This window comes from Pseudomonas sp. HN11, from assembly GCF_021390155.1.
Taxonomy (GTDB): domain Bacteria; phylum Pseudomonadota; class Gammaproteobacteria; order Pseudomonadales; family Pseudomonadaceae; genus Aquipseudomonas.
This window is the reverse complement of the sequence record NZ_CP089985.1, coordinates 6,080,068-6,136,753: the sequence shown is the minus strand read 5'-3', so window position 1 is coordinate 6,136,753 and position 56,686 is coordinate 6,080,068. Positions and strand designations below refer to the sequence as shown.

At 61.5% G+C, this 56,686-nt stretch carries 53 protein-coding genes and 1 pseudogene (2 of these 54 running past the window's edge); 31 read left to right on the top strand and 23 right to left on the bottom strand.

All coding sequences use genetic code 11. The annotated features are described in order from the left end of the window. From tagH to LVW35_RS28220, 13 genes are all read left to right on the top strand, one after another. Positions 1–186, top strand: the 3' portion of a protein-coding gene (gene tagH / locus LVW35_RS28280) for a type VI secretion system-associated FHA domain protein TagH (protein ID WP_233892980.1). It extends 1,143 nt beyond the left edge of the window; the window shows 186 of its 1,329 coding nt (coding positions 1,144–1,329); its start codon lies beyond the left edge, outside the window; the stop codon is at positions 184–186. Between the two features lie 57 nt (positions 187–243). Further along, positions 244–753 (top strand): type VI secretion system lipoprotein TssJ, encoded by a 510-nt coding sequence (tssJ, locus tag LVW35_RS28275; protein WP_233892979.1) that lies wholly within the window; start codon positions 244–246, stop codon positions 751–753. Positions 754–771: 18 nt separating this feature from the next. Next, on the top strand, positions 772–2,106 hold the full coding sequence (tssK, locus tag LVW35_RS28270; RefSeq protein WP_233892978.1) for a type VI secretion system baseplate subunit TssK: 1,335 nt from the start codon (positions 772–774) through the stop codon (positions 2,104–2,106). A 6-nt stretch (positions 2,107–2,112) separates the two neighbouring features. Beyond that, positions 2,113–3,402 (top strand): DotU family type VI secretion system protein, encoded by a 1,290-nt coding sequence (locus LVW35_RS28265; RefSeq protein WP_177110786.1) that lies wholly within the window; start codon positions 2,113–2,115, stop codon positions 3,400–3,402. Next, positions 3,399–6,899 carry a type VI secretion system membrane subunit TssM gene (gene tssM / locus LVW35_RS28260; RefSeq protein ID WP_233892976.1) on the top strand — a complete coding sequence of 1,167 codons (3,501 nt, stop codon included), beginning with the start codon at positions 3,399–3,401 and terminating at the stop codon, positions 6,897–6,899. The genes LVW35_RS28265 and tssM overlap by 4 nt, the downstream gene beginning before the upstream one ends. Continuing rightward, positions 6,896–7,549 (top strand): type VI secretion system-associated protein TagF, encoded by a 654-nt coding sequence (gene tagF, locus LVW35_RS28255; protein ID WP_233892975.1) that lies wholly within the window; start codon positions 6,896–6,898, stop codon positions 7,547–7,549. The genes tssM and tagF overlap by 4 nt, the downstream gene beginning before the upstream one ends. Further along, positions 7,550–8,269, top strand: coding sequence for a PP2C family protein-serine/threonine phosphatase (locus LVW35_RS28250; RefSeq protein WP_233892974.1), 720 nt, complete (start codon positions 7,550–7,552; stop codon positions 8,267–8,269). Beyond that, entirely contained in the window at positions 8,266–11,223 is a 2,958-nt protein-coding gene (locus LVW35_RS28245) for a serine/threonine-protein kinase (RefSeq protein ID WP_233892973.1), read from the top strand. The genes LVW35_RS28250 and LVW35_RS28245 overlap by 4 nt, the downstream gene beginning before the upstream one ends. Beyond that, a complete protein-coding gene (locus tag LVW35_RS28240; protein ID WP_233892972.1) occupies positions 11,223–11,927 on the top strand; it encodes an ABC transporter ATP-binding protein in 705 nt (234 codons plus the stop codon). The genes LVW35_RS28245 and LVW35_RS28240 overlap by 1 nt, the downstream gene beginning before the upstream one ends. Further along, a complete protein-coding gene (locus LVW35_RS28235; protein ID WP_233892971.1) occupies positions 11,927–13,111 on the top strand; it encodes an ABC transporter permease in 1,185 nt (394 codons plus the stop codon). Before LVW35_RS28240 ends, LVW35_RS28235 begins: the two co-directional genes overlap by 1 nt. Further along, positions 13,104–14,813, top strand: coding sequence for a formylglycine-generating enzyme family protein (locus LVW35_RS28230; protein WP_233892970.1), 1,710 nt, complete (start codon positions 13,104–13,106; stop codon positions 14,811–14,813). The genes LVW35_RS28235 and LVW35_RS28230 overlap by 8 nt, the downstream gene beginning before the upstream one ends. A gap of 84 nt (positions 14,814–14,897) precedes the next feature. Next, on the top strand, positions 14,898–15,815 hold the full coding sequence (gene tagQ / locus LVW35_RS28225; RefSeq protein ID WP_233892968.1) for a type VI secretion system-associated lipoprotein TagQ: 918 nt from the start codon (positions 14,898–14,900) through the stop codon (positions 15,813–15,815). Positions 15,816–15,939: 124 nt separating this feature from the next. Then, positions 15,940–16,320 carry a helicase gene (locus tag LVW35_RS28220; protein WP_065948786.1) on the top strand — a complete coding sequence of 127 codons (381 nt, stop codon included), beginning with the start codon at positions 15,940–15,942 and terminating at the stop codon, positions 16,318–16,320. A gap of 49 nt (positions 16,321–16,369) precedes the next feature. On the opposite strand, the gene LVW35_RS28215 is transcribed toward LVW35_RS28220, so the two are convergent. The 6 genes from LVW35_RS28215 to exbB all read right to left on the bottom strand — a co-directional run bounded on the left by LVW35_RS28215 (position 16,370) and on the right by exbB (position 23,141). After that, entirely contained in the window at positions 16,370–17,770 is a 1,401-nt protein-coding gene (locus LVW35_RS28215) for an aminoacyl-tRNA deacylase and HDOD domain-containing protein (protein WP_233892967.1), read from the bottom strand. A gap of 77 nt (positions 17,771–17,847) precedes the next feature. After that, the gene (recG, locus tag LVW35_RS28210; protein ID WP_233892965.1) at positions 17,848–19,923 is read right to left on the bottom strand and encodes an ATP-dependent DNA helicase RecG; all 2,076 of its coding nucleotides are present in this window, start codon (positions 19,921–19,923) and stop codon (positions 17,848–17,850) included. 8 nt (positions 19,924–19,931) lie between these two features. Continuing rightward, complete coding sequence (locus LVW35_RS28205; protein ID WP_016975936.1) at positions 19,932–20,852, bottom strand: hydrogen peroxide-inducible genes activator; 921 nt, start codon at positions 20,850–20,852, stop codon at positions 19,932–19,934. A 142-nt stretch (positions 20,853–20,994) separates the two neighbouring features. After that, on the bottom strand, positions 20,995–21,744 hold the full coding sequence (locus LVW35_RS28200) for a TonB family protein (protein ID WP_017526805.1): 750 nt from the start codon (positions 21,742–21,744) through the stop codon (positions 20,995–20,997). Next, positions 21,741–22,166: a TonB system transport protein ExbD gene (gene exbD, locus LVW35_RS28195; protein ID WP_003195519.1), complete on the bottom strand. Its 426-nt coding sequence runs from the start codon at positions 22,164–22,166 to the stop codon at positions 21,741–21,743. Before exbD ends, LVW35_RS28200 begins: the two co-directional genes overlap by 4 nt. Positions 22,167–22,172: 6 nt before the next feature. Next, a complete protein-coding gene (gene exbB, locus LVW35_RS28190) occupies positions 22,173–23,141 on the bottom strand; it encodes a tonB-system energizer ExbB (protein WP_233892964.1) in 969 nt (322 codons plus the stop codon). Positions 23,142–23,327: 186 nt separating this feature from the next. Here exbB and LVW35_RS28185 point away from each other — a divergent pair, with 186 nt between their 5' ends. After that, positions 23,328–24,179, top strand: a complete 852-nt coding sequence (locus LVW35_RS28185; protein WP_233892963.1) for an SDR family oxidoreductase — start codon at positions 23,328–23,330, stop codon at positions 24,177–24,179. Positions 24,180–24,238: 59 nt separating this feature from the next. On the opposite strand, the gene LVW35_RS28180 is transcribed toward LVW35_RS28185, so the two are convergent. The 6 genes from LVW35_RS28180 to LVW35_RS28155 form a co-directional block, all read right to left on the bottom strand. Next, positions 24,239–24,982, bottom strand: a complete 744-nt coding sequence (locus LVW35_RS28180; protein WP_233892962.1) for a hypothetical protein — start codon at positions 24,980–24,982, stop codon at positions 24,239–24,241. A 56-nt stretch (positions 24,983–25,038) separates the two neighbouring features. Beyond that, on the bottom strand, positions 25,039–25,419 hold the full coding sequence (locus LVW35_RS28175) for a RidA family protein (RefSeq protein WP_003176922.1): 381 nt from the start codon (positions 25,417–25,419) through the stop codon (positions 25,039–25,041). Between the two features lie 22 nt (positions 25,420–25,441). Then, positions 25,442–27,547, bottom strand: a complete 2,106-nt coding sequence (spoT, locus tag LVW35_RS28170) for a bifunctional GTP diphosphokinase/guanosine-3',5'-bis pyrophosphate 3'-pyrophosphohydrolase (protein WP_016975931.1) — start codon at positions 27,545–27,547, stop codon at positions 25,442–25,444. A gap of 60 nt (positions 27,548–27,607) precedes the next feature. Then, complete coding sequence (gene rpoZ, locus LVW35_RS28165) at positions 27,608–27,871, bottom strand: DNA-directed RNA polymerase subunit omega (RefSeq protein WP_003176920.1); 264 nt, start codon at positions 27,869–27,871, stop codon at positions 27,608–27,610. Positions 27,872–28,038: 167 nt separating this feature from the next. After that, positions 28,039–28,659 (bottom strand): guanylate kinase, encoded by a 621-nt coding sequence (gene gmk / locus LVW35_RS28160; RefSeq protein WP_016975930.1) that lies wholly within the window; start codon positions 28,657–28,659, stop codon positions 28,039–28,041. A 10-nt stretch (positions 28,660–28,669) separates the two neighbouring features. Next, positions 28,670–29,533 (bottom strand): YicC/YloC family endoribonuclease, encoded by an 864-nt coding sequence (locus tag LVW35_RS28155; protein WP_233892961.1) that lies wholly within the window; start codon positions 29,531–29,533, stop codon positions 28,670–28,672. Positions 29,534–29,718: 185 nt separating this feature from the next. Here LVW35_RS28155 and rph point away from each other — a divergent pair, with 185 nt between their 5' ends. Together rph and LVW35_RS28145 are read left to right on the top strand one after the other, a co-directional pair. Next, on the top strand, positions 29,719–30,441 hold the full coding sequence (gene rph / locus LVW35_RS28150) for a ribonuclease PH (protein ID WP_016975928.1): 723 nt from the start codon (positions 29,719–29,721) through the stop codon (positions 30,439–30,441). 22 nt (positions 30,442–30,463) lie between these two features. Next, positions 30,464–30,835 carry a DUF4870 domain-containing protein gene (locus LVW35_RS28145; RefSeq protein ID WP_233892960.1) on the top strand — a complete coding sequence of 124 codons (372 nt, stop codon included), beginning with the start codon at positions 30,464–30,466 and terminating at the stop codon, positions 30,833–30,835. 57 nt (positions 30,836–30,892) lie between these two features. Here LVW35_RS28145 and LVW35_RS28140 read toward each other — a convergent pair whose 3' ends face one another. Further along, positions 30,893–31,672: an exodeoxyribonuclease III gene (locus LVW35_RS28140; RefSeq protein ID WP_003195493.1), complete on the bottom strand. Its 780-nt coding sequence runs from the start codon at positions 31,670–31,672 to the stop codon at positions 30,893–30,895. A gap of 82 nt (positions 31,673–31,754) precedes the next feature. Here LVW35_RS28140 and pyrE point away from each other — a divergent pair, with 82 nt between their 5' ends. Next, positions 31,755–32,402, top strand: coding sequence for an orotate phosphoribosyltransferase (gene pyrE, locus LVW35_RS28135; protein WP_233892959.1), 648 nt, complete (start codon positions 31,755–31,757; stop codon positions 32,400–32,402). Between the two features lie 64 nt (positions 32,403–32,466). Here pyrE and argB read toward each other — a convergent pair whose 3' ends face one another. From argB to coaBC, 4 genes and pseudogenes are all read right to left on the bottom strand, one after another. Next, positions 32,467–33,372: an acetylglutamate kinase gene (gene argB / locus LVW35_RS28130; RefSeq protein WP_016975925.1), complete on the bottom strand. Its 906-nt coding sequence runs from the start codon at positions 33,370–33,372 to the stop codon at positions 32,467–32,469. Between the two features lie 19 nt (positions 33,373–33,391). Continuing rightward, positions 33,392–34,813: pseudogene (locus LVW35_RS28125) on the bottom strand (phosphomannomutase/phosphoglucomutase); the annotation flags it as partial. A 240-nt stretch (positions 34,814–35,053) separates the two neighbouring features. Next, positions 35,054–35,509, bottom strand: a complete 456-nt coding sequence (dut, locus tag LVW35_RS28120; RefSeq protein ID WP_233892958.1) for a dUTP diphosphatase — start codon at positions 35,507–35,509, stop codon at positions 35,054–35,056. Between the two features lie 4 nt (positions 35,510–35,513). After that, positions 35,514–36,722 (bottom strand): bifunctional phosphopantothenoylcysteine decarboxylase/phosphopantothenate--cysteine ligase CoaBC, encoded by a 1,209-nt coding sequence (gene coaBC / locus LVW35_RS28115; protein ID WP_233892956.1) that lies wholly within the window; start codon positions 36,720–36,722, stop codon positions 35,514–35,516. Positions 36,723–36,860: 138 nt separating this feature from the next. Between coaBC and radC the strand changes: the two genes are divergently transcribed. Continuing rightward, complete coding sequence (radC, locus tag LVW35_RS28110) at positions 36,861–37,535, top strand: RadC family protein (RefSeq protein WP_233892955.1); 675 nt, start codon at positions 36,861–36,863, stop codon at positions 37,533–37,535. A gap of 72 nt (positions 37,536–37,607) precedes the next feature. Here the strand turns inward: radC and LVW35_RS28105 are convergent, their stop codons facing one another. Continuing rightward, on the bottom strand, positions 37,608–39,200 hold the full coding sequence (locus LVW35_RS28105) for an ABC transporter substrate-binding protein (RefSeq protein WP_233892954.1): 1,593 nt from the start codon (positions 39,198–39,200) through the stop codon (positions 37,608–37,610). Between the two features lie 458 nt (positions 39,201–39,658). Here LVW35_RS28105 and rpmB point away from each other — a divergent pair, with 458 nt between their 5' ends. The 3 genes from rpmB to LVW35_RS28090 all read left to right on the top strand — a co-directional run bounded on the left by rpmB (position 39,659) and on the right by LVW35_RS28090 (position 41,396). Continuing rightward, positions 39,659–39,892, top strand: coding sequence for a 50S ribosomal protein L28 (gene rpmB, locus LVW35_RS28100; protein ID WP_010207494.1), 234 nt, complete (start codon positions 39,659–39,661; stop codon positions 39,890–39,892). 11 nt (positions 39,893–39,903) lie between these two features. Next, on the top strand, positions 39,904–40,059 hold the full coding sequence (gene rpmG / locus LVW35_RS28095) for a 50S ribosomal protein L33 (protein WP_003176906.1): 156 nt from the start codon (positions 39,904–39,906) through the stop codon (positions 40,057–40,059). A gap of 114 nt (positions 40,060–40,173) precedes the next feature. Next, positions 40,174–41,396, top strand: a protein-coding gene (locus LVW35_RS28090; protein ID WP_233892000.1) for an IS3 family transposase whose coding sequence is annotated in 2 segments (ribosomal slippage) — positions 40,174–40,525 and positions 40,525–41,396 — 1,224 coding nt in all. Because the reading frame shifts where the segments join, the coding sequence is not laid out codon by codon here. Positions 41,397–41,446: 50 nt separating this feature from the next. Here the strand turns inward: LVW35_RS28090 and LVW35_RS28085 are convergent. After that, a complete protein-coding gene (locus LVW35_RS28085) occupies positions 41,447–41,809 on the bottom strand; it encodes a cupin domain-containing protein (RefSeq protein ID WP_038843524.1) in 363 nt (120 codons plus the stop codon). A 229-nt stretch (positions 41,810–42,038) separates the two neighbouring features. Here LVW35_RS28085 and LVW35_RS28080 point away from each other — a divergent pair, with 229 nt between their 5' ends. Both LVW35_RS28080 and LVW35_RS28075 read left to right on the top strand, forming a co-directional pair. Further along, positions 42,039–43,532, top strand: a complete 1,494-nt coding sequence (locus LVW35_RS28080) for an aldehyde dehydrogenase (RefSeq protein WP_233892953.1) — start codon at positions 42,039–42,041, stop codon at positions 43,530–43,532. Between the two features lie 150 nt (positions 43,533–43,682). Next, positions 43,683–44,825: an MFS transporter gene (locus LVW35_RS28075; RefSeq protein ID WP_233892952.1), complete on the top strand. Its 1,143-nt coding sequence runs from the start codon at positions 43,683–43,685 to the stop codon at positions 44,823–44,825. On the opposite strand, the gene LVW35_RS28070 is transcribed toward LVW35_RS28075, so the two are convergent. Further along, positions 44,822–46,390, bottom strand: a complete 1,569-nt coding sequence (locus LVW35_RS28070) for a phospholipase D family protein (RefSeq protein WP_233896560.1) — start codon at positions 46,388–46,390, stop codon at positions 44,822–44,824. The two genes, LVW35_RS28075 and LVW35_RS28070, sit on opposite strands and share 4 nt — an antisense overlap. A 62-nt stretch (positions 46,391–46,452) precedes the next feature. Then, positions 46,453–47,877, bottom strand: coding sequence for an aminotransferase-like domain-containing protein (locus LVW35_RS28065; protein WP_233892951.1), 1,425 nt, complete (start codon positions 47,875–47,877; stop codon positions 46,453–46,455). Between the two features lie 166 nt (positions 47,878–48,043). Here LVW35_RS28065 and LVW35_RS28060 point away from each other — a divergent pair, with 166 nt between their 5' ends. Beyond that, a complete protein-coding gene (locus LVW35_RS28060; protein WP_233892950.1) occupies positions 48,044–48,268 on the top strand; it encodes a DUF1127 domain-containing protein in 225 nt (74 codons plus the stop codon). Between the two features lies 1 nt (position 48,269). Here LVW35_RS28060 and LVW35_RS28055 read toward each other — a convergent pair whose 3' ends face one another. After that, positions 48,270–49,562 (bottom strand): NAD(P)/FAD-dependent oxidoreductase, encoded by a 1,293-nt coding sequence (locus LVW35_RS28055; RefSeq protein ID WP_233892949.1) that lies wholly within the window; start codon positions 49,560–49,562, stop codon positions 48,270–48,272. Positions 49,563–49,677: 115 nt separating this feature from the next. Between LVW35_RS28055 and LVW35_RS28050 the strand changes: the two genes are divergently transcribed. Then, the gene (locus LVW35_RS28050) at positions 49,678–50,031 is read left to right on the top strand and encodes a YkgJ family cysteine cluster protein (protein ID WP_233892947.1); all 354 of its coding nucleotides are present in this window, start codon (positions 49,678–49,680) and stop codon (positions 50,029–50,031) included. Positions 50,032–50,051: 20 nt separating this feature from the next. On the opposite strand, the gene LVW35_RS28045 is transcribed toward LVW35_RS28050, so the two are convergent. Further along, a complete protein-coding gene (locus LVW35_RS28045; protein ID WP_233892946.1) occupies positions 50,052–50,540 on the bottom strand; it encodes an Lrp/AsnC ligand binding domain-containing protein in 489 nt (162 codons plus the stop codon). A gap of 154 nt (positions 50,541–50,694) precedes the next feature. Here LVW35_RS28045 and dadA point away from each other — a divergent pair, with 154 nt between their 5' ends. The 6 genes from dadA to LVW35_RS28015 all read left to right on the top strand — a co-directional run. Beyond that, positions 50,695–51,996, top strand: a complete 1,302-nt coding sequence (gene dadA / locus LVW35_RS28040; RefSeq protein WP_233892945.1) for a D-amino acid dehydrogenase — start codon at positions 50,695–50,697, stop codon at positions 51,994–51,996. Next, positions 51,968–52,321, top strand: coding sequence for a RidA family protein (locus LVW35_RS28035; protein ID WP_028618462.1), 354 nt, complete (start codon positions 51,968–51,970; stop codon positions 52,319–52,321). Before dadA ends, LVW35_RS28035 begins: the two co-directional genes overlap by 29 nt. A gap of 79 nt (positions 52,322–52,400) precedes the next feature. Next, complete coding sequence (alr, locus tag LVW35_RS28030; protein ID WP_233892944.1) at positions 52,401–53,474, top strand: alanine racemase; 1,074 nt, start codon at positions 52,401–52,403, stop codon at positions 53,472–53,474. Positions 53,475–53,590: 116 nt separating this feature from the next. Beyond that, entirely contained in the window at positions 53,591–54,139 is a 549-nt protein-coding gene (locus LVW35_RS28025) for a cupin domain-containing protein (RefSeq protein WP_003176893.1), read from the top strand. Positions 54,140–54,320: 181 nt separating this feature from the next. Beyond that, positions 54,321–54,734: a c-type cytochrome gene (locus tag LVW35_RS28020; RefSeq protein WP_016975909.1), complete on the top strand. Its 414-nt coding sequence runs from the start codon at positions 54,321–54,323 to the stop codon at positions 54,732–54,734. Positions 54,735–54,867: 133 nt separating this feature from the next. Next, positions 54,868–56,686, top strand: the 5' portion of a protein-coding gene (locus tag LVW35_RS28015) for an acetyl-CoA hydrolase/transferase C-terminal domain-containing protein (protein WP_233892943.1). The gene runs 104 nt beyond the window's last position; 1,819 of the gene's 1,923 nt are visible here — the first part of the coding sequence; its start codon is at positions 54,868–54,870; the stop codon falls past the right edge of the window.

Here is a 56,686-nt window from a genome sequence, read left to right as displayed (position 1 = left end):
GAGCGCATGGGCAAGCCGGGCGGGCTCTCGAGTATTTTCAACGGCTCCCGTCAGGCCCAGTACTGGCAGCAGTTCACCGAGCTCTACAGCAATATTTCCCGCGAGGCCCAAGAAGATTTCCAGGATCTGTTCGGCCGCGAATTCAGCCGGGCCTACGAAGAACACAGCGCACGACAGCGTCGGTAACGCCGCGCCGCAACACATGGATCAACGGATAGCTAAACACGTCATTGAGGACGCAGGATGATTCCCAGGTTTTTACTCGCAGTCGCCACCTTACTGCTGCTGACGGCGTGTGCCAAAGACGCCGCCAACCCCGAAACAGTTGCCGAGGCTGAAGCGGATACGGCCGCCGTCGAGCTGCACTTTCACGCGATCAACGGGCTCAACCCCGGTGCCAACGGCCAGGCCGCCCCGGTGCGGGTGCGCATCTTCGAGCTGAAAAATGCCGCCACTTTTTCCCGCTCCGATTACTTCGCACTGGCCGACCGCGCCCAATCCACACTCGGCCTGGACCTGCTGGACCAGGACGAAGTGATGGTGCAGCCCGGCGAGCAACTGAGCATCCAGCGTGACCTCGACCCGTCCACGCGCCAGATCGGCTTGCTGGTGGGCTATCGCGAGTTGGACCGCGCGCAATGGCGCACGGTGATCAACGTGCCCGCACGCCAATACACCGAATATCAGATCAGCCTCGATGTGCGTGCCGTGCGCGCCGACATCGTGGCCTCCCCATCCAGCCCTGCCCAATAAGAAGCAATCGGAGCCCCCATGTCCTGGAACAATCGCGTGGTCTGGTCGGAAGGCATGTTCATCGGAACGCAGCACTTCCAGCAGCATGACCGTTACCTGGAAAACTTGATTGATGCCCGCAGCCGCCCCTTGTCTGCCGGGGCTTGGGGCTTTTCCGAATTGCTGATCGACCAGGGCCTGCTGGCCCAGGGCAAGCTGGCGATCGTGTCGGCGCGTGGCCTGCTGCCCGACGGCACGCCGTTCAATATCCCCCAGGATGACCTGGCGCCAAGCCCGTTGAACATCGATGACAACCTGCGCGACGGCCTGGTGTACCTGGCCCTGCCGCTCAAGCGTGCCGGCGCCCGCGATACCGTGGAGGAAGGCGAAGCCCTGGAAGCCGCGCGGTATGTGAGCCAGGTACGCGAAGTGCGTGATGACAACGCGCCGTTCGAAAACCGCGCCCCGGTGGCCGTCGGCTCCCGCGCCCTGCGCTTGCTCACCGCCCAGGATGGCATCAGCGACTACGCTGCCATTGGCCTGGTACGCATCAAGGAAAAACGCGCCGACCGCGCGCTGGTACTCGACGACACCTACATCCCACCCGTGCTGGACGTGGCTGCAAGCAAGCCGCTGACTGCATTTCGCAGCGAGCTACTCGGCCTGCTGCACCAGCGCGGCGAAGCCCTGGCGGGGCGCGTGGTGGCCTCGGGCGCCGGTGGCGCGTCGGAGATTGCCGACTTCATGCTGCTGCAACTGGTCAACCGAGCGCAGCCACTGATCCAGCATTTGAGCCAGTTGAGCCCGCTGCATCCGGAGCGCTTCTTCAGTGAACTGGTCAGCCTGGCCGGTGAGTTCTCGACCTTCTCGACCTCGGGCCGTCGCCCCCAGGAATACCCGCAGTACCAGCACGACGACCTGGCCCTGAGCTTTTCCCCGGTGATGGCGGCGTTGCGCGAAGCGCTGTCGATGCTGATCGACAGCAAGGCCACGCCGATCCCGATTGTCGAGAAAGCCTACGGCGTCCACGTGGCGATGCTGGCCGACAAGACCCTGCTCGACAACGCCAGCTTCATTCTGGTGGTGCGTGCCGATGTCCCCGGCGAAACCCTGCGTGCGCGCTTCGGCCAGCAGAGCAAAGTCGGTTCGGTGGAGCACATCCGCGACCTAGTCAACCTGCAACTGCCGGGGATTGGCCTGTTGCCTCTGCCGGTGGCGCCACGCCAACTGCCGTACCACGCCGGCTCGACGTATTACGAGCTCGATCGCGGCAGCGAGCATTGGCAACAACTGAGCAATTCCGGTGGTTTCGCCTTCCATATCGCCGGGCAGTTCCCGGGCTTGAACCTGGCCTTCTGGGCGATCCGAGGATAATCCGCGATGCATCCCAATGATGATGACCGCACCCAGTTCATGCCGCGTCCGGGTGGCCGCGCGCCGGAACCTGCGCGTGCCGAACCTTCGCCGCTAGCCATGCCGGCCGCGCCGATGCTTACCGGCAAGAGCCAGGGCCTCAACCCGCTGGAAAGCGCCGCCGGCCCGTTGTTGGCGCTGCTGACGCGCCTGCGCAACACCATCGCCCATCCGGCGCCGGCCAGCCTGCGCGCGCAGTTGTTGGCGTATTTGCGCCAGTTCGAAGAGCGCGCCGAAGCGGCCGGTGTTGCCCGCAACGAAGTATTGCTGGCCCGTTACGCACTGTGCACCGCGCTGGATGAAGCGGTGTTGAGCACGCCTTGGGGCAGCACCAGTGACTGGGGCAAGCAGAGCTTGTTGATCACCGTGCACAACGAAGCCTGGGGCGGCGAAAAAGTCTTCCAGTTGCTGGACCATTGCCTGCAAAGCCCACGGGAACGCCTGTACCTGCTGGAGCTGTTGTACCTGTGTATGTGCCTGGGTTTTGAAGGTCGCTACCGCGTGATGAACGACGGTCGTAGCCAGTTGGAAACCCTGCGTGAACGCACGGCCGCTGCCATTCGCAGCGCGCGTGGCGAACACGAGCGCGAACTGTCACCGCACTGGCGTGGCGTGACCGTGGCCCGCGATCGCCTGGCGCAATTCATGCCGCCGTGGATCGCCGTGGCCATCGGCCTGGCGCTGTTGCTGGCGCTGCTGTTTGGCTTGCGCATGAAACTGGCGTCGGATGCCGAACCGGTGTTCAAGAACATTCACGCATTGGGCGAGATCCCGGTGCAGGCCATCGACCGTCCGGTGGCGCAGCCCAAGGTGATCGAGCGTCCACGGCTGGCCGGCTTCCTGGTGGAAGACATCAAGGCCGGGCGCGTTGCTGTGGAAGATGCGGTCGACCGTTCAGTGGTGACCATTCGTGGCGACGAGCTGTTTGCGTCCGCCAGCTCCAGCATCGTCGATGACTACCAGCCGCTGATGCTGCGCATCGCCGACGCCATCCGCAAAGTGAAGGGCCAGGTGCGCGTGACCGGGCACAGTGACAATCGCCCGATTGCCACGCTGCGCTTCCCGTCCAACTGGGCGCTGTCGGAGGCGCGGGCCAAGTCGGTGCTGGAGATCCTCGCGGCCAAGACCGGCCAGGCCGACCGTTTCAGCGCCGAGGGCCGCAGCGACACCGAGCCGGTGGCGACCAATGCCACCGCCGAAGGCCGTGCCCGCAATCGTCGGGTTGAAATCACCGTATTGGCGGAGGGCGTCGAGTGAAGGCGTTTTTCAGTTTCATGATTCGCTGGGTGATCCCCGTGCTGGGCCTGATCGCCCTGAGCCTGATCATCTGGTTTGTCGGGCCGTTGCTCGACGTGCTGGTGCCGGAAGGGCGTCGCTGGGCGCTGATCATTCTGGTGTTCGCGGTGTGGATTGCGTACCGCGTGTTCCGCATCATCCAGGCGCGCCGCCAGGCCGCCGAAGTGATGCGCAGCCTGGCCGCCGAAACCCCGGCCGACCCGAATAGCGTTGCCACCGCCGAAGAACTCACCACCCTGCGCCAGCGCATGGACGAGGCCCTGGCGCTGCTGAAAAAGGCCAAGCTCGGTGGGGACGAACGCCGCAATCTCTATGAGCTGCCGTGGTATGTGATCATCGGCCCGCCGGGTTCGGGCAAGACCACCGCGCTGGTCAACTCCGGCCTGCACTTCCCGCTGGCCGCGCAATTGGGCGCCGGTGCCGTGCGTGGCGTCGGCGGTACGCGTAACTGCGATTGGTGGTTTACCGATCAAGCCGTGTTGCTCGACACCGCCGGCCGCTACACCACCCAAGACAGCAACTCCACGGTGGATAAAGCCGCGTGGCTGGGCTTCCTCGACCTGCTGAAAAAGCAGCGCTCGCGTCGGCCCATCGATGGCGCCTTTATCGCCATCAGCCTGTCGGACCTATTGCTCGGCACCGATGCCGAACGCGCCGCCCATGCCGCCGCTATCCGCCTGCGCATCCAGGAGCTGTACACCCAACTGGGCGTGCGTTTCCCGATCTACCTGATGCTCACCAAGCTCGACCTGGTGCCGGGTTTCATGGAGTTCTTCGACAACCTGAGCAAGGACGAGCGTGCCCAGGTGTGGGGCATGACCTTTGCCCTGGACGACGGCAAGAACACCGACAGTCCGCTGGCGCACCTGCAAAGCGAGTTCGCCGGCCTGGAACAGCGCCTCAACGAACGCCTGGTCGAACGCCTGCAGCAGGAACGCGACCCGGCGCGACGTGACCTGATCTATGGCTTCCCGCAGCAGTTCGGCGCGTTGAAAGACTGCCTGCAAAGCTTCCTCGAAGGCGTGTTCAAGCCCAATGCCTTTGAAGAGCGCGTGTTGCTGCGTGGCGTGTATTTCACCAGCGGCACCCAGGAAGGCAGCCCGATCGACCGCCTGATTGGCGCCATGGCCCAGAGCATGAACCTGGACCGCCAGCACCTGGCGCGCCAGAGCGGCACCGGTCGCAGTTACTTCATCGAAAAACTCTTTACCGCCGTGGCGTTTGCCGAGCGTGGATTGGTCGGGGTGAATCCGAAGGTCGAGCGTCGGCGCAAATGGATTGCACGTGGTGTGCTGGCCGCTACCGTGGCTCTGGTCGTGGTGATCAGCGGTTTGTGGTGGGTGAGTTACCGCGCCAACCAGGCCTATATCGCCCAGGTCGACCAGAAGGTCGCACCGCTTGGTCAGACCGTGCAGAGCCTGAGCCCCGCGCAACGCGACATCCTCGCTGTGCTGCCATTGCTCAACGCCGTGAAGAACTTGGCGGGCGACTCACCGAGCTGGTCCGAAGGCCTGGGGCTGTACCAGGGCGATATGCTCGAAGCCGAGTCCGCCAGTGTCTACCGCAAGCTGCTGATCGCCGTGTTCGCACCACGCCTGGTGACGCGCATCGAAGAACAACTGCACGGCGGCGGCAATTCCGACTTCCTCTACGAAGGCCTCAAGGCTTACCTGATGCTCGCTGATGCGGAGCATTACGACCCGGACTTCATCAAGGCCTGGATCGCCCTCGACTGGGACCGCAACCTGCCGCGCGACCTGCCGGCGGACCAGCGCCAGGCTTTGGCCGGGCACTTGCAGTCGCTGTTCGAACGCCATCCGCCCAATGCGCGCCTGGATCCCCGGCTGATCGATGACCTGCGTCGCCAGTTGCAGCAACTGCCGGTGGCGCAGCGCGTCTACGACCGGGTCAAGCGCCAGAAACTGCCCGAAGGCATCCCGGACTTCCGCATCAACGAAGCCGCCGGGCGTGACGCCGCGCTGGTGTTCAGCCGCAAAAGCGGCAAGCCGCTGGGCGAGCCGTTGAGTGGGTTCTTCACCGCCAAAGGCTATCGCCAGGCGTTCCTGCTGAGCAGCCTGAACCAGACCGGCACCCTCGCTGAAGAGCAATGGGTATTGGGGCACGAACAGGCCGACCAGCAGAACGTGGTGAGCCTGGCTGCCGATGTACGGCGCCTGTATTTCCAGGATTACCAGCGCCAGTGGGATGCGTTGCTGGCGGACATCGACTTTGTGCCGATCACCAGCGTGGCCCAGGCGGCCGACGTGTTGCGGGTGATTTCCGGCCCGACCTCGCCGCTGAAAAAACTGCTGGTGGCCGTGGCCAAGGAAACCGACCTGCAAGCCGAAGAGCGCCAGTTGGCCGCCAAAGGTGTGCCGGTGGAAGGTGGTGTCGACAAGCTCAAGGAGCGCCTGGGCAGCCTGCTTGGCCAAGAGCAACCGACCGCCAATGCACCGGCGGCGGCGGATGATCCGGTGACCGCGCACTTTGCCGAACTCAACAGCATCGTCAGCAAGAACGAAGGTGAGCCGGCGGCTATCGATGGCCTGCTCACCGACATGAATGCGCTGTATGTGCAGGTCAGCGCCATGGTCGGCGCCAGCGGCGACGCCTTGCTCGGTGAAGCGAAGAACCAGGCGGCGGCTGCAGCCACGCGGGTCAGCCTGAATGCCGAACGCCAGCCGCCACTGGTGCAGGGCATGGTCAAGTCGGTGGTCAATTCCACCACCAACAGCATGATGGGCGGGGTGCGTAATCAACTGAACGCTGCCTGGGTCAGCGAAGTAGTCAACGTGTATCGCCAGTCGCTGGCCGGGCGTTACCCGATGTCGCCGGGCAGCGCGCGGGATGCCACCCTGGATGACTTCGGTCAGTTCTTCGGCGTGGGCGGGGTGATGGACAACTACTTCCGCAAATACCTGCAGCCTTACGTGGACACCTCCGCGCAGACCTGGCGCTGGCAGCCGGGCGCGGCGCAGAAGTTGGGGATTGCACCGGGCGTGCTGCAAACCTTCCAACGTGCCGCGACGATTCGTGATGCGTTCTTCCGCGCCGGTGGCACCCAGCCGATTGTGCGTTTCGAACTCAAACCGGTATCGATGGACCCGACCATCACTCAGTTCTTGCTGGATCTGGACGGCCAGCAACTGAGCTACGACCACGGCCCCAGCCGCCCGGTGGCGATGCAATGGCCGAACCCAGGCAGCATTGGCGTGGTACGTATCTCCATCATGCCGCCGTCGGCCAGTGGCCGCTCCGGTGTGACCCTGGACGGGCCATGGGCCTGGTTCCGCCTGCTGGAGCAATCGGACCTCACCGCCGGTAATTCTCCGGACCGTTTCAACCTGCGCCTGCGCGTCGACGGTGCGAGCATCGCCTACGAGCTGCGCGCCAACAGTGCCTTCAACCCGTTCAAGAGCCGCGTGCTCAGTGGCTTCAGCCTGCCGGAGCGGCTATGACAACGCTGGGTTTCTACGGCAAACTGGCCAGCCGTGGCGACTTTGTCAGCCGCGCGCTACCCCAGAGTTTCATCGGCCCGTGGGATAGCTGGTTGGCGGCGGGTCTGCTCGCCAGCCAGAACAGCCTTGGCGGTGACTGGCTCAACACGTATCTGGTCAGCCCACTGTGGCGCTTTGTGCTGGCGCCAAGTGTGTGCGGGCCGGACGCGGCGGCGGGTGTGGTGATGCCGAGCATCGATCGGGTGGGGCGCTACTTTCCGCTGGCGGTGGTCACGTTGCTTGATCAAGACACCAATCCTGCGTCCCTGGTCGGCGGGCCGGACACCTGGTTCGAGCAAGCCGAAGAGCTGTTGCTCAGCACCCTGGATGCCGGTGCCACCTTCGAAAGCTTCAATGACGGCCTCGACAGCCTGGGCTTCCCGGCGAGCGAGCCGCGCGCGGTGGGTGGCCATTTTGCCGGCCTGCAACGGGTGGCCGCCACCGTGCCGCACCAGCGCATGACCGCCCTGGCCGAACAGGCCTGCGAAGGCGTCAGCCTGTGGTGGGGCCGTGGTTCGCAACGTATTTCCCCTGGTTTGTTGCGGTGTCAGGGCCTGCCTGCCGCCAGCGATTTTGCGCAGTTTTTGCTCGGACAAGAAGGTGTGGTGTAGATGGGGTCGACGTACAAATCTGCGAGCAAAAGCCATGTGGGCATGGTCCGCCAGGTGAATGAAGACGCCTGCCTGGACTTGCCGGAAAACCGACTGTGGGTGGTGGCCGACGGCATGGGCGGGCATGCGGCGGGGGACTATGTGAGCAGCCTGATCGTCGATAGCCTGCGCAACGTGCCGGTGGGGCGGTCCCTGGATGAATACTCGGCGGCGCTGCGCAACGACCTGGTCCGCATCAACACGGCCGTGCGCGAAGAAACTGCCCACCGCGGCGTGACCCTGATGGGCAGCACCGTGGTGCTGTTGGCCGCCCGTGGCCTGCGCGGCGTCTGCCTGTGGGCCGGTGACAGCCGCTTGTACCGTCTGCGCGACGGCGTACTCGAAAGCATCTCCCGCGACCACAGCTACGTCCAGGACCTGCAAGACAGCGGCCTGCTCAGCGAAGCTGACGCGCGCACGCATCCGCGCGCCAATATCGTCACCCGAGCGATTGGCGTGGAAGCCCACCTGGAATTGGCAGTGGTCGACCTGCTGATCGCTCCCGGTGACAGCTACCTGCTGTGCAGCGATGGCCTGAACAAGACCGTCGAAGACCATGAAATTCGTGAAGTCCTCGGCCACGACACGCCGGATGAAATCGTGCGCAGCCTGGTGCACCTGGGGCTCAACCGGGGCGCGCCGGACAACATCACTGCCATCGTCGTGAAGGTATCGCCATGAACATCGTCATCCCGGGTTATGACATCGAAGGCGAGATCGGCGAAGGCGCCATGGCCAGTGTGTACCTGGCGACCCAGCGTTCCCTGGAGCGCAAGGTGGCGTTGAAAGTGATGGCGGCAGCGCTGGCGGCTGACCCAAGCTTCTGTGAACGCTTCCTGCGCGAAGGCAAGACCCTGGCGCGCTTGTCGCACCCGCACACCGTGACCATCCATGATATCGGCAACGTCGGTGAGCTGTATTACATGGCCATGGAATACCTGCCCAACGGTACGCTCAAGGAGCGTATCGCTGCCGGCATGACGCCGGAGCAGGGCGTGACGCTGATCCGCCAGATCGCCTCGGCGCTGGGTTACGCCCACGCCCAGGGCCTGGTGCACCGTGATGTGAAACCGGCGAACATTCTGTTCCGTGCCGATGGTACTGCGGTGCTGTCCGACTTCGGCATCGCCAAGTCCCTGGATGACCGCACCCAGTTCACTCAGGCCGGGTTTGCCGTAGGCACTCCGAGCTATATGAGCCCGGAACAGGCGCGCGGCCAGGAGATCGATGGTCGCGCCGACCTGTATGCCTTGGGCGTGGTGCTTTACGAGATTCTCGTCGGCAAGCTGCCGTACACCGGCACTGATGCACTGTCGACTGCGCTGGCGCACTTGACCGAGCCGTTGCCGGAACTGCCGGTGCACCACGGCCGTTATCAGGAGGTGCTGCGCAAGCTGTTGGCCAAGGACCCGGCGGAGCGTTTCCCGGATGCGGCGGCGTTGCTGGCGGCGCTGGATAATCTGCCGGCAGAGTCGCCGGAGGCCACTTTAGTGCGGCCGTTGCCGATCCCGATGAGTTTTGATTTGGCCGGCATTACCCCGGAATCCATCGAAATCCCGACCGAGAAACCGCAGCCGGTGCGCCAGCCGGTGGTGCCGCCGACCCAGCACAGCGAGCAGCGCCGTGGTCCGGTGTTGGCATTGGCCGCTGTTGCAGTGGCGGTTGCGTTGGCCATTGGTGGTGCGAGTTACTGGTGGTTGAGCGGCAGTGATGAGCCCGTGACCAAACCCCCGGCAGCGGTGGTTGTGCCGCCAGTGGCGCCGCCTGTGGCAGAAGTGGATGGTGGCCAGCGTCCGTTGCTGATGGCGGGCAAGAAGACCCTGTTCCAGCGCGTTTTGAGCAAGCCGGGCGCCAAGCTTTCCGCTGACGCCGGCAGCGCGTCGGGCAAAGCCCTGCCGGCGTTTTCCGTGCTTTACGTCTACCAGCGCAAGGACGTCGACGGCAGCCCATGGGTACGCGTCGGCGCCGCCACCGATGGCCGCAGCGACGGTTGGTTGCCGGCGTCCCAGGTCAGCGATTGGAAACAGAGCCTGGTGCTCAAATTCACCGAACGCTCGGGCCGGGCGCCCGTGATGTTCCTGCGTCAATCCGGTGAAGTGGAAAAACTGCTGGCCGATCCCGCCGCCGCTAAAGGCGTCCTGGCCAAGGCGCAGAAAAACAGCGAAGACAATAGCCAGATCCTTGCGCTGGAACCGACCGCCAGCGCCGTGCCGCAAAACCAGTTCTACCTGCTGCCGATCTTCGACTCCAAAGAGAGCTTCGACGAAAACGGCCAGCCGGTGCAGTTACTCAATGTGGCCTCCATCGACCCAGGCAGCAGCGCCGCGAAACCGGCCACGCCGGTGATCAACGCCAATTCCGATGCCTTCCGCACGGCCGTTGTTCTAGTGGTCGATACCACCGTGTCGATGCAGCCCTACATCGACCAGATCCGCGACGTAGTGCACGAACTGCAAACCCGAATCGGCGAACGCGGCGAGTTGGACAGCGTGAGTTTCGGCATGGTCGGCTTTCGCAGCAGCATCAAGAAAACCCCTGGCCTGGAATACGTGGCCAAGACCCTGATCACTCTAGACCAAGGCCGCGACCCACAGCGTTTTCTCGACATGGCGCGCCAGGTCAAGGCGTCCACCGTGTCCAGCCATTCCTTCAACGAAGACGCGTTCGCCGGCGTGATGCAGGCCGTGGATGGCATGGATTGGTCCGGCTATGGCGGGCGCATCATCCTGCTGGTCACCGATGCGGGTGCGTTGCGCAAGAACGATCCGTTCGCCGCCACCCAGATGAACGAAGCCGAAGTGCGCCAGGCCGCGCTGGGCAAGCAGATCAAGATCTACGCCCTGCATTTGCGCACCGATGCCGGCAAGAAAACCCATGCCGGTGCCGAGAGTCAGTACCGCATCCTGACTGCCGATGCCAACCCGCAGATCGGCGACCTCTACACGGCGGTGCCGGGTGGCGATGTGCGCAAACTCGGAGAGCGTGTGGATGAGATCGGCACGGTGTTCGCCAACCTTGTGCACCAAGTGCGCAGCAACACGCCGCAGCCGGTGCCGTTGTTGAACAGCGCGCCGAGCCTTGCGGACAAATCCGCAGCCGTCGGTTATGCCATGCACATGGACTTCCTTGGACGCAAAACCGCCAGCCAGGCACCGCAACTGGTCAGCGCCTGGACCGCCGACCGCGACCTGACCAACCCGGCACTGCCGGCGTTCCAGGTGTGCGTGATGCTGACCAAGCTTCAGCTCAACGATCTGCAGCAATCGCTGAAACTGATCGTCGACGCGGCACGCAAGACCCAGACTTCGCCTAAGGACTTCTTCCAGGAAATCGCCAGCGCTTCGGCCTATATGAGCCGCGATCCGCAAGCCTTGCGCAAAGGCGGCAACCTGGCCGACGGCGGCGTTCTCGGCGAATACCTGGAAGGCCTGCCGTACCGTAGCAAGTCGCTGAACATGACCCAGGACTTGTGGTTATCGTTGAGCGTGGCCGAGCAGGAGGACTTTATCGACGAGCTGGATTCGAAGATCCGCCTCTACGAAACCTTCCACAATGACGTGGCCAACTGGGTCCGTTTCGGCGATGCCGAGCCGGGCGACGCGTTGTACCGCGTGCCGTTGTCGACGTTGCCGTGATGCTGATCCTGAACGCGGTGCATAAGAGCCGGGGCGTTGGTAGCCAGCGCTATAGCCTGGTAATCCCGGCATTGGCGCTGCGTGCGGGTGAGCAATTGGCGATTGTCGGGCCCAGCGGTTGCGGCAAGAGCACCTTGCTGGACCTGCTGGCGCTGGTATTGGCGCCGGATCGGGTCGGGCAGTTCGAATTCCATCGGCACGACGTCGCCGGGCTGTGGCGAGGAGATCAGCAATCCACCCTGGCCGCGTTGCGTAGCCAGCATCTGGGGTATGTGCTGCAAACCGGCGGCCTGCTGGGGTTTCTCGACGTGCGCGGCAACATCGCCTTGTCCCGGCAGTTGCTGGGTTTGAAGGAGGACGGCAGCGTGGCGCGCCTGGCCGAGCAGCTGGAAATCAGCGATCAGTTGGCCAAGAGGCCGGATGCGCTTTCAGTGGGGCAGCGCCAGCGCGTCAGCTGTGCCCGTGCGTTGGCGCATGCACCGCAACTGGTGTTGGCGGACGAGCCTACGGCCTCCCTCGACCCCTTGAATGCCGAGCGCGTGATGCAGGCGTTGCTGGCCCAGGCTCGCGAACACCGTGCCGCCTGTGTGATCGCCACCCATGACGAACCCCTGGCCCGCGCCAGTGGCTTGCAGGTGCGGCGTATCAGTTGCCGTCGCGATGCTGACGGCGGCGTCACCGCCACCCTTGGGGAGGCATGCTGATGCGCATTGGCCTGGTGGCTTCGCTGGCCTGGCAGGACTATCGCAACGATGCCTGGCTGTCCGCCTGTTCGGTACTGGCGCTGGTCGCCGTCATTGCCCCGCTGCTGGTGTTATTCGGTCTGAAGTTTGGACTGGTTAGCAGTTTGACCGAACGTTTGGAGACCGATCCCGCCACCCGTGAAATTATTCCGCTGGGCGGTGGTCGATTCAGCAGCGTATTTATCGAGCAGCTCGGCCAGCGCAGCGACGTAGCGTTTGCGCTGCCGCGTACGCGACAGATTGCGGCGACGGCGCAGGTGGGCACGCTGGCCCTGGAGATGCTGCCGACCGCATCGGGTGACCCTTTACTGTCCGGCTTGCCGCTGCCACAGGGCCTGGGCCAGATCGTGCTGAGCCACACTGCCGCTGAAAAGCTCGCGGCCCGGCCTGGCGATTGGCTGGAGACCAGTTTTACGCGGCAAGTGGCCGGGCGTGTCGAAGCCCAGCGCACGCGCTTGCAGGTGCTGGCGGTATTGCCGCTTGAAACCTTCGCCCGTGACGGTTTGTTTGCTGATTTGAAATTGCTGGAAGCGGCGGAAGATTACCGCGATGGGCGGGCGGTACCCGCGTTGGGTTGGGCAGGTGATGAGGTTGGTGTGAATGAGCAGCGCGTGTATCCGGCGTTCCGTCTATACGCCCGCAACCTCACCGATGTGGAGCCGTTGCGAGTGTATTTCGCCGGGCAGAATCTGTTGGTGTCGACCCAGGCACAGACCATCGCGCAGGTGCAGTCGTTAAGCCGAAACTTGTCGATCGTATTCTGGGTGATCTGCGGGTTAGCGTCGGCGGGAGGGTTTGCGGCGATCTTTGCCGGGGCCCTGGCCGCCGTGGAGCGCAAGCGGCGGGAATTGTCGGTGCTGCGCCTCTTGGGGTTTTCCACGGGCGGACTGCTGTTGTTCGTGGTGGTGCAGGCGCTGTACGGCGCCGGCTTTGCTTCCGCGCTCAGCGCCGGGTTGTATGGTCTGGCCGAGGCAGCATTGAATAAATTATTCGTGCAGGTGCCGGGCGAACACGCCAGCCACTTGCTGGCGCGCCATTACGGCCTGGCCCTGGTTGCAGTCATGGGTGTCAGCGCCGTGGCGGCAGCCTGTGGTGGTTGGCGAGTGGCGCGTATCCAGGCTTCTGAAGGAATCAGAGATGTATAAGTTACTGGGCGCCTGTGTGGCGCTGAGCCTGGCTTCGATGGCCTGGGCCGATGAGGCGAGTGACAAACTCGACAACCCCAAACCGTTGGAAGGCGACGTGAGCCTGCCGCTGCCGTGCGAAGGCAATATGGTGTTCCGCTACGCCTACGTGCTGGCCCAAGGCACCCTGGATGACCGCGAGATCAGCCTCGGCTACCCCTTTGCCGAAGGCGAGGCGGGTTATCAGCAGTCGTTCATTTCCGGCTACCGTCGCGACTTCATCAACGGCCAGTTCACTCTCAAGGACCTGCCCAAAGACTGGAACAAAGTCATCGCGCCGTTGATGCCGAAGACCGACGCCAAGACCCCGCTCAAGCCCATGCTGTACTTCATCGGCAAATACGAAGTGACCGCACGCCAGTACGCCCAGGTAATGTCCCAGGCGCAGTCGCTGGCCAGTGGAGAACCTGCGCCGGCATGCGATGCACCCGCCGGTATGGCGGGGCGTTTGCCCAAGGTCAAACTGTCGCGCTTCGAAGCCGAGCGCTTCTCTGCGGTGTACAGCGCCTGGCTGATGAAATACCACCGCGACTTGCTACCGGTCAGCGGTCGTGGTTCCTCGGCGGACGACGGCGGCCTGGGATTTGTGCGCCTGCCCACCGAAGTGGAATGGGAGTTCGCCGCCCGCGGTGGCCATGCGGTGAGCCGCCAGGACCTGGAAGGGCGCCTGTTCCCACGCCGTACCGAAGGCAGCGACAGCGACGGCCCCCTCGGCGATTACGCCGTGTTCAACCAAGTCGCCGGTGGCACAGGCCAGGCCGCACGCCTGATGCCCATCGGCACCAAATTGCCCAACCCGATCGGCCTGTTCGACGTGATCGGCAACGCCGCGGAAATGGTTCAGGAGTCTTTCCAACTGGTCCACGCCGGGCGTCGCCAGGGCACCTACGGTGGTTTTGTGGTCAAGGGCGGCAACTACCTGGAAGGCGAGGGCACGCTGTTCACCGGCATGCGCCGCGAGTACCCCTTGTTTGCCGCCGATGGCACCGAGCAGAGCAACGAGACCACCGGTTTCCGCGTGGCGATCGGCGCGCTGTCGGCCCCGCGTTCGCGCTATAAGGAGCTGTTCGCGCAATGGCAGAAAGAAGGTCGCCTGGCCTCGCTGACCGACGCCATCGACGATGCCCAGGACCCGACCAAACGCCTGGACAGCATCATCGCCGCCAGCGTCGACCCCAAGCTGCAAGCCGAGCTGGGGCTGGTCAACGAAGAGCTCAAGCGCAACGTCTCGCTGATCGCCCAGCAACGCGAAGAGGCGGCTGGCAACCTGATCCAGTCGGCCGCGTTGGTGGCCGAGACCATCGCCAACTACAACATCCGCCTGGCCAACCTGCAAAAGAGCCGCCAGCAGGCCCTGGACAACAAGGACCAGGCCAGCGCGCAGCTGTTTGACATGGCGATTGCCAATGGCCGCAGCGCCCTCGATGGCGCCGTGGCGATTTATATCGACAACCTGGCCACCGGCACGCGTTACACCGATGCGGTGATCCAGGCGCAGTTTCAACGGATCAAGGAGGAGTTGGATCGCAAGCCGGTGCTCGGCAAGAGCCTGGTGACGCGCGCAACGCTGTTCGTTCGTCATGTCGGCAACTACCGCAAGCAACAGCGGGCCGACCCGGCAACGATCTTGAAGGAATTGCTCGCAGCGAGCGGTCAGCGATGAGCGCTGGCTGTATGGCGAGCTTGGAAGGGACTCAGGCGGCGGTGGGCCGTGCTGGGCAAGTCAAACTTAAACGAGAACACACCTATGCTTTTTTCCCGTAAGGCCGTTTCCAAGCGTCACTTGCTGCTGATCGCAGCCGGTTTCAGCACCGTTTTGACCGGTTGCGCCACGTCGCCGGCCTCCAAGGTCGCGTCGAGCACCAAGGTCGAGTACTACCCGAACTGCTACGAGCCGGTGCAGCACCTGCGTGCGACCGATTCGAACATGACCAAGTCGGTCGTGACCGGTGCTGCCATCGGCGCGGCCGGCGGTGCACTGCTGGGTGCCCTGACCGGTGACAAAGAAAAACGTGGCCGTAACGCAGCCATCGGTGCCGCAGGCGGTGCCTTGGCGGGTGGCGCGGCGGGTTATTACACCGAACGTCAGAAGCAGATCGCCGACGACAACCAACGTATCGCTTCCTATGCGGCTGATGTAAACAAAAGTGCCGCTGATATCGACCGCAGCACCGCCTACGCCAAAGCGTCGCAGCAATGCTACCAGAGCGCGTTCACCAAGCTGGTGGCCGACCGCAAGGCCAAGACCGTCAACGATACCGAAGGCCGCAAGCGCCTGGCGGAAATCGTTTCCGGCCTGAAGGAGTCCAATGATCTGATCGTCGCGGTCAACGGCAAGGTCGCAGAAGACCTCAACAACTACACCCAGGCCTACGAGAAAGACTTGCAACAAGTCGGCGTCCAGCGTGCCGACGTGGTAACCGTAGCCCAGGCTGATACAGCGCCAGCCGCGACCCCAGTGAAAAAAGGCAAGAAACCGCCGAAAAAGCCAGTGTTGCCAACCGTGCCAAAAGAGGCAGTCACCACTGAGAAAACCCTGCAGACCGCGCAGGCCAGCCAGGCTCAAAGCAAGCAGGTCGCCAGTGCCGGTAAAACTCAGATCGAAGGGACCTGCCGCGATCCGAACCTGGCCGACTGGGCACCGGTACCTTGCCCGAACGTTTAAGTAACATGCCGCTATAAGCGTCAAACGCCAGCCGATCTTCCGCTAATGCGCAAGATCGGTGGCGTTCTTTTTGCAAATCGTTAAACTGCTGCGGCCGATCAATAATTACACCGAGGCCGTGTGCATGAAATTTCGTCTTCTCCTGTGGGTGCTGGGCCTGATGATGGGCAAAGCCAGCCGCACCAATCCTGCCTTCCAGCAACAGTTGGGCGATAAAGACCTGGCGTTCCAGTTGCAGACCCTTGACGGTAAGGTTGCCCGTCACTTCATCGTCAAAGACCAGCGCATCACCAGCCGCTCGGGTGTGCACCCTGCGCCTGCGTTTGCCATTGCGTTTAAAGATGCCGCTTACGGCTTCGCCACCATGCAGGCGAAGAACAAGCAACTGGCGTTCATGACGGGGATTCAGGACAAGTCGATCCAGATCAAGGGCAACCCGGCGCTGGTGATCTGGTTCCAGGGGTTGACCAAGTATTTGGGGCGCAAGCGCAGTTCCAAGCGATGAGCCACAAGCTGCAAGCTTGAAGCTGATTACTTGGAGCTTGCAGCTGCCGTCAGGCCTGACTGAACTGGGAGGCCAGTTCGCGCAACAACACCTCGGCATCCAACACCTTGCCGACCACTTCCTCAGCCTTGTCACGGCTCAAGCCCAGACGCTCAAGCAACGCCTCCGGAATCGCCTCATCCGGCCCGGAGCCAATCCCGCGGCTACGCAGCAAACGTACAGCCAGGCACACCAGGTTCGGGTACTCAGCGTATTGCCCATCGTAGGTCGGATCATGCTGGAAGCGCAGCGCGGTGGACAGTTCGTCCGGCATGTCCCAGTAGCGCATCAGCCACGCACCGATCTGCTCGCGGCTGATGCCCAGCAAGTGTTGCTCGACATAGCTGTGGCACAGGTGCGGGTTGACCTCCAGGTGACGGCAGATCAGCGAGAAGTGCGGCGGAAACACATGGGCCAGCAGCAGGTAGCCGAAGTTATGCAGCAAACCGGCGAGGTAGGTCAGGCCGGCTTCCGGGCGCTGGGCGCGAGGCATGGCGCGGGTCAAGCCTTCGATCACGGCGGCGGTGTAGATCGACTGGTGCCAGTACGGCGTGGACTGGTGCGGGCGGTCCTTGGGCAGACTCAAGGTCTTGCCCAGGGCGAGCCCCAGTGCCAGGTTGATCACCAGGTCAAAGCCCAGCACGCGCACGATGGCGTCTTCCACGGAGCGGATCTTGCCCGGCGAGGCGTAGTACGGCGAGGCGGCCCAGCTCACGACCTGGGCGGCCAGGGCAGGATCGGTTTCGACCACGCCAGTGATGTCATCAATGGTGGCATTCGGGTCGACGCGCAGCTTGATGATCTTCTGCGCGGTATCCGCCAGCGGTGGTATCTCGATGGTCGCTTCCAGGCGTTGCTGGATGCGGCGGGCGGTGAACGCCTGCATCGCCTGGGTGATTTCCTCACGGTCATCATTCGGGCGGTCGAGGTTAGGGCGAATGTTGCTCAATGGTTCGCCAAAATGGCCGGCGCTGGCCTTGGTGAGCATGGTTTTGAATGCGTCGCTGGAGATCTCCAGCAACAGGCCTGCTTCGCCCGAATGCACCAGCAGGCTCGGTTCGTTGAGCAGGCTGCCTTCGTACAGGCACGGGGAACTGGTGAGCGGCGGCAGGCCTGGCAGCAGGCTCAGTTCGTGCTTGCCCAGCATGCGTTCGACGCGATCCGGTGACACGGCCGTGAGGCGGCGACCGGTGAGTTCGGTAAGGCGGTTGAGGTCGAGCAACTGGTTCTGCGGGAACAGCACCATCAGTGCGCCCACCGCGTCTTCCAGCAACACGGCCTGGACCTTTCGCGCCGGATTCAGGCCCGGTAGGTCGGTGACCTCCGTGTAGGGGATGGCGAGTTTTGCGAGCAGAGCCCGAATGACCGGCGGGGCGGTCAGTGGGGCTGTGGCGAGGGCAACTTCTGACATGGCCTGATCCAATTTCTTACAGTCAACGAAGTATAACCAGCTTGATACAACTGATGGTCGACTAAGTGAGTCAGGCGTCACACTTGGCCGTATTGCTGCCCATGGCGTAGCCAGCGATCCAATAACGGGCTGACATGATCCGGCCAACGTTCGAGCAGCGCTTGCGCCGCATCGCGTACGGCGGGCAGCAGGTCGGCGTCGCGCATCAAGTCGGCGACCTTGAATTGCAGCAGGCCGGTCTGGCGCGTGCCGAGCATTTCACCGGGGCCGCGCAGTTCCAGGTCTTTTTCGGCGATTACAAACCCATCGTTGGTTTCGCGCATGATGCCCAGACGCTGGCGGCCGATCTGCGACAGCGGCGGATGGTAGAGCAGCACGCAATGGCTGGCGGCGCTGCCCCGGCCTACACGGCCGCGTAACTGGTGCAGTTGTGCCAGGCCCAGGCGTTCGGGGTTCTCGATGATCATCAGGCTGGCGTTGGGCACGTCCACGCCAACTTCGATCACGGTGGTGGCCACCAGCAGTTGCAGGTTGCCGGCCTTGAATTCGGCCATCACTGCGGCTTTTTCGGCGGGTTTCATGCGGCCGTGGATCAGGCCGACCTTGAGCTCGCCCAAGGCGCTGGTGAGGTCCTCAAAGGTGGTCTCGGCAGCCTGGCAGGTCAGCTCTTCGGACTCTTCGATCAGTGTGCACACCCAGTACGCCTGGCGCCCTTCGGCGCAGGCGCCGCGCACGCGCTCGATCACTTCGACACGTCGGGTGTCGGTGACCAGCACGGTGTTGACCGGGGTTCGGCCGGGTGGCAGCTCGTCGAGGATCGAGGTGTCGAGGTCGGCGTAGGCGCTCATGGCCAGGGTGCGCGGGATCGGCGTGGCGGTCATGATCAACTGGTGTGGGCTCATGCGTCCGCCCACGCCTTTCTGGCGCAGGGCCAGGCGTTGTTGCACGCCGAAACGGTGTTGTTCATCGATGATCACCAGCGCGAGGTTCTTGAACTGCACTTCGTCCTGGAATAGCGCGTGGGTGCCGACCACCATCGGCGCGCCACCGGCGATTTGCTCCAGTGCCGCCGCGCGATTCTTGCCCTTGAGCTTGCCGGCCAGCCATGCGACGTCCAGGCCCAGGGGTTCGAGCCAGCGCTTGAAGGTGATGAAGTGCTGCTCGGCGAGGATCTCGGTGGGTGCCATCAGCGCCACTTGGTAACCGGCTTCCAGCGCTTGTAAGGCGGCGAGGGCGGCGACCACGGTCTTGCCTGCGCCTACGTCACCCTGGATCAGCCGTAGCATGGGTTCTTTCTGGCTGAGGTCGTAGGCGATTTCATTGCCGACGCGCTGCTGCGCACCGGTCGGCGCGAAGCCCAGATTGGCCAGGTATTGCGCCGGCAAACGTGTTGCCTTGGGCATGGCTGGCGCACGTAGCGAACGCATGCTTTCGCGCAGGCGTTGCTGGGACAGTTGGTGGGTCAGCAGTTCTTCAAAGGCCAAACGGTGCTGGGCCCAGTGATGACCGAGCGCGAGTTCGTCGACATCGGCGTCGGCGGGTGGGTGATGCAGGTAGCGGATCGCATCGTCCAACGGCGCCAGTTGATAGTCGCGGGCCAGTTCCTGAGGCAGCCAATCGGGCAGGCTTTTCGGGCCGAGCATCGTCAGCGTCTGCATGCAGAGTTGGCGCAGGCGTTGCTGGGTCAGGCCTTCGGTGAGCGGGTAGATCGGCGTGAGCGTGGTGTCGACCGGCGGCGGTTCGTCACCGGTGATGGCGCGGTATTCCGGGTGATAGATTTCCAGGCCGGACGCACCGGGCCGCGCTTCGCCGTAGCAGCGCACGCGGGTGCCGCGCTTGAGCCCTTCCTTCTGCGCGTTGCTGAAATGGTAGAAGCGCAGGCTCAGGCCGCCGGTGCCGTCCTGCAGGCGCACCACCAGGCTGCGGCGCTTGCCCATCACCACATCGGCACCGCTGACGGTGCCTTCGACCACCGCGTCCTGCCCTGGGCGCAACTGGCCTATGGGCACTACGCGGGTCCGGTCCTGATAGCGCAAGGGCAGGTGGAATAACACGTCCTGGAGGTTTTCCAGGCCGACCTTGGCCAACTTCTCGGCCATGGCTTCACCGACACCCTTGAGTGCCGTCACCGACACCTGCGACAGCTCAGTCATACCGTTGCTTAGCTCGCAGCCGTCGGCTTGGCCACCGAACACAGGCGGATCGAATCGGCGAGGATCTCAATCGCTTTCGGCCGTGGGAAGCTGGCGCGCCAGGCGATCGCCACGGTACGGAAAGGCACCGGCGGCGTCAGTGGGCGCACTTCGATCACGCCGGGGGCGTAGTGATGGCTGTCCACTGCCGACAGCGGCAGGATCGAAATGCCCAGGCCGGACGCGACCATGTGGCGGATGGTTTCCAGGGAACTGGATTCCACGGTGGTGTGCTTGGCGCCGTCGTTGCCCTTGGTCAGCGTCGGGCAAGCTTCCAGGACCTGGTCGCGGAAGCAGTGGCCTTCGCCGAGCAGCAGCAGGCTCTTGTCGTTGAGCAGGCCGGCGTCGATGGTGTCTTTTTGCGTCCACGGGTGGGAAGCCGGCATCAGCACGTAGAACGGCTCATCGTAGAGCGGCAAGGTCAGTACATCCGCCTCGTTGAACGGCAGGGCGATGATGATCGCGTCCAGCTCGCCGTTGCGCAGTTTGTCGCGCAGCACGTGGGTGAAGTTTTCTTCGATATACAACGGCATCTGCGGCGCGACGCGGTGCAGTTGTGGGATCAGGTGCGGGAACAGGTACGGGCCGACGGTGTAGATGGCACCCACTTTAAGTGGCGCGGTCAGTTGGTTCTTGCCGGCCTGGGCCAGTTCGCGAATGCTCTGCGCCTGCTCCAGCACTTTCTGGGCCTGGGCCACGATGCCTTCGCCCACAGGCGTCAGGCGCACGGCGCTTTTGCTGCGCTCGAAAATCAGCACACCGAGTTCGTCTTCAAGCTTTTTCACGCCCACCGACAGCGTCGGCTGGCTGACGTGGCAGCGCTCGGCCGCGTGGCCGAAGTGCTGCTCTTGGGCGAGGGTAACGATGTAGCGTAATTCTGTAAGAGTCATAGCGAGCGTCCATGAGGTTGCGGGCCAAGCATACCGGCTGCAATCGATAGACGCACGTTATCAGAACTTTGCTGGGGATTGAGCGCTCAGTTGCGCAGATTTTGCTGAAGGGGGTGAGGATTGCCCCTCACCATCTTCATTTTCAGCGACGACGTTTCTCGATGTTGTACACAAACGGTGCAACGATCTCGATGCTGCCACCCTTGAGCATGTCCGCTGGCGGTTTTGGCAGCGGCTGGGCACGACGGATCATGTCCAGTGTGGCGCGGTCCAGGTCGGCGTTGCCGGAACGGCCCACCAACTCGTAGGACAGCACATTGCCGTCCGCATCCACCACGAACTTCAGGCGGTTCAATCCTTCCTTGCCACGCGCCTGGGCACCTGGCGGGTACTTCTTGTACTTCTGCAAGTGTGCCAGCAGGGTGCCTTCCCAGGATGCCTTGGCAGCGATCTGTTGCGGCGAAGGGCCAGGAACGGGCTGGGCCGATTTTTCAGCCGGTGCCTGGGTCGGCGGAGCGTCGCTCGGCGGGTCCTCGGAGGGTTTCTCCTTGGGCGGCTCGATCTTCTTCTCTACCGGTTTGGGCGGCTGTGGTTTGGGCTTGGGCTTGACCGGCTTGGGCACCTGGATCGTTGGTTTGGGCGCCTCGGCCAATTTCGGCAGGGGCAGCTCTTCCACCGGTGCAGGCGGTTGCGGCGGCGTTACCACCTTGGGCGGCGCTGGCGGCGGTGGGGCTGGCATCGGCGCCAGGTCGATGACCATGGCAGCCGGTGGCAACTGCACCGTGCGCGGCGCGGACCAATGAAGCGCGATAGCGATCGCGACGGCATGCACGCCCAGTACGACGGCGAGGCTGGTGCCATAACGCGTCAGTTTGTGGCGCGTCGTGATCATTTCTTGGCTGCCGTCTCAAGTCCGACCAGGCCGACCTTGAGGTAGCCGGCTGCACGCAGGGCATCCATCACGCTCATCAGGTCGCCGTAGTCAACGCCCTTGTCAGCCTGGAAGAAGATCGTCGTGTCTTTCTTGCCTTGGGTCTTGGCATCAAGCACCGGTCCCAGGGTTTCAGCTTTGACTTCTTCTTCGCCCAGGAACAGGCGTTGGTCCGCCTTGACGCTGAGGAAGATCGGTTTCTCTGGCCGTGGCGCAGGTTTTGCGCTGGACGCGGGCAGGTCGACCTTGATATCCACGGTGGCCAACGGTGCTGCCACCATAAAGATGATCAGCAGCACCAGCATCACGTCGATAAACGGCGTGACGTTGATTTCGTGGTTCTCGACGAGTTCGTCGTCGCCTTGATTCAAATGCAGGCCCATGGCCGATTACCCCACTTTCACCATGTGCGGTTGCGAGCTGCGCTCGGTAGGCAGGTGATCGAGGTCGCGGCTGACCAGCAGCAGGACTTCTGCCGACGCGTCCGATACCTGGGCCTTGTAGCCGGCAATCGAACGGGCGAAGACGTTGTAGATCACCACCGCAGGAATCGCGGCAACCAGGCCCAGGGCAGTCGCCAGCAGGGCTTCGGCGATTCCGGGGGCAACGACGGCGAGGTTGGTGGTCTGGGTTTTGGCGATGCCGATGAAGCTGTTCATGATGCCCCACACGGTGCCGAACAGACCGACGAACGGTGCGGTGGAGCCAATGGTCGCCAGCACACCGGTACCGCTGCTCATGTTACGACCGCAGGCCGCCACCAGACGCTCCAGGCGGAAGGCAACACGTTCCTTGATGCCTTCTTTTTCGCGGGTATTGGCCGACAGGCGCATTTCTTCCAGCGCGTCGTGTACCAGGGTGTTGGCCAGGGTGCCTTTCTTGGTCGCGCTTTCGCTGGCTTCCTTGAGGGTGGTGGCCTTTTTCAGGTGGACGATTTCAGTGCGCAGACGACGTTTGGCGCCCAGCAGCTCGAAGCCCTTGGCGATCCAGATGGTCCAGGTGATGATCGAAGCAATGGCCAGGCCGATCATGACGGCTTTTACCACCACGTCAGCGTTCTGATACATGCCCCACGGCGACAGGTCATGAGCCATGCCCAGGGTGTTGTCTTCTTCCAGCACCACACCGTTGTCATCGGCGGAGGTTGGGTCAGCCGCCATAGCCGGGTCGGTGGCTGTTGGTGCTGCCGTCGGAGTTGCCGGCGTCGCGGCAGCAGCCGGTGTGGCTGGCGCTGTGGCATCAGCGAAGGCGGCGGTCGGTGCCAGCAGTACGCTGAACAGCAGCGCAGCAATCGCGCGCCAGGCGCGGGAAGGGCTGTGAAGCTTGGTTGGCGAAGCGGGGGTTGTATTACGTGTCATGCTGGCCGGACCTGAGTAAAAAAATGAGTGATCGTCCTTCCAGACCCAGGGGTCGAGGACAAATGGGCGGTTATTATTGCAAGTAATTCTTGTTAACAGAAGTAATACAGTAACTTTATTTGTGCTTTTTCTGGCCGTCGGTCACCCGCGAGGGCTAACCTAGACCTTTCCGTACGGAGTTTTGTGATGTCAGCGCCTTCTGTTGTGATTGCCGGATGTGGCGATGTGGGGAGTCGGCTGGCCAGCCAATTGCTCGCCTCGAAATGGGAGGTCCATGGCCTGCGTCGTGATATTTCGCGGCTGCCCGACGGAGTGATCGGCATCGCCGGCGACCTGTTCAAGAAAGATTGCCCTGACACCTGGCCGATTGGCGGGGTGGATTACCTGGTGTACTGCGCGGCTGCGACTGACCATGACGAGGCAGGCTATCGTGCCGCTTACGTAGAAGGGCTGAAACATGTGCTGGAGTGGCTGGGCGATTACGGCCAGGAGCCGAAGCACCTGCTGTTTGTATCCAGCAGCAGTGTCTACGGGCAGCAAAATGGTGAGTGGGTCGACGAAACGTCCGAGACTCAAGCGAAGGGGTATTCCGGGCAGGTGATGCTGGAAGCCGAGCAAGTGGCGCTCAATAGCGGGTTCCCGGCCAGCATCGTGCGCCTCACCGGTATATATGGTCCCGGTCGCGAATGGCTGCTGAGTCAGGTCCGCCAGGGCTATCGGGTGGCAATCGACCCACCTTTATATGGCAACCGCATTCATGCGGAAGATGCAGCGGGTTTGCTGGCGTTTTTGTTGCGACATGTGGAGCAGGGTGGTTCGCTGGACAAGGTCTACATCGGCGTTGACGATGCGCCTGCGCCACTGGCGGAAGTAGTGGCGTGGTTGCGCGAGTATCTGGGTGTGACGGAGTGGTCCGAGGACGCCAGTGTGCGTCGTGCCGGCAGCAAGCAGTGCAGCAATGCCCGGGCCAAGGCTTTGGGCTGGACGCCGACTTACCCAACTTACCGCGAAGGCTACGCGGCGATCCTGAAAGGCTGAAATCCGGTGAAAAATGTGGAAGCGGGCTAGCTCCCACATTGGGATACGCGTTCGGCTGCTTATTGCTTTTCAAGCAGCCATTGGCGTGGTCCTGGCGTAAACGAAGGCACTTCATCCGCCTGTGCGGTGTTGATCGCTTGGAAGATCTCCAGTTGCTTACCCTTGCGGGTAAAGATCCACGGATTGCCCTGGCCATTCAATTGCAGCCAGATGCTGTCGTAGCCGCCGCTCATGGACGCGCAATCGCCCGCCAGGCACAGCGAGTACTGATCGACATTGGGCAGGCCGGCAACCTTGCCGTTTGCCTGGAACTGCACGATGGCGCCGCTGCCGAAGCCGTCGGCGATCTTCCAGTCGCCGCCCATGTAGGCCGCGTACAGCGCGCGCTCGAAGTTGGCGCCGATAGGCGCACCGTCAGGCGCGGGCTCTTTGGGGCGAGCAAACAGCTGTTCAGGTTCGTTGTCGTTGGCCACTTGCAGCAGCTGTTTGCGTTTGCGCTTGAGTTCGGTGGCGGAGCTGCCGTAGAAGTCCACGCTCCAGGCGCCGGACTTTTCACCCAGCAACTTGCCTTCGGCTACTTCAAAACCGTTGTAGTAGCGCGCCTGCGAGGCCTTGGTATTCACCTCCCACTCGAGGTTCGGTCCAAAGCTTTGCAGGGCTTCACGCAAAGGGCCGCCTTTGGCTGCCGCATCAATGGCGACCTGGTTGATCCAGGTGCCGCTCACATCCAGGTCGGCAGGGTCGCTGGCGCATCCGCCTAGTAACAGGGCGAGCAGTGATGAGGCTACAAGCGCTTTGCGCATCATGAAATCCTTTTAAAACGAAGTCGGCGCAGCCTATGGGGACTGCGCCGGGTGTTTTACTCGATGACCAGAATCGCGTCCATCTCAACCTGCGCACCCTTTGGCAGAGCGGCAACGCCGATGGCGGCACGGGCTGGGTACGGTTGTTCGAAGTACTTGCCCATGATCTCGTTGACCTTGGCGAAGTGGCTCAGGTCGGTCAGGAAGATGTTCAGCTTGACGATGTCCTTGAACGAGCCGCCGGCAGCTTCTGCCACGGACTTGAGGTTTTCGAAGACCTGTACGGTCTGTGCTTCGAAGCCTTCCACCAGTTCCATGGTCTTTGGGTCCAGCGGGATCTGGCCGGACATGTAGACGGTGTTGCCTGCCTTGATCGCCTGGGAGTAGGTGCCGATGGCGGCTGGGGCCTTGTCGCTGGTGATAACAGTCTTGGTCATGAATGACTCCTTGTAATGTGGCTTAGGCGCGCATGCGAGTGATGCGGATCACACCCGTCAAGGCACGCAGTTTCTTGATCACGCGGGCCAGGTGCACGCGGTCGTGAACGCTGACCACCAACTGGACCACGCTGATGCGACCATCGCGCTCGTCCATGCTGATTTTTTCGATATTGCCGTCGGCCGCGTTGACACTGCTGGCGAGCAGGGCGATGAGGCCACGCTGATGCTCCAGCTCCACCCTCAGCTCGACGTTGAATTCGCCGGTGACATCCTTGGCCCATGAGAGCTGGATGCATTTTTCCGGGTTGTGGCGGATTTCGGTGATATTGCGGCAGTTGTCCAGGTGTACGACCATGCCCTTGCCCGCCGACAAGTGGCCGACAATCGGATCGCCCGGGATTGGCGTGCAGCACTTGGCGTAGCTGAGCACCAGGCCTTCGGTGCCGCGAATCGCCAGCGGGCCTTCGGGGCTGGGCAACTGTTCGCCTTCGCCGAGCAGGCGACGGGCGACCACGTAGGCCATGCGGTTGCCCAAACCTATATCTTCCAGCAGGTCTTCGATGGTTTCCTGGCGATACTCGTGGAGCATCGCTTGCACACGCTCTGTAGGAATCTTGTCCAGGGCGCTGTCGAAACCGTTGAGCACCTTGTTCAGCAGGCGTTCGCCCAGGCTGATGGACTCGGAACGGCGTTGCAGCTTGAGCGCGTGACGGATGTGCGTGCGCGCCTTGCCGGTGACCACGAAGTTCAGCCAGGCCGGGTTCGGGCGTGCGCCCGGTGCGCTGACGATCTCGACCGTGGAGCCGCTTTGCAGCGGCTCGGACAGCGGCGCGAGGCGACGATTGATCCGACAGGCAATGCAGCTGTTGCCCACGTCAGTGTGCACGGCGTAGGCGAAGTCGACCGCCGTGGAGCCTTTGGGCAGCTCCATGATCCGGCCTTTGGGCGTGAACACGTAGACCTCGTCCGGGAACAGGTCGATCTTCACACTTTCAATAAATTCGAGGGAGTTGCCGGCACGTTGCTGCATTTCCAGCACGCCCTTGACCCACTGGCGGGCGCGGGCATGGGTGCCTTTTGGCTGCTCGTCCCCGCTGGATTTGTACAGCCAATGGGCGGCGATGCCGTTGTTGGCCATCTCTTCCATTTCGCGTGTGCGAATCTGGATCTCGATCGGCACCCCGTGCATACCAAACAGCGTGGTATGCAGCGACTGGTAGCCGTTGGCCTTGGGGATCGCGATGTAATCCTTGAAGCGCCCCGGTAAGGGTTTGTACAAATTATGTACAGCGCCCAGCACGCGGTAGCAGGTGTCGACTTTGTCGACGATGATCCGGAACGCATAGACGTCCATGATCTCGTTGAAAGCCCGGCGCTTGCCGCGCATCTTCTTGTAAATGCCGTAGATGTGCTTCTGCCGGCCGCTGACTTCGCCTTCGATCTCGTCGATCGCCAGGCAATGGCTCAGCGACTCTTCGATCTTGTTGACGATTTCCTTGCGGTTGCCCCGCGCACGCTTGACCGCCTGGTAGATGCGCGCCGAACGCATCGGGTGCATGGCTTTGAAGCCGAGGTCTTCGAATTCGATACGAATGGCGTGCATGCCCAGCCGATTGGCAATGGGCGCGTAGATTTCCAGGGTTTCCTTGGCGATGCGCCGGCGTTTCTCGCCGGACAGCACTTCCAGCGTGCGCATGTTATGCAGCCGGTCGGCCAGCTTGACCAGGATTACCCGGATATCGCGGGCCATGGCCATGGCCATCTTCTGGAAGTTTTCCGCCTGGGCTTCGGCCTTGGTCTCGAAATTCATCTGGGTCAGTTTGCTGACCCCGTCGACCAGTTCGGCCACGGTTTCGCCAAATTGCGCGCTGAGCGCTTCCTTGGCGATGCCGGTGTCTTCGATCACGTCATGCAGCATCGCGGCCATCAGGCTTTGATGGTCCATGTGCATGTCGGCAAGAATGTTTGCCACCGCAAGAGGATGGGTGACATACGCCTCGCCGCTGCGGCGGCGTTGGCCGTCGTGGGCTTGTTCGGCGTAGAAGTACGCTCGACGGACCAGGTTGACCTGGTCTGGGCCGAGGTAGGCCGATAAGCGATCGGCGAGGGCGTCTATGCTCGGCAAAGTGTGAACTCCTGCCGTTGGCTGTGACCCCGCGCCGTGCTACGTCGACCAGGCATAGGCTTAGACGGCCTCGTTGGACTCATCCTCGAACGCTGCAAACAGCGGTTCGTCTTCAACGATCTCGGCGTTGGCGATGAACTCGTAGCTCATCAGGCCTTCTGCGATTTCACGCAGGGCGACTACAGTCGGCTTGTCGTTTTCCCACTGGACCAGAGGCTCTTTGCCGCCAGTGGCCAGTTGACGGGCACGCTTGGTAGAGAGCATGACCAGCTCAAAGCGGTTATCCACGTGTTCTAGGCAGTCTTCAACGGTTACGCGGGCCATGGTATTCCTCGGAGCGAATGCAAGATGCGCGCTGCCCGGTTGGGCGAGCGGACTGAACAGTTTAAAAAATCACCAGCGTTTAGGGAAGCGCTGATTTTTCGCAGGCCCTCGCAAAACCGCTACAAGTGCCAATTTAAAGCCCTTGCAGCGGTTTTGGGAAGAGCCAATCAGCCGAGCAGTTCGGCCAGTAATTTGCCGAAACGCTGCTGCTGACGCTTTTGCTGGAGCTGATTGGTGCGGAAAATTGCCTTCAAATCGTCCAGTGCGTGGGCAAAATCGTCGTTGATGATCAGGTAGTCGTAGTCGACGTAGTGGCTCATCTCGCTGACGGCTTCACGCATGCGGCCTTCGATGATCTCATCACTGTCCTGGCCGCGGTTGGTCAGGCGCTGGTGCAACGCTTCCAGCGAGGGCGGCAGGATGAAGATCGAGCGCGCCTGCGGCATCAGCTTGCGCACTTGCTCGGCGCCTTGCCAGTCGATTTCCAGGATCAGGTCGTGTCCCTCATCCAGGGTCTGCTGCAGGTGGCTTTGCGACGTGCCGTAGAGATTGCCGAACACTTCGGCGCGCTCCAGGAAGTCGCCGTGTTCGATCATCTTGACGAACTCGGTGCGCTCGACAAAGTGATAGTGCACGCCGTTCACCTCACCCGGACGCATGGCGCGGGTGGTGTGGGACACCGAGATCCGGATCTGCTCGTCAGCGTCGGTCAGGGCCTTGACCAGGCTGCTCTTGCCCGCGCCCGAAGGGGCGGAAATGATGTAAAGGGTGCCGGTGCTGTGGGTCATGGAGATTGCCTTACTCAATATTCTGTACTTGTTCGCGCATCTGCTCGATCAACACTTTGAGGTTGACCGCAGCCTGGGTGCTGCGCGGGTCGAACGCCTTGGAGCCCAGTGTATTGGCTTCGCGGTTGAGTTCCTGCATCAGGAAGTCCAGGCGCCGACCGGCGGCACCGCCGGATTTGAGCACGCGGCGCACTTCGAGGATGTGGGTGCTCAGGCGATCGAGCTCTTCGGCAACGTCGCTCTTCTGCGCCAGCAGGACCATTTCCTGCTCCAGGCGCGTCGGGTCGAGGTCGGCCTTCATGTCGGTGAAGCGGTCGAGCACCTTCTGGCGCTGGGTCGCGAGCATCTGTGGGACCAACTCACGCAGGGTGACGACGTCTTCTTCGATAGCGGTCAGGCGCTCGTTGATCAGGCGGGCCAGCTCGGCGCCTTCACGCTCGCGGCCGGCCCTGAGCTCCTTGAGGCCCTGATTGAACAGGGCCAGGGCTTCGGCATTGAGGGCTTGCGGGTCGGTGGCGTCGGCCACCAGTACGCCGGGCCAGGCCAGCACTTCCAGCGGGTTGAGCGCGGCGGGTTGTTTGATCAGTCCGGCGATGGTTTCGGCGGCGGCGACCAATTGCGCGGCGCGGTCGCGGTCAATCTGCAAGGCTTTGCCGGTGGTTTCTTCGGTGAAACGCAGGGTGCATTCCAGCTTGCCACGGGAAATACCCTGGCGCAGCGCTTCACGCACGGCGCCTTCGAGGTCGCGGAACGATTCCGGCAGGCGCAGGTGCGGCTCCAGGTAACGGCTGTTGACCGAGCGCAGCTCCCAGCTCAGGGTGCCTTGGACGCCGGCTTTCTCGACGCGGGCGAAGGCGGTCATGCTGTGCACCATGGAGGTACCTCGCGTTGCAGCCCGAAAACACGGGCTGATGATTAAGAAGGCGCAGGATTGTAGCGCAGTGGGGCGGACACGCCCAAACCCGAGCATTCGTAACCGGATTTTTTAGCAGTGCCCCGAATCGGCTCGCGGCTCTATAATGCTCGGCAGTTTTTCGTCCTCAGTACAGGTGTCTCCCTATGAAACGTCCAAGTGGTCGCGCTGCCGATCAGCTCCGCTCGATCCGCATCACCCGCAACTACACCAAACACGCCGAGGGGTCTGTACTGGTCGAGTTTGGCGATACCAAGGTCATCTGCACCGTCAGCGTCGAAAACGGCGTGCCGCGTTTCCTCAAAGGCCAGGGCCAGGGTTGGTTGACCGCCGAGTACGGCATGCTGCCGCGTGCCACCGGCGAGCGTAACCAGCGTGAAGCCAGCCGTGGCAAGCAGGGCGGCCGTACCCTGGAAATCCAGCGCCTGATTGGTCGCTCCCTGCGCGCCGCCCTGGACATGTCCAAGCTGGGCGATGTCACCCTCTACGTCGACTGCGACGTGATCCAGGCCGACGGCGGCACCCGTACCGCGTCCATCACCGGCGCCATGGTGGCCCTGGTTGACGCACTCAAAGTGATCAAGAAGCGTGGCGGCCTGAAGGGCGGTGACCCGCTCAAGCAGATGATCGCCGCTGTGTCGGTAGGCATGTACCAGGGCGAGCCTGTGCTGGACCTGGACTACCTGGAAGACTCGGCCGCCGAGACTGACCTGAACGTGGTCATGACCAGCACCGGTGGTTTCATCGAAGTACAGGGCACCGCCGAGGGCGCGCCATTCCAGCCGGCCGAGCTGAACGCCATGCTGGCCCTGGCCCAGAAAGGCATGACCGAAATCTTCGAGCTGCAGAACGCCGCACTGGCTGACTGAGCTCGTCTCAAGGAGAAACGCTATGAATGACAGCAGCCAAATGCCGGTGCCTACGCCTTCCTACGAAGTGCGCCAGGGGGCAATGTTGTGCCATCTCGCGGCGTTTCTGGGCTTCGTGTTCCCGTTTGGCAGTGTCGTGGGGCCACTGATCTTGTGGCAGATGAAGAAAGAAGTGGACCCGTTCATTGATGATCAGGGCAAAGAGGCGCTGAATTTCCAGATCACTGTAGCCATCGCTTGGATAGCTTGCATTGTGCTGGCTTTCGCGGTGATTGGTTTTTTCCTGATGGTTGCCCTGGCGATCACCACGGTGGTGCTGACCATCATTGGCAGCATCAAGGCCAACAAGGGGATTGTTTATCGCTACCCCTTGACCTGGCGCCTGATCAAATAATGAACACCACAAAAAAACCGACAGCAATGTCGGTTTTTTTGTGCCTGGAAAAAGACCTCAGATGGTCAGTGTCCAGTCGTAGTCCACGATCAGCGGCGCGTGTTGCGAGAAGCGTGGCTGGCGCGGCAGGCGTGCGCTACGAACGAACCGGCGCAGACCTGGGGTCAGCAACTGGTAGTCGAAACGCCAGCCCAGGTTAAGCATCTCAGCCTGTTCGTTATCCGGCCACCAGCTGTACTGGTCACCTTCGCGGCTGACTTCGCGCAGGGCATCCACATAGCCCATGTTGCCGACAATCTCGTCCATCCAGGCCCGTTCCGGCGCCAGGAAGCCCGGTGATTGCTGGCTGTCGCGCCAGTTCTTGATATCCAGCTTCTGTTGCGCCACGTACAGCGAGCCACAATAAATGTACTCGCGACGTTTGCGTCGCTGTTTATCCAGGTAACGGGCGAAATCGTCCATTAGCTTGAACTTCTGGTTCAAGTCTTCATCGCCGTTCTGCCCCGAAGGAAGCAGCAAGGTCGCGATGCTGACCTTATCGAAATCGGCTTGCAGGTAGCGCCCGTAGCGGTCGGCTGTCTCGAAGCCGAGGCCGCTGATGACCGCCTTGGGTTGCAACCGCGAATACAAAGCCACGCCACCTTGGGTGGGCACTTCGGCATCGCAGGCATAAAGGAAGTAGCCATCCAGTTGGAAGGCTGGGTCGTCCAGTTCAAAGGCGGAGGCGCGGGTATCCTGCAGGCAGATGACGTCGGCATTCTGGGCTTGCAGCCAACTGAGCAAACCACGCTCGACTGCAGCCTGAATACCATTAACGTTCACACTGATGATCCGCATAAATGGCCCCAAAAATCGCGTGCGTGTATGATACACGCCGTCTACCTAATTAGCTAAATCCGTGGTATCTGAGGCTTTTTTCATGCAGGCGTATCAACGCGATTTCATTCGTTTTGCCATCGATCGCGGCGTTTTGCGCTTCGGTGAGTTCACTTTGAAGTCCGGGCGCACCAGCCCGTACTTCTTCAATGCAGGCTTGTTCAACTCGGGATCGGCCCTGGCTCAGCTGGGTCGTTTCTATGCGGCCGCCATTGTTGAAAGCGGTATTCCCTTCGACGTCCTGTTCGGCCCGGCCTACAAAGGCATTCCCTTGGCCGCCGCGACTGCTGTGGCCCTGGCTGAACATCACGGGCAGGACCTGCCGTGGTGCTTCAACCGCAAGGAAGCCAAGGCTCACGGTGAAGGTGGCAGCCTGGTCGGGGCTCCGCTCAAGGGCGACGTGCTGATCATCGACGACGTGATCACCGCCGGTACTGCGATCCGCGAAGTGATGCAGATAATCGCTTCCCAGGACGGCGCCAAGGCTGCCGGCGTGCTGATCGCGCTGAACCGGCAGGAGCGTGGCAATGGTGAATTGTCGGCCATCCAGGAAGTCGAGCGCGATTTCGGCATTCCCGTGGTGAGCATCGTGTCGCTGAACCAGGTGCTGCAGTTCCTGGAAGATGATCCGCAGCTCAAGCAACACCTGCCGGCGGTGAAGGCGTACCGCGAGCAGTTCGGCGTTCAGTAATCGCCGGGCAATGAAAAAAGGCCCCGCTCAATCCGATTGAGCGGGGCCTTTTGTTTACTGGCGTTTAAGGACGCTTGCGGTTACTGATCAACGTACCCATGCCGGTATCCGTGAAGATTTCCAGCAATACCGCGTTCGGTACGCGGCCATCGATGATCAGCGAGCTGCCCACGCCGCCTTGCACCGCTTCCAGCGCGCAACGGATCTTGGGCAACATGCCGCCGTAGATGGTGCCATCGGCGATCAACTCGTCCACTTGTTGCGTGGTCAAACCGGTCAACACTTTGCCTTCCTTGTCCATCAGGCCGGCGATGTTGGTCAGCAGCATCAGCTTTTCAGCTTTCAGCGCTTCGGCCACTTTGCCGGCCACCAGATCGGCGTTGATGTTGTAGGACTCGCCGTTCGCGCCCACGCCGATAGGCGCGATCACCGGGATGAAATCGCCTTTCACCAACAGGTTCAGCAGGTCGGTGTTCACGCCGACCACTTCGCCCACCTGGCCGATGTCGATGATTTCCGGCTGGGTCATTTCCGGCGTCTGACGGGTCACGGTCAGTTTTTTCGCGCGGATCAGCTCCGCGTCCTTGCCGGTCAGGCCGATGGCGCTGCCGCCATGGCGGTTGATCAGGTTGACGATGTCCTTGTTGACCTGGCCGCCGAGCACCATCTCCACCACGTCCATGGTCTGCGCGTCAGTGACGCGCATGCCATCGATGAAGTGACTCTCGATCGACAAGCGCTTGAGCAGGTCGCCGATTTGCGGGCCGCCACCGTGGACCACCACCGGGTTGATCCCCACGGCTTTCATCAACACGATGTCGCGGGCAAAGCCGGTTTTCAGCTCGTCGCTTTCCATGGCATTGCCGCCGTACTTGATCACCAGCGTCTTGCCGACATAGCGTCGGATGTAAGGCAACGCTTCGGACAGGACCTTGGCAGTGTTGGCAGCGGCTTCGCGTTCGAGGGTCATTCAGGGCTCCGGTAAAAAATCAGAACGGTAATTGGAGATCAGGGGCAACACGTTTCAACTGGGCGTGGAACACGTCCTTGATGCGCTGCAACTCAGCCTCGGTATCCGCCTCGAAACGCAGGACCAGCACCGGTGTGGTGTTGGACGCGCGAACCAGGCCCCAGCCTTTGGCGTAATCGACTCGCACACCATCAATGGTGGTCAGGTTGGCACCTTCGCCCCATTGCGCATCGTGCAGTGCGTCAATGATGCTGAATTTGCTCTCCTCGGTCACATGGATATTGATCTCTGGCGTAGAAATATCGTTCGGGAAGGTCTGGAACAGCTCTTCGGCGGTGGATTTTTCCTTGCTGAGGATCTCCAGCAGGCGCGCAGCGCTGTAAATACCGTCGTCAAAGCCAAACCAGCGTTCCTTGAAGAACACGTGACCGCTCATTTCGCCGGCCAACAGCGCACCGGTTTCCTTCATTTTCTTTTTGATCAACGAGTGACCGGTCTTCCACATTAACGGACGGCCGCCGTATTCCTTGATCAGCGGGGTGAGGCGGCGGGTGCACTTCACGTCGAAAATGATCTCGGCGCCAGGGTTGCGCGCGACCACATCGCGGGCGAACAGCATCAGCAGGCGGTCCGGGAACACGATTTCGCCCGTTTCGGTCACCACGCCCACGCGGTCGCCGTCACCGTCGAAAGCCAGGCCGACGTCAGCCCCGGTTTCCTTGACCTTGGCGATCAGGTCCACCAGGTTCTCCGGCTTGCCTGGGTCCGGGTGGTGGTTGGGGAAGTTACCGTCCACCTCACAGAACAACGGAATCACCTCGCAATTCAGCGCTTCGAGCAGCTGCGGGGCGATCACGCCCGCCGCCCCGTTGCCGCAGTCCACTACCACTTTGAGGCGGCGCGCGAGTTTGACGTCACGGGTAATTTCATCAGAGTAGCGTTGCAGGATGTCGACTTTGGTGATGGTGCCCTTGCCGCTGGTCAGATCGTTGTTTTTCAGGCGGTCGTGCAGGGCCTGGATCTGTTCGTTGGCCAGAGTATCGCCAGCGATGACGATCTTGAAACCGTTGTAGTCCGACGGGTTATGGCTGCCGGTGAGCATCACCCCGGATTTGCCGGCCAGGACGTTGGCGGCATAGTACAACGCCGGCGTCGGCACCAGGCCCACATCGCTGACATGGCAACCGCTATCGGCCAGGCCTTGGATCAGTTGTTCCACCAACTCCGGGCCGGACAGACGACCGTCTCGACCGACCGAAACATTGGGCTCATCCTGGGCCAGGCTCTGGGAACCGATGGCGCGGCCAATCCAGTAGGCGGTTTCGGCAGTCAGGGTCTTGGGCACCACGCCACGAATGTCATAGGCGCGAAAAATGCTGTCGGGGAATGTCGGGGCTACGCGGGCTGCGGTAGTCATAGCGGGGGGAAACTCCATCTGAAGGGGGCAAGGCTGGCCTTAATGTGGCTGACCGGCAGGCTCAAACTGAAGGGTATGACGGTGTTTTCGGCAGAGAGTTCGTGGTGCAAAAATGCCATCGGAGCGCCGGCTCCGTCTTTAATACTGCGTAATACATTGATTTATAAGATTAAATCTCGCTGATTAAGTCCGCGCATTCTTCGTCCTGAAAAGCCTTGCGGTGGCCTCGGGCCGGGCAACGCCGCCCGGCCAGATTCAGCTTAGTCAGTGACTGCCGGAATGCCCAAAACCGCCTGCGCCGCGCTGGGTTTCATCAAATTCCTGTACCAGTTCGAAGTGCGCCTGCACCACCGGCACCAGTACCAACTGGGCAATGCGCTCGCCGACGGCGATGTTGAAGGCGGTCTGGCCCCGGTTCCAGCACGACACCATCAGTTCGCCCTGGTAGTCCGAGTCGATCAGGCCGACCAGGTTGCCCAGCACGATGCCGTGTTTGTGGCCCAGGCCGGAGCGCGGCAGGATCAGCGCCGCCAAGCCAGGGTCGCCCACGTAGATCGACAGGCCGGTCGGAATCAGAATGGTCTGTCCCGGCTCAAGAATCGTGTCTTGCTTGAGCATGGCGCGCAGGTCGAGACCGGCGGAACCCGGCGTGGCGTAGGCTGGCAGTGGGAATTCGGTGCCGATGCGTGGGTCGAGGATCTTGGCTTGCAAAGCGTGCATGAAATTAAACCTGATTCAGCCGTTGGGCGATAAAAGAGATCAGTTGGCGGGCAATCTTGCCCTTGCTGGTCTGGGCGAAAAGGGTGGCGTGCAGGTCGCGGTCAATAACGCTGCAAGCGTTTTCCTCGCTGTTGAAGCCGATGCTCGGGTTGGCGACATCATTGGCAACGATCAGGTCGAGGTTTTTGTCTTTCAATTTGCGTGCGGCGTAGTCCAGCAAATGCTCGGTCTCAGCGGCGAAGCCGACACTGAACGGACGGTCCGGACGGGTGGCGATGGTGGCCAAGATGTCTGGGTTGCGTACCATTTGCAGGAGTAGGCCGTCGCCGCTTGTAGGGTCTTTCTTGAGTTTTTGCGGGGCGACCACTTCCGGGCGGTAGTCCGCAACCGCTGCCGAGGCGATAAACAAGTCGCACGGAATGGCCGCCTCGCAGGCCGCCAGCATGTCCCGGGCGCTGACTACGTCGATTCGCGTGGCCCGATCCGGGGTCGGCAAATGTACCGGACCGGTGATCAAGGTGACGCGCGCGCCTGCCTCGACCGCTGCTTCAGCCAGGGCAAAGCCCATTTTTCCTGAGCTATGGTTGGTGATGTAGCGCACCGGGTCGATGTTTTCCTGGGTCGGGCCGGCGGTGATCAGCACATGCTTGCCGGTGAGGGCCAGGTGCTGGAAGCACTCGGCGGCGCACAGCGCCAGGTCGGTGGCTTCGAGCATGCGACCCATGCCGACGTCGCCGCAGGCTTGGCTACCGGACGCCGGACCGAACACCTTGAGGCCCCGGCTTTGCAGGAGTTGGGTGTTGGCCTGGGTGGCCGGGTCGCGCCACATGGCCTGGTTCATGGCCGGGGCGATGGCGACGGTGGCGTCGGTGGCCAGTACCAGGGTGGTCAGCAGGTCATCGGCGATGCCTTGGGCCAGGCGGGCGATCAGGTCGGCGGTGGCCGGCGCGATCAGCACCAGATCGGCCCATTTGGCCAGCTCGATATGGCCCATGGCGGCTTCGGCGGCCGGGTCCAGCAGGTCCAGGTGAACCGGGTGGCCGGACAGCGCTTGCATGGTCAGTGGGGTGATGAACTCACTGCCACCGCGGGTCATGACAACGCGCACTTCGGCGCCTTGGTCCAGGAGCCTGCGAACCAGTTCTGCGCTCTTGTAGGCGGCAATGCCGCCGCCAACGCCGAGAACGATGCGTTTCCGATACAGACGCTGCATTGGTTTGCCTTTCCAGTTCAGTGATGCCAGTCAGTGATGCCTGCGATGCCCCCTCCCCAGGGGAAATCACATGCAAAAAAGAGGGCCTACGATAACACAGCGTCCGCGAGGCAGCAGCGGCGCACACAGGGAGGTGGGATGAGTATTCGCGATTGGCCGGTGGCAGAGCGGCCCCGGGAAAAGCTTTTGGAATGGGGCGCAGCGAGCCTGTCGGACGCCGAACTGCTGGCGATCTTCCTGCGTACCGGGGTTTCCGGTCGCAGCGCGGTAGACCTGGCGCGCCATCTGTTGGCGCAATTTGGCGGCTTGCGTCCGTTGCTGGAGGCCAGCCAGGCGCTGTTCAGCCAGCAATTGGGGCTGGGGCCGGCCAAGTTTGCCCAGTTGCAGGCGGTGCTGGAAATGTCCCGTCGCCACATGGCTGAGCGCCTGCGCAAGGATTCTGTGCTGGAAAGCCCGGTGGCTGTACGTGATTACCTCAAGGCGCTGTTGCGCCACGAGCCTCACGAGACCTTCGGTTGCCTGTTTCTGGATTCCAAACATCGGGTGCTGGGTTTCGAGGCGTTGTCCCAGGGCACCATCGATGCGGCGATGGTTTATCCTCGGCAAGTGGTCAAGCGCGCCCTGGCCTACAACGCGGCGGCGTTGATCCTGTGCCACAACCACCCTTCCGGCAGCCTTGAGCCCAGTGCGGCTGATCGAAAATTGACCAGGCTGCTGCAAAAAGCGTTGGAAATGGTGGATGTTCGAGTGCTGGACCACATTATCGTGGGAGATGGAGACCCGTTGTCGATGGCGGAGTACGGGTGGATGTAGGAGGGAAGCAGTTGCAAGGTTGAAGCTGCAAGCCTCAAGTGGGCTTGCAGCTTGCAGCTTGCAGCTTGCAGCTTAGGGCTTGACGCTGACCTTCGAGAAATCCTGGCGCCCGAATGGACTTACCTGGTAGCCCTCGACATTCCTGCGGGCCAGGGCAAACGCGGTTGGGTGCGCAAGTGGCAACCACAGCGCCTGCTGCTGGATCTGCGCCTGGGCCTGCTGGTAGAGCTTGCTGCGTACGCCTTGCTCGCTGGTGGTCTTGCCCGCGCTGATCAGCTTGTCCAGCGCGGGGTCGCAGTAGCGCGCGAAGTTGGTGCCGGACTTCACCGCCGCGCATGAGAACTGCGGGGTCAGGAAGTTATCCGGGTCGCCGTTGTCGCCGGCCCAGCCCATGAACAGCAAATCGTGTTCACCAGCCTTGGCGCGACGGATCAGTTCGCCCCACTCGATCACGCGGATTTCTGCCTGGATGCCGACCTTGGCCAGGTCAGCCTGCAACAGTTGTGCACCGAGGTTCGGGTTGGGGTTCAGCAGGCTGCCGGTGGGGCGGGTCCAGATAGTGGTCTTGAAACCGTCCTTGAGGCCGGCACGGTTCAGCAGCGCCTTGGCCTTGGCGAAGTCCTGAGGATAACCCGGCAGGTCCTTGGCGTAGCTCCAGGTGTTGGGCGGGTAAGGGCCGTTGGCGGCTTCGGCGGTGCCTTCAAACACGGCCTTGAGGTAGCTACCCTTGTCGAAGGCCAGGTTGATTGCCTGGCGTACTTCGGGCTTGTCCAATGGCGGGTGCTGGCTGTTGATGGCCACGAAGGCGGTCATGAAGGCAGCGGTTTTCTCCACTTTGAGTGCCGGGTCCTTTTCGGCCTCGCCTACATCGAGCGGCTTGGGCGACAGGGCAATCTGGCATTCGTCGCGATGCAGTTTCTGCAGGCGCACGTTGGCGTCCGGGGTGATGGCGAAGATCAAGTTATCCACAGCCGGTTTGCCGGCGAAGTAATCCGAATTGGCTTTGTAGCGCACCACGGCATCTTTCTGGAATCGGCTGAAGACGAACGGCCCGGTGCCGATTGGCTGGCTGTTAAGTTTCTCCGGCGTGCCGGCCTTGAGCAGTTTGTCGGCGTATTCCGCCGGGTAGATCGAGGCAAAACCCATGCTCAGGGCGGCGAGGAAGGTGGAGTCGGCGTGATCCAGGGTGAAACGCACGGTCAGCGGGTCGAGAGCGTCGATTTTCTTGACCAGCGTCGGCAGTTGCAACGACTGGGCGTGAGGGAATCCGCTCTGGGCGATCTTGTGCCAGGGGTTGGCTGGGTCGAGCATGCGCTCGAAGCTGAAGCGCACGTCTTCAGCGGTCAGGGTACGGCTGGGGGTGAAGTAGTCGGTGCGATGGAATTTCACATCCGGGTGCAGCTTGAAGGTATAGGTCAGACCATCCGGCGAGACTTCCCAGCTGTCTGCCAGGCTGGGCACCAATTTGCCGCTGGCCGCGTCGTAGTCCACCAGGCGGTTCATCAGCACGTCGGCCGAGGCATTGGTGGTGGTCAGCGAGTTGTATTGCACCACATCGAACCCTTCGGGGCTGGCCTCGGTGCAAACGCTCAGCGTGCTGGCTGCAGAGGCCAGCGGGGCGATAAAGAGAGGGGCTAGCAATAGCGGTAGGGCAGCGAGGCGCATGTTCGGTTTCCTTTGCAGATCGAAGGCCCATCTGCGAGTGCAGTCTGGAAAGGTCCTACCGTAGTGGTCTGATTGGTAAATGACTAGCCCATTTTTGCCTGTGCTTTTGCGCCAAATGCTGTTTTGATGGCACCTCAGCGCGTTTTGCCGAGCACTTCACCGTGCGTGCGGGCGCTGTAAATCATTCTGTGCGACGAGCGGTCGGCTGTGACAGCGGCCCCTCCTGGCAACGGTTCAGGCGCCTGTCGCCGAGATTTACGCCAGTAAAAGCACGCAGGCTGTTGTTGCACCTGGGTCTTTCTGGTATAAAGCAGCGCTCTTTTCTAGGGGCCCGGTTCCTTCGCTTGTAGGTGTAGCCGGTAAGACCCTAAAGAAACGCGGCGCCTGGCGCCAAATGACTGAGAGATTAAGCGGCCAACCCATGCCGGGTTGGGCATGTGGTTTTAGAGGGCTGAGGCATGTCGAGAGTCTGTCAAGTTACCGGTAAGGGTCCGGTGACTGGGAATAACATTTCCCACGCAAATAACAAAACCCGTCGTCGTTTCCTGCCGAACCTGCAGCATCACCGCTTCTGGGTTGAAGAAGAGAAACGTTTCGTCCGTCTGCGCGTATCTGCCAAAGGCATGCGCATCATCGACAAGCGTGGCATCACTGTCGTGCTGGCTGAATTGCGCCGCGCTGGCACAATCTAAGGAGCTATATCATGCGTGAATTGATTCGAATGATCTCTAGCGCCGGTACTGGTCACTTCTACACTACCGACAAGAACAAGCGTACTACCCCGGACAAGCTCGAAAAGAAAATGTTCGACCCGCGCGTTCGTAAGCACGTGATCTACAAAGAAGGCAAAATCAAGTAATTGATTTTCCTCCTTGTGAAAAAAAGCCCGTATCTCACGATCCGGGCTTTTTTTTGCCTACTGTCCCGTCCTGAATAAGGTTTACACCTTCTGACCTATCTTCAGGAGGAGCCAATGGATGCGGGCAAAAGGCGAAGCCAGCGTGACTACACGCTAGCCTTTAAATTATCGGTCGTAGACCAGGTCGAAAAGGGCGAGTTGAGTTATAAAGAGGCTCAACGGCGCTACGGCATTCAGGGCCGGTCCACGGTACTGGTCTGGCTGCGCAAGCACGGCCGGCAGGACTGGAGTCAGGGCGCCTCAATTCGAGAACCGAGGAGCAGGTCCATGACTGAGCCACCCCTCCCGCTAACACCCGAGCAGCGGATCAAAGAGCTCGAAGAGCAGTTGGCGCTAAGCAACCAGAAAGCGCAGTTCTTCGAAGCCGTCGTGAATGTTCTGAAGAATGACTACGGTGTTTCTGTCGTAAAAAAGCGACCCGGCAAGTCCTCTCGCAAGGGCAAATCCAAGACCTGAGCATCACCAGGGCTTGCCTGTTCATGGGCATTTCGCGCCAAGCATATTACCAACGAAATCGGGCTTTCGACGCGAGGGCTCGCCAAGATCAAGAGGTGATGGACTTTGTTCTTGAAAAGCGCCGACGCCAGCCACGGATCGGCACGCGCAAGCTGCATTACCTGATGAGCGTCGAATTTGGCGCATCAGTGCAGGTCGGCAGAGACCGCCTGTTCAGCATCCTGCGCAACGCTCGAGAACTGGTTGTGCGCAAACGGGCTTACCACAAAACGACGGACAGCCATCACCGCTTTCGCCGCCATCCTAACCTGCTCAAAGCGGGCCAGAAGCAGATCGTACCCAACAGACCAGAGCAGGTGTGGGTTGCAGACATAACCTACCTGCCGACACAGGAAAGCGTGGCTTATGTGAGCCTGGTGACAGACGCTTACTCGCGCAAGATCGTAGGCCATCATGTGCATGCGAGTTTGCATACCGAGTCGGTGATCAAAGCGATGGAAAAGGCAGTTGGTGAACGCCAAACCACGCTTCCACTAATCCATCATTCAGACCGCGGAGCCCAATACTGCTCTGAGCTTTATCAGCGCTTGCACGCCAGTCATGGCATCAGATGCTCGATGACCGACGGCTATGACTGCTACCAGAATGCTCTGGCGGAACGGATAAACGGCATTTTGAAGACCGAGTTTCTGCTGTATCGCCCTAAAAATCTGGCGGATGCAGTGAAGATGGTGGGTGAGTCGGTGCTGATCTACAACGGGGAAAGGCCACACATGTCCCTGAAATACAAAACGCCCGATGCGGTGCATCGAGCGTTTTGAGACTGAAACAGGTGTAAACCTATTTCAGGACTAGACATACGATCTGCCGGTCAGGCTTTCTGCTCAAACACCACGTAGATCTTGCGGCACGGTTCCAGCACTTCCCAGGTCCCGCTGAACCCGGCGGGGATCACAAAACGGTCGCCAGCGCGCAGGGTCTTGGCGTTGCCATCGGCATCACGCAGTACTGAAACACCCTGCACAATCTCGCAGTACTCATGCTCGGTGTAGTTGACCTTCCAGTGCCCGACTTCACCTTCCCAGACTCCAGCGCTCATCTGTCCACACGGGCTGTTGTAGTGGTTGTAGATCGTCTGCTCGGGGTCACCCTTGAGGATCTTTTCGGCGGCAGGGCGGTAGCGCTCGGCGGCGGTCTTGGCTTGGCTGAAGTCGACGATATCCTGGATGCTCATGTGCGTGTCCCGTCTGGCCTGCGGTTGGAGAGCCCAAAGTCTATGTTTATTAAAATGAACATCGCAAGGGCGTTTACTGGCGTTATGTCAAATATATTGAAACATCCCCAGCCGCTGGTTTAGGGTGGCAGCTGCCTTGCGCCGAACCATTGGCTGGCGGGCAAGAATTCTTTAAGGCTGCCGTGGGACATCCCCTGGCCCTTGTATTCAATAAGAGGAGGACACTCGCATGACCACCCTGACCCGTGCCGACTGGGAACAACGCGCCAAGGATCTGAAGATCGAAGGCCGTGCCTACATCAATGGCGAGTACACTGCCGCTGTTTCCGGTGATACCTTCGAATGCATCAGCCCGGTCGATGGCCGCCTGCTGGCAACCGTTGCGAGCTGCGACGCCGCCGATGCTCAGCGCGCCGTCGAAAACGCGCGTGCCACCTTCAATTCCGGTGTGTGGTCGCGCCTGGCGCCGGCCAAACGCAAATCCGCCATGCTCCGTTTCGCCGCATTGCTCAAGGCCAATGCCGAAGAGCTGGCGCTGCTCGAAACCCTGGACATGGGCAAGCCTATCAGCGACTCCCTGAACATCGACGTACCCGGCGCGGCGAATGCCCTGAGCTGGAGCGGCGAAGCGATCGACAAGATCTACGACGAAGTCGCGGCTACCCCGCATGACCAGTTGGGTCTGGTGACGCGTGAGCCGGTCGGTGTTGTCGGCGCCATCGTGCCGTGGAACTTCCCTCTGATGATGGCTTGCTGGAAACTCGGCCCGGCGCTGTCCACCGGTAACTCGGTGATCCTCAAACCGTCTGAAAAGTCCCCACTGACCGCCATCCGTATCGCCGCCTTGGCCGTTGAGGCCGGCATTCCAAAAGGCGTTTTCAACGTACTGCCGGGCTACGGTCACACCGTCGGCAACGCGCTGGCGCTGCACATGGACGTCGATACCCTGGTGTTCACCGGTTCCACCAAGATCGCCAAGCAACTGTTGATCCGCTCCGGCGAATCGAACATGAAGCGCGTGTGGCTGGAAGCTGGCGGCAAGAGCCCGAACATCGTGTTTGCCGATGCGCCGGACCTGCAAGCCGCCGCCGAGTCCGCCGCTGGCGCCATTGCCTTCAACCAGGGCGAAGTCTGCACCGCGGGTTCGCGTCTGCTGGTGGAGCGCTCCATCAAGGACAAATTCCTGCCGCTGGTGATCGAGGCCCTCAAGGGCTGGAAGCCAGGTAATCCACTGGACCCGGCCACCAACGTGGGCGCGCTGGTAGATACTCAGCAAATGAACACCGTGCTCTCGTACATCGAAGCCGGCCATGCCGATGGCGCCAAGTTGGTTGCCGGTGGCAAGCGCACGCTGGAAGAAACCGGTGGTACTTACGTCGAGCCGACGATTTTCGACGGTGTGACCAATGCGATGAAGATCGCCCAGGAAGAGATCTTTGGCCCGGTCCTGTCAGTGATCACCTTCGACAGCGCCGAGGAAGCGATCGCCATCGCCAACGACACCCAATACGGCCTGGCCGCGGCGGTGTGGACGGCGGATATCTCCAAGGCGCACCTGACCGCCAAAGCCCTGCGCGCCGGTAGTGTGTGGGTCAACCAATACGACGGCGGCGACATGACCGCGCCATTCGGTGGCTTCAAGCAGTCGGGCAACGGTCGCGACAAGTCGCTGCATGCGTTCGACAAGTACACCGAGCTGAAGGCGACCTGGATCAAGCTCTAAGCAACACCGCAGGCCAAATGTGGGAGCGGGCTTGCTCGCGAATGCGGTATGACAGTCACGCATGCATTGACTGATACGCCGCTTTCGTGAGCAAGTCCGCTCCCGCACTGTTTTGTGTGATCAAAAAAATTTATCCACAGGAGCGTGGAAATGCGTTGGGCGACTTATTTTGCCGTCCTGGCTTCGGTGCTCAGCGTCGGTTTGGCCTTGGGCGTCAGCATGCCGCTGGTGTCCCTGCGCCTCGAAAGTTGGGGCTATGGCAGTTTCGCCATCGGCGTGATGGCGGCGATGCCTGCTTTTGGTGTGCTGCTCGGTGCGAAGGTCTCCAGTCGCATGGCCTCTTGGCTGGGCACCGCCAACCTGATGCGCCTGTGCCTGTGGGCGGGCGCGGTGTCTATCGGCTTGCTGGCGATCCTGCCCAGCTATCCGGTCTGGCTGATGCTGAGGCTGATGATCGGGGTGATCCTGACTATCGTGTTTATCCTGGGCGAAAGCTGGATCAACCAATTGGTAGTGGAGCAGTGGCGCGGTCGGCTGGTGGCGTTGTATGGCTGCAGTTATGCCTTGAGCCAGCTGTCGGGCCCGTTGCTGCTGGGCTTGATCGGCACCGACCATGATTACGGCTTCTGGGTCGGCGTGGGCTTGTTGGTAGTGGCGCCATTCCTGTTGCTGGGCCGTTCTGGCGCGCCCACCGCCGAGTCCTTCAGCGTGACCTTTGCGCAACTGTGGCGCTTCTGCCTGAGCCTGCCCGCGATTGCCTGGGCGGTGGCCTTGTTCGCTGCCTTCGAGGCGATGATTCTGACGTTGTTGCCGGTGTATTGCCTGCAACAAGGCTTCACTGCCGAAATTGCCCTGGCCATGGTCAGCACCGTGGTGGTCGGCGATGCGCTGCTGCAGTTGCCCATCGGCGCACTGGCCGACTACCTGCCGCGGCGCACGTTGTTTCTGGTATGTGCCGTGCTGTTGCTGGCGTCAAGCCTGGCCATTCCGTTGTTGATGCATACGCCGCTGATCTGGCCGGTATGGGTCGTGTTCGGTGCGAGTGCGGGTGGCTTGTTTACCCTGTCACTGATCCTGATCGGCGAGCGTTATCGCGACGATGCGCTGGTGCGCGCCAATGCCCATGTTGCGCAACTGTGGGGGATCGGTTGCCTGGTCGGCCCGCTGGTGGCAGGTGCGGGCAGCCAGTGGATCAGCGGGCATGCATTGCCGTTGCTGATGGCGGCCGGTGCGTTGGGCTTGGTGCTGTTGTTGCTGCGCCAGGGAGCATTCGGGGCGGCGCAACCGGCCTAGAGCATGCGCTCCAGGCCAACGCTGGTAGCGAACCAGGCATTGAACCTTCGCCACCAACTGCCTGGCTCGCGGGTCAGGGTGTGCAGTTGGCCGTTATCTTCGGTCACCCACACCACTTGGCCATCCTGCAGTTTCGCCTCATAGCTCAAGGGCGGCGCCATGCCTTGCAGCGCCAGGTTGCGTACGTGTTCGGCCAATTCAGGGCTGTCCACCAGCACACCCACTTCGGTGTTCCACAGCACCGAACGAGGGTCGAAGTTGAATGAGCCGATAAACGATTTCTCCCGATCAAAGATCATCGCTTTGCTGTGCAAGCTGGAGTCCGAGCCGCGGAAGGTGCCGCGCCGGAACAGGTGCGGGCCGCTGCCGGCGCTGGGGTCACCGGGTTGGCGACGCAATTCGTAGAGCTTCACGCCATGCTCCAGCAACGCCTTGCGATAAGGTGCATAACCACCGTGTACGGCAGGCACGTCCGTGGCTTCCAGTGAATTGGTCAGCAGACTGACGGACACACCCGCATCGGCACGTCCGGTCAGGTACACCAGCCCAGGTTGCCCTGGCACGAAGTACGCTGAGATCATCATCAACTCGTGATTGACACCCTCTAACTCCGGCGCCAGTTGCGTGGTGAGCAACAACCGAGGATCCGGGTCGGCCTTGGCCAGCACTTTGCTCGGCGCGTCCCACAGCGCCTGGTTCCAGGCCCAGATCAGCTCGCGGCGCCAGGTGTCCATGCGCGGTTGGGTCTGGTAGGTGCGCAAGCGGTTGTACAGCGCATGGTTCTGCTGGCGCGATTCGGCCAGCGACGTTTCCAGGCGCACGCGCGCGGCGGCGAGGTCGCCTTTGGAGGGCGTATTGGAGACGAAGTCATCGATGGGCTTGCTCAGGGCGCTGTTCCAATACTGATCGAAACTGTGACCCAGCTGCTCGGCGACTGGCCCCACGCTAAGCATGTCGATGTCGGTAAAGTTCAGGTTGGGCTCGGCGTCGAAATACTCATCCCCCAGGTTGCGTCCGCCGACGATGGCCACACTGTTGTCCGCCAGCCAAAGCTTGTTGTGCATGCGCCGATGTTGCAGCGACAGGTTGAACAGACGGCCCATGGCCCGCGTGACGCCCGTGCTGCGCCCCAGGTGCAGGGGGTTGAACAGGCGGATCTCGATCTTGGGATGGGTGGCGAGGGTGGCGATGATCTGGTCGAGGCCGTCGCTGGTGGTGTCATCCAGCAGGATGCGCACGCGCACGCCACGGTCGGCAGCCTTGAGCAGTTCGTCCACCAGCATGCGCGTGCTGATGCCGTCGTGCACGATGTAGTACTGCAGGTCGAGGCTGGTCTGGGCGTTACGGATCAGCTCGGCGCGGGCCATGAAAGCTTCACTGCTGTTTGGCAGCAGGCGAAAGCCGGAGCGGCCTTGATAAGGCGCCGCCTGTGCCTGGATCGAGCGGCCGAACGACGATTGCGCGGCGGGCAGGGCGTCGCTGGGGATGCGCGGTGTGCTCACTGTGGCGCAGCCGCCCAGGGTCAGGGCTCCCAACAGGAAAAACGGTAATAGCCGTTGGATCATCAAGGGAGTTGCTTCCAGATCAGGGCGGTTGTCGGCATATGACGGCAAATTCCCGCGAAAGGTCAGTCGCCGGCCTCGGCCAGCATCTTGATTGCGGCAGCACCCACCTTGCGCACGGCTTCTTCAATCTGCGGGGTTGGCTTGGCAGCGTAGTTCATGCGCAGGCAGTTCCGGTATTTGCCCGACGCCGAAAAGATACTGCCTACAGCTACCTGTACGCCTTGTTCAACCAGGGTGCGGTTGAGCTTGAGTGTATCGAAGCCTTCCGGCAGCTCGATCCAGAGCATGAAACTGCCTTGAGGCCGGCTGGCGCGGGTGCCTGCCGGGAAGTAGCGGCTGACCCAGTCGATCATCAAATCGCGATTGCGCTGGTATTGGGTGCGCATCCTCCGCAAATGCGGTTCGAAGTGGCCGCCTTTGAGAAACTCTGCAATGGCGATCTGCGGTTGTGTCGCTGTGGAGCCGGTGCTGATGTACTTCATGTGCAGCACCCGTTCGAGGTATCGGCCCGGCGCGACCCAACCGATGCGCAAACCTGGCGCCAGGGTTTTCGAGAATGAGCTGCACAGCAATACACGGCCGTCTTCGTCGAAGGACTTGATAGTGCGCGGGCGTGGGTAGCTGAAGGCCAGCTCGCCGTACACATCGTCTTCGATGATTGCCACGTCAAAGCGCTGGGCCAGAGTCAGCAGTGCCTTTTTACGTGCCTCGGGCATGATGTAACCCAAGGGGTTGTTGCAGTTGGGGGTCAACTGGATGACCTTGATCGGCCACTGTTCCAGCGCCAGTTCCAGGGCTTCGAGGCTGATGCCGGTGATCGGGTCGGTGGGAATCTCCAGGGCTTTCATGCCCAGGCCCTTGAGGGTCTGCATGGCGCCGTGGAAGCTCGGCGAGTCCACCGCGACGATGTCACCAGGCTCGCAGATCGCATGGATGCTGGCGGACAGCGCCTCATGGCAGCCAGTGGTGATCACGATGTCCTCGGCCGTCAGCTGGCAGCCGGAATCCAATGACAGACGGGCGATTTGCTCGCGCAATTCCATACAACCGAGGATGTTGTCGTAATATAGGCCGGGCAGATCCTGGCGGCGGCTCACGCGGGCAAGGCTGCGCAGCAGCGGCTTCATGGTCGGCGACAATACATCCGGCATGCCGCGCCCCATCTGTATGACATCTTTGCGCGGTACTGCGCGAATCAGCTCCAGTACCTGGTCCCACTGGGATATCTCCACGGGCCGCTGTGCCGGACGGCCGACTTCAGGCAGGGCCGGCAACTCGCGACCGACCGGCACGAAATAGCCGGATTTCGGCTTGGGCATCGCCAGGCCGTTGTCTTCCAGCAAGCGGTAGGCCTGCTGCACGGTGCTCAGGCTGACCCCGTGTTCCACACTCAAGGCCCGTACTGAAGGCAGCCTGTCTCCGGGGCGATAAAAGCCCTGTTCGATGCGGGTACCCAGCAGTTCGGCGAGGTTCATGTACAGGGTCATGGCGTTCGCTCCCGGGAAACCATTGCAGATAGGCAGAAAATACAGGATTCAGCCGCCCATAGGCAGTATCTGTATGGATTTAATAAAAACGGGTTGAATCTGTAATGGTTTTTGCTCTGTGCCCATGCTTGTCACTCAAGGCAATACTGCAAATGAGGGCAAGAAAATGAACGGCATGAGCGATGTGCGGCTGGCGTTGCACAGTCAGGAACTGGAAGCCGGGCAGGGGCGTGCGACGGTGCCGCGGGATATCAGTCGCTGGGATCTGTTCTGGCACCGCCGCCACACACGCAAGGCGTTGCTGCATCTGACCTGCGAGCAACTACGGGATGTTGGGTTGACCGCCGAACAAGCGCGCCAGGAAGGGTTGAAACCCTTCTGGCGCGACTGAATCACACCAACTCTTTGAGGCGGTGCCAGAGCATTCCCAACGCCAGCAGCGGCGAGCGCAGATGCTTGCCGCCGGGGAAGGTGATATGCGGCACCCGGGCGAACAGGTCGAAGCGCCCCTGTTGCTGGCCACTGATGGCTTCGGCCAGCAGCTTGCCCGCCAGGTGGGTGGCGTTGAGGCCATGGCCGGCGTATGCCTGGGCGTAATACACGTTGGCTTGGTCGGCCAGGCGGCCAATCTGCGGCAAGCGGTTGGCGCCGATGCCGATCATGCCGCCCCATTGGTAATCGATTTTCACACCGGCCAATTGCGGGAACACCTGGAGCATTTTCGGACGCATGTACGCGCCGATGTCCTTGGGATCGCGACCGGAATAGTGACAGGCGCCGCCAAACAGTAGGCGACGGTCGGCGGACAGCCGGAAATAGTCCACCGTGACACGCTGGTCGCACACAGCCATGTTCTGCGGCAACAGGTTGACGGCCTGGGCTTCGCTCAATGGTTCGGTGGCAATGATGTAGCTGCCGGCGGGCAACACTTTGCCGCTCAAGTGCGGGTTGAGGCCATTGAGGTAGGCATTGCACGCCAGGACCAAGGTCGTGGCGCGCACGTTTCCCTGGGCGGTGTGTAGGTTGACCTCGGGGCCGTAGTCGATGCGGGTGACTTCGGACTGCTCGAACAGCTGCACGCCCAGTTGCTGCGCGGCGGCGGCTTCACCCAGGGCCAGGTTCAGCGGGTGCAGGTGGCCGGAGCCCATGTCGATCATGCCGCCCACGTAGCGGTCTGAACCGATCACGCTGCTCATTTCGTTGGCTTGCAGCAGGCGTACCTCGTGGCGATAACCCAGGCCGCGCAGCTCTTCGGCGTCTTCGGCCAGGCCTTGCAAGTCGCGGGGCTTGTTGGCGAGGTCGCAGTAACCCCAGGTCAGGTCGCAGGGAATCTGAAAGCGTGCGACGCGCTCACGCACGATCTCCACGGCCTCCAGGCCCATCAGCTTCATCTGGCGCACGCCATCGCTGCCGATCACATTGGCGAACTGGTCCAGACCGTGGCCGACACCACGAATCAGCTGGCCGCCGTTGCGGCCGCTGGCACCCCAGGCGATCTTGCGCGCTTCCAGCAACACCACGCTGAAACCCCGTTCGGCCAGCTCCAGTGCCGTATTCAGCCCAGAGAAACCACCGCCGACCACGCACACATCCGCCGTCACCTCGCCCGTCAACACCGGGTAATCGGGCTGCAGGACACTGCTGGCGGTGTAATAGGACGTGGTGTGCCGGGCGCTGGCGGTCATGGGGAGCATCCCTGTTTGGAAAATTTGACGCAGGATACAGCGGTCAGACGAAGCTGTCTGCGCAGGGCGTTTTGCGGCAGAATCCACCTCTATTCGCTGTTCGGTATGTGTTTCGATGAGTTGCAACAGTCAGAAAATCAGCGCGCTGCGCCGGCAGATTCCTTCGTTCGAGTGTGTCCCCGGTTGCCACGACTGCTGTGGGCCGGTGACCACCTCGCCCGAGGAAATGTCGCGCCTGCCGCGCAAGACCGCCGCCGAGCAGGACGCGGCCATGGATGAACTGAACTGCGTACACCTGGGGCCCAACGGCTGCACGGTATACGACGAGCGACCGCTGATCTGTCGACTGTTCGGCACCACCAAGACCTTGCCGTGCCCGAATGGGCGGCGGCCGGTGGAGCTGATTCACCCAAGGGTGGAAAAGCAGATCCACGAATACATGACGAGCACCCGGCAGGTGCTGGTGTAACGGCTGGACTCAGTTAGTCGTTAGTCAGGGATAGGCAAATTCAAGCTCTCTTTCACCTCTTCCATCACGATATAGCTCTTGGACTCCCGCACATGGGGCAGCTTGAGCAGGATATCGCCCAGCAATTTGCGGTACGACGCCATCTCGGAAATCCGCGCTTTCACCAGGTAGTCAAAGTCGCCCGAGACCAAGTGGCACTCCAGCACATGGGGCAATTTCAGCACCGCGCGGCGAAACTCCTCAAAAGTGTCGCCAGACTTGTAATCGAGGCTGATCTCGACAAATACCAGCAAACTACCCTTCAAATGCTGGGGATTGAGCCGTGCGTTGTAGCCCATGATGATCCCTTCACGCTCCAGCCGACGCACGCGTTCCGTGCAGGGCGTCGTCGACAGCCCGACCTTCTCCCCCAACTCCGTGAACGAAATACGCCCGTCGGTTTGCAGGAGGCGCAGGATGTTGCGGTCGATCTTGTCCAGCTCCCGCTTGGTCTGGGTGTTGGTACGCATAGGGGATACGCCTCTGTGAAAAGGGTTTTTGCCGAGAATTGTCGCCAAATATAGGCAGTTATATAGTGAAATGCACTGGCCATTGTTTTTTACACTGCGCTCATCATTGCTCGAACAATACGTCAGCGGCCATGCCCGCGATGAGGATATAAAAATGCGCGTTCTGGTCTTGGGTAGCGGCGTCATTGGTGTGACCAGTGCCTATTATTTGGCGCGGGCTGGCTTTGAAGTGGTCGTCGTCGACCGTCAGCCCACCGCTGCCATGGAAACCAGCTTCGCCAACGCCGGCCAGGTTTCCCCTGGTTATGCTTCGCCATGGGCCGCGCCGGGCGTACCGCTCAAGGCCATCAAATGGCTGCTGCAGCGCCACGCGCCGCTGGCGATCAAGGCCACCGCCGATATCGACCAATACCTGTGGATGGCGCAGATGCTGCGCAACTGCACGGCCAGCCGTTACGCGGTTAACAAGGAGCGCATGGTGCGTCTGTCCGAGTACAGCCGCGACTGCCTCGACGAACTTCGCGCGGAAACCGGCATTGCCTACGAAGGCCGCAGCCTGGGGACGACCCAACTGTTCCGCACCCAGGCGCAGCTGGATGGCGCGGCCAAGGACATCGCCGTATTGAAAGAGTCCGGTGTGCCATTCGAAGTGCTCGACCGCGCCGGCATCGCCCGCGTCGAGCCGGCCCTGGCCAGCGTCACCGATATCCTTGCCGGTGCCTTGCGCCTGCCGAACGACCAGACCGGCGACTGCCAGATGTTCACCACCCGCTTGGCCGATATGTGCAAGCAACTGGGTGTGGAGTTCCGCTTCGAACAGGACATCCAGCGCCTCGACTACGCCGGTGACCGCATCAACGGTGTGTGGATCGACGGCAAGCTGGAAACCGCTGATCGCTACGTACTGGCCCTCGGCAGTTACTCGCCGAAATTGCTCAAGCCGTTGGGGATCAAGGCACCGGTGTACCCGCTCAAGGGCTATTCGTTGACCGTGCCGATCACCAATCCGGCGATGGCGCCGACCTCGACCATTCTCGACGAGACCTACAAGGTCGCGATCACCCGTTTCGACAACCGCATCCGCGTTGGCGGCATGGCTGAAATAGCCGGTTTTGACCTGTCGCTGAATCCGCGTCGACGCGAAACCCTGGAGATGATCGTCAACGACCTTTATCCTCAGGGCGGCGATTTGACCGAAGCCACTTTCTGGACTGGCCTGCGCCCGACCACCCCCGATGGCACGCCGATTGTCGGTGCCACTCCGTTCAAGAACCTGTTTCTGAATACCGGCCACGGCACCCTCGGTTGGACCATGGCCTGTGGCTCCGGTCGCTTGCTGGCTGACCTGATGGCCAGGAAAACGCCGCAGATCAGCGCTGAAGGCCTCGATATTTCCCGTTATGGCAACCACCAGGAGTCCGCACAACATGTCAATCCAGCGCCAGCTCACCAATGAGCGCATGAGCCAGATCGTTGTCCACAGCGGTACCGTGTATCTGGCCGGGCAAGTCGGCGACGACATGAACGCCGGAATTGAACAGCAGACCCGTGAAACCCTGGCCAATATCGAGCGGTTGCTGGACCTGGCCGGGACTGACAAGAGCAAGCTGCTGTCGGTGACGATCTACCTGAAAGACATCGACGCGGATTTCGCTGGCATGAACGCAGTGTGGGACAAGTGGCTGCCCAAAGGTGTTGCGCCGGCCCGTGCCACGGTTGAAGCCAAGCTGTGCGAACCGGAAATCCTGGTAGAGCTGTCCGTCGTGGCGGCCTTGCCTTAAACAACGATCCCTCTCTCGGTGCCGGTATTGTCGGTCGGTACCGGTTTTTCTTCACTCTGCCGTCTAGAAGCCTGCCGCCATGCGTCCTGCCCGTGCCCTGATTGATCTCCAAGCCCTGCGCCACAACTACCAATTGGCTCGTGAAGTCACGGGGGCCAAGGCCCTTGCCGTGATCAAGGCCGATGCCTACGGACATGGCGCCGTGCGTGTGGCTCAGGCGTTGGAAGGCGAAGCAGATGGGTTCGCCGTGGCATGCATCGAGGAAGCCTTGGAGCTACGTGCCGCCGGAATCCGTGCGCCGGTGCTGTTGCTGGAAGGTTTTTTCGAGGCCGACGAACTGCCGCTGATCATCGAGCATGATTTCTGGTGCGTAGTGCATTCGCTGTGGCAGCTGGAGGCCATTGAACAGGCCCAACTGAGCAAGCCACTGGCTATCTGGCTCAAGCTCGACTCGGGCATGCACCGCGTTGGCTTGCATCCGAAGGATTATCACGAGGCCTACCAACGCCTGCTGGCCAGCGGCAAAGTCGCCAAAATCGTCCTGATGAGCCATTTTGCGCGCGCTGATGAACTCGACTGCGTGCGCAGTGATGAACAGGTGGCCGTGTTTGAAGCGGCGCGCCAGGGCTTGTCGGCCGAGGTCAGCCTGCGCAACTCGCCGTCAGTGATGGGCTGGCCGAATGTGTCCAGCGACTGGGTACGCCCCGGCATCATGCTCTATGGCGCCACGCCTTTTGGTGAAGACCAGGCTGTGGCCGCTCGTTTGCAGCCGGTGATGACGCTGGAATCCAAGGTGATCTGTGTACGGGAATTGCCGGCCGGCGAACCGGTGGGCTACGGTGCCAAGTTCATTACGCCGAAACCCATGCGTATCGGCGTGGTTGCCATGGGTTATGCCGATGGCTACCCACGTCACGCGCCGACGGGTACGCCTGTACTGGTGGCCGGGCAACGCAGCCATTTGCTGGGCCGCGTGTCCATGGACATGCTGTGCATCGACTTGACGGACGTGCCTCAGGCCGGGCTCGGCTCCACGGTGGAACTGTGGGGCAAAAACATCCTTGCCAGTGATGTCGCGGTCGCCGCCGAGACCATTCCCTACCAGTTGTTCTGCAACCTGCGCCGCGTGCCAAGGCTCTATTCCGACGTTTGATCGCCGGGCACGAATACAACCGCCCAGGATTTAGGCCCAAGTGTTGTAAATACTGAACGCTGTCGCCATGATAACGCTCAATTACAACAAAGCCTGAATCCTAGGAGGCACCTGCATTGGACGTCGGCGAACGACTGCAATCCATCCGTAAACTGAAGGGTCTTTCCCAGCGCGAGCTCGCCAAGCGCGCGGGTGTCACCAACAGCACCATTTCGATGATCGAAAAAAACAGTGTCAGCCCCTCGATCAGCTCCTTACGCAAGGTGCTGGGCGGCATCCCTATGTCCATGGTCGAGTTCTTTTCCGAGGAGATCCTCCAGGAAATACCGACACAGATCGTCTATAAAGCCAATGAGCTGATCGACATCTCTGACGGCGCCGTCACCATGAAACTGGTAGGTCGGGCGCACCCCAGCCGGGCGATTGCGTTTCTCAACGAAATCTACCCGCCGGGCGCCGACACGGGCGAAGAAATGCTCACCCACGAAGGCGAAGAAACCGGGATTCTGGTGGAAGGTCGCCTGGAGTTGGTGGTCGGTCTTGAAACTTTTGTGCTCGAAGCCGGCGATAGCTACTACTTTGAAAGCACCAAGCCTCATCGTTTTCGCAATCCGTTCGACGTGCCGGCGCGACTAATCAGCGCAGCCACACCCGCGAACTTTTAAGAAAAGAGGCGTCCTGCCAGCGTTGCAGAGACTCCCGTGGCTGTATCCGTGAAGCCGAATCTCCCTTTATTTAATAGGGTTGTTTCGGCCGGGCGGGCTAACCGCTATACTTTCGCCGCCTGCGAAACCGTGGCCGCAGGCGTGAATAGCCACCATTGAGGGTGAACGCGTGAACCTAATTATGAAAATGCTGGCTGCACCAGCAACCGTACTGGCCCTATGGGCTGTCAGCGCTCAAGCTGCGACCAATGACGACATTGCCAAGCGCCTGGAACCTGTCGGCCAGGTCTGCGTACAGGGTCAGGAATGCAAAGGGATGGAAGTGGCGGTCGCCGCGGGCGGCGGCGCGGCGAAGACGCCGGATGAAATCATCGCCAAGCATTGCAACGCTTGCCATGGCACCGGCCTGCTGGGCGCGCCGAAAATCGGTGACACCGCTGCCTGGAAAGAACGCGCCGACCATCAGGGCGGCCTGGACGGCATCCTGGCCAAGGCGATCACAGGCATCAACGCCATGCCACCCAAAGGCACCTGCTCAGATTGCTCGGATGATGACCTCAAAGGTGCGATCGAGAAGATGTCCGGGTTGAAATAATCCGATCTTCGCCAAAAAGCCGCTTACAAGCGGCTTTTTTGTTCCCGTGATTTGTGTTTCAGCACTGTTCTTTGCAGCAAAGACCCGGCAAGCTCGGTCCAACCCCTAATCATGGAATGTTCAGGAGGGTCGGATGGTGCAGTTGTGTTCAATCGAGCAAGCAGTTGACGATGTGCTGGAGCGGTTGCCGGCGCATATCCACATGGGCATGCCGTTGGGCTTGGGCAAGCCGAATCTGTTCGTCAACGCGCTGTACCGGCGTGTCGCCAAGTTGCCGGATCGGGCACTGACTATCTACACCGCGCTCAGCCTGGGTCGGCCGACGATGGGCGATGGCTTGCAGAAGCGCTTTCTGGAACCCTTCATCGAGCGGGTGTTTGGCGATTATCCCGAGCTGGATTTTCTGGCGGACCTGCACAAAGACAGCCTTCCGAAAAATATCCACGTACAGCAGTTCTTCATGCAGCCTGGCAGCTTGTTGCACAGCGAGTCGGCGCAGCAGGACTACGTGAGCAGCAACTACAGCCACGCTGCCCGCGACATCAACGCCGCCGGGCTGAACCTGGTCGCGCAACTGGTCGCCAGCAGCAGCGAACACCCCGATCGCCTGAGCCTGAGCTGTAACCCGGATATCACCCTCGACCTGTTGCCAATGATCGCCAAGCGCCGCGATGCCGGTGAAACCGTGCTGATTGTCGGCCAAGTCCACAGCGATTTGCCCTACATGCCCGGCGATGCCGAACTGGGCATGGACGCCTTCGATTACCTGATCGATGAAAAAGACAGCACCACGCTGTTCTCCACACCGAACATGCCGGTGGGCTTCCAAGACCACTTTATCGGCCTGCATGCCAGCACCTTGGTGCGTGATGGCGGTACCTTGCAGATCGGCATCGGCTCCATGGGGGACGCGCTGACCGCCGCGCTGCTGGCGCGCCAGGCGGACAACGAAGCCTATCGGTTGCTGCTGACTGACCTGGACGTCTATCAGTGGGCACCATTGATCAGCCGCGAAGGCGGCGTCGATCCGTTCGCCCGTGGCCTCTACGGTTGCAGCGAAATGTTCGTCAACGGCCTGTTGGTGCTGGCGGACGCGGGGATTATCCGCCGCAAGGTCTACCCGGATGTGGCAACGCAGGAACAGGCTAACGCCGGCACGCTCGACGACGCCGCGCAGCCCGACGGCATCTCGGTTCACGGCGGATTCTTCCTGGGCCCGAGGAGTTTTTACCGGCGCCTGCAGGAAATGACCCACGCCAAGCGCCTCGAATTCAACATGACCCGCATCAGCTACATCAACGAGCTGTACGGCCAGGAAGAACTCAAGCGCCTGCAACGCCTGGATGCGCGGTTTATCAACAGCGCAATTATGGTAACGCTGCTCGGTGCGGGTGTCGCCGACCAACTGGACGACGGCCGTGTGCTCAGCGGCGTGGGTGGGCAGTACAACTTTGTAGCCCAGGGTCATGCGCTTGAAGGTGCGCGCTCGATCCTGATCCTGCGCAGTTGGCGCGAGTCGGCGGGGGAGGTCAGTTCCAATATCGTCTGGGACTATGGCCACTGCACCATTCCCCGTCATCTGAGGGATATTGTCATCACCGAGTACGGAATCGCCGACTTGCGCGGTCAGACGGATGCCAAGGTGATCGAGGCGTTGCTGAACATTACTGACTCACGCTTCCAGGAAGATTTGATCGAGCAGGCGCAAAAAGCCGGCAAGTTGCCCAAGGATTTCCAGCTGGATCCGCGCTTTGCCGATAACACGCCCGTGCGGCTACAGGCTATTCAGGCGCGCCATCGTCGGTTGTTCCCGGAGTATCCGCTGGGCAGTGATTTCACTGACGAAGAGCGGGATTTGTTGCGGGCGCTGAACTGGCTCAAGAGCAAATTCAAGCTGACGGAGATTTTGGAGTTAGGCAAGGCGGCATTGGATGCGCCGGAGCCGGAGGCGT

Bases quoted from the DNA above. Each gene is read 5' to 3' on its own strand.
- tssJ (WP_233892979.1), top strand. From the start codon at position 244: ATGATTCCCAGGTTTTTACTCGCAGTCGCCACCTTACTGCTGCTGACG.
- tssK (WP_233892978.1), top strand. From the start codon at position 772: ATGTCCTGGAACAATCGCGTGGTCTGGTCGGAAGGCATGTTCATCGGA.
- LVW35_RS28265 (WP_177110786.1), top strand. From the start codon at position 2,113: ATGCATCCCAATGATGATGACCGCACCCAGTTCATGCCGCGTCCGGGT.
- tagF (WP_233892975.1), top strand. From the start codon at position 6,896: ATGACAACGCTGGGTTTCTACGGCAAACTGGCCAGCCGTGGCGACTTT.
- LVW35_RS28250 (WP_233892974.1), top strand. From the start codon at position 7,550: ATGGGGTCGACGTACAAATCTGCGAGCAAAAGCCATGTGGGCATGGTC.
- LVW35_RS28245 (WP_233892973.1), top strand. From the start codon at position 8,266: ATGAACATCGTCATCCCGGGTTATGACATCGAAGGCGAGATCGGCGAA.
- LVW35_RS28240 (WP_233892972.1), top strand. From the start codon at position 11,223: ATGCTGATCCTGAACGCGGTGCATAAGAGCCGGGGCGTTGGTAGCCAG.
- LVW35_RS28235 (WP_233892971.1), top strand. From the start codon at position 11,927: ATGCGCATTGGCCTGGTGGCTTCGCTGGCCTGGCAGGACTATCGCAAC.
- LVW35_RS28230 (WP_233892970.1), top strand. From the start codon at position 13,104: ATGTATAAGTTACTGGGCGCCTGTGTGGCGCTGAGCCTGGCTTCGATG.
- tagQ (WP_233892968.1), top strand. From the start codon at position 14,898: ATGCTTTTTTCCCGTAAGGCCGTTTCCAAGCGTCACTTGCTGCTGATC.
- LVW35_RS28220 (WP_065948786.1), top strand. From the start codon at position 15,940: ATGAAATTTCGTCTTCTCCTGTGGGTGCTGGGCCTGATGATGGGCAAA.
- LVW35_RS28215 (WP_233892967.1), bottom strand. From the start codon at position 17,770: ATGTCAGAAGTTGCCCTCGCCACAGCCCCACTGACCGCCCCGCCGGTC.
- recG (WP_233892965.1), bottom strand. From the start codon at position 19,923: ATGACTGAGCTGTCGCAGGTGTCGGTGACGGCACTCAAGGGTGTCGGT.
- LVW35_RS28205 (WP_016975936.1), bottom strand. From the start codon at position 20,852: ATGACTCTTACAGAATTACGCTACATCGTTACCCTCGCCCAAGAGCAG.
- LVW35_RS28200 (WP_017526805.1), bottom strand. From the start codon at position 21,744: ATGATCACGACGCGCCACAAACTGACGCGTTATGGCACCAGCCTCGCC.
- exbD (WP_003195519.1), bottom strand. From the start codon at position 22,166: ATGGGCCTGCATTTGAATCAAGGCGACGACGAACTCGTCGAGAACCAC.
- exbB (WP_233892964.1), bottom strand. From the start codon at position 23,141: ATGACACGTAATACAACCCCCGCTTCGCCAACCAAGCTTCACAGCCCT.
- LVW35_RS28185 (WP_233892963.1), top strand. From the start codon at position 23,328: ATGTCAGCGCCTTCTGTTGTGATTGCCGGATGTGGCGATGTGGGGAGT.
- LVW35_RS28180 (WP_233892962.1), bottom strand. From the start codon at position 24,982: ATGCGCAAAGCGCTTGTAGCCTCATCACTGCTCGCCCTGTTACTAGGC.
- LVW35_RS28175 (WP_003176922.1), bottom strand. From the start codon at position 25,419: ATGACCAAGACTGTTATCACCAGCGACAAGGCCCCAGCCGCCATCGGC.
- rpoZ (WP_003176920.1), bottom strand. From the start codon at position 27,871: ATGGCCCGCGTAACCGTTGAAGACTGCCTAGAACACGTGGATAACCGC.
- gmk (WP_016975930.1), bottom strand. From the start codon at position 28,659: ATGACCCACAGCACCGGCACCCTTTACATCATTTCCGCCCCTTCGGGC.
- LVW35_RS28155 (WP_233892961.1), bottom strand. From the start codon at position 29,533: ATGGTGCACAGCATGACCGCCTTCGCCCGCGTCGAGAAAGCCGGCGTC.
- rph (WP_016975928.1), top strand. From the start codon at position 29,719: ATGAAACGTCCAAGTGGTCGCGCTGCCGATCAGCTCCGCTCGATCCGC.
- LVW35_RS28145 (WP_233892960.1), top strand. From the start codon at position 30,464: ATGAATGACAGCAGCCAAATGCCGGTGCCTACGCCTTCCTACGAAGTG.
- LVW35_RS28140 (WP_003195493.1), bottom strand. From the start codon at position 31,672: ATGCGGATCATCAGTGTGAACGTTAATGGTATTCAGGCTGCAGTCGAG.
- pyrE (WP_233892959.1), top strand. From the start codon at position 31,755: ATGCAGGCGTATCAACGCGATTTCATTCGTTTTGCCATCGATCGCGGC.
- argB (WP_016975925.1), bottom strand. From the start codon at position 33,372: ATGACCCTCGAACGCGAAGCCGCTGCCAACACTGCCAAGGTCCTGTCC.
- dut (WP_233892958.1), bottom strand. From the start codon at position 35,509: ATGCACGCTTTGCAAGCCAAGATCCTCGACCCACGCATCGGCACCGAA.
- coaBC (WP_233892956.1), bottom strand. From the start codon at position 36,722: ATGCAGCGTCTGTATCGGAAACGCATCGTTCTCGGCGTTGGCGGCGGC.
- radC (WP_233892955.1), top strand. From the start codon at position 36,861: ATGAGTATTCGCGATTGGCCGGTGGCAGAGCGGCCCCGGGAAAAGCTT.
- LVW35_RS28105 (WP_233892954.1), bottom strand. From the start codon at position 39,200: ATGCGCCTCGCTGCCCTACCGCTATTGCTAGCCCCTCTCTTTATCGCC.
- rpmB (WP_010207494.1), top strand. From the start codon at position 39,659: ATGTCGAGAGTCTGTCAAGTTACCGGTAAGGGTCCGGTGACTGGGAAT.
- rpmG (WP_003176906.1), top strand. From the start codon at position 39,904: ATGCGTGAATTGATTCGAATGATCTCTAGCGCCGGTACTGGTCACTTC.
- LVW35_RS28085 (WP_038843524.1), bottom strand. From the start codon at position 41,809: ATGAGCATCCAGGATATCGTCGACTTCAGCCAAGCCAAGACCGCCGCC.
- LVW35_RS28080 (WP_233892953.1), top strand. From the start codon at position 42,039: ATGACCACCCTGACCCGTGCCGACTGGGAACAACGCGCCAAGGATCTG.
- LVW35_RS28075 (WP_233892952.1), top strand. From the start codon at position 43,683: ATGCGTTGGGCGACTTATTTTGCCGTCCTGGCTTCGGTGCTCAGCGTC.
- LVW35_RS28070 (WP_233896560.1), bottom strand. From the start codon at position 46,390: ATGATCCAACGGCTATTACCGTTTTTCCTGTTGGGAGCCCTGACCCTG.
- LVW35_RS28065 (WP_233892951.1), bottom strand. From the start codon at position 47,877: ATGACCCTGTACATGAACCTCGCCGAACTGCTGGGTACCCGCATCGAA.
- LVW35_RS28060 (WP_233892950.1), top strand. From the start codon at position 48,044: ATGAACGGCATGAGCGATGTGCGGCTGGCGTTGCACAGTCAGGAACTG.
- LVW35_RS28055 (WP_233892949.1), bottom strand. From the start codon at position 49,562: ATGACCGCCAGCGCCCGGCACACCACGTCCTATTACACCGCCAGCAGT.
- LVW35_RS28050 (WP_233892947.1), top strand. From the start codon at position 49,678: ATGAGTTGCAACAGTCAGAAAATCAGCGCGCTGCGCCGGCAGATTCCT.
- LVW35_RS28045 (WP_233892946.1), bottom strand. From the start codon at position 50,540: ATGCGTACCAACACCCAGACCAAGCGGGAGCTGGACAAGATCGACCGC.
- dadA (WP_233892945.1), top strand. From the start codon at position 50,695: ATGCGCGTTCTGGTCTTGGGTAGCGGCGTCATTGGTGTGACCAGTGCC.
- LVW35_RS28035 (WP_028618462.1), top strand. From the start codon at position 51,968: ATGTCAATCCAGCGCCAGCTCACCAATGAGCGCATGAGCCAGATCGTT.
- alr (WP_233892944.1), top strand. From the start codon at position 52,401: ATGCGTCCTGCCCGTGCCCTGATTGATCTCCAAGCCCTGCGCCACAAC.
- LVW35_RS28020 (WP_016975909.1), top strand. From the start codon at position 54,321: ATGAAAATGCTGGCTGCACCAGCAACCGTACTGGCCCTATGGGCTGTC.